The sequence below is a fragment of the Novosphingobium profundi genome (assembly GCF_020524485.1).
Lineage (GTDB): Bacteria > Pseudomonadota > Alphaproteobacteria > Sphingomonadales > Sphingomonadaceae > Novosphingobium > Novosphingobium profundi_A.
This window is the reverse complement of sequence record NZ_JAIVLF010000001.1, coordinates 1,196,249-1,253,779: the sequence shown is the minus strand read 5'-3', so window position 1 is coordinate 1,253,779 and position 57,531 is coordinate 1,196,249. Positions and strand designations below refer to the sequence as shown.

At 65.1% G+C, this 57,531-nt stretch carries 52 protein-coding genes and 1 riboswitch (2 of these 53 only partly in view); of the genes, 17 read left to right on the top strand and 35 right to left on the bottom strand.

The annotated features are described in order from the left end of the window. From nirB to rutB, 14 genes are all read right to left on the bottom strand, one after another. A protein-coding gene (gene nirB / locus LC060_RS05560) for a nitrite reductase large subunit NirB (RefSeq protein WP_226633375.1) crosses the window boundary here: on the bottom strand, positions 1-472 show its beginning. It extends 2,033 nt beyond the left edge of the window; only the first 472 of its 2,505 coding nucleotides appear in the window; the start codon lies at positions 470-472; the stop codon falls past the left edge of the window. 256 nt (positions 473-728) lie between these two features. Next, complete coding sequence (gene cynS, locus LC060_RS05555) at positions 729-1,172, bottom strand: cyanase (RefSeq protein ID WP_226633374.1); 444 nt, start codon at positions 1,170-1,172, stop codon at positions 729-731. Beyond that, positions 1,169-2,962 (bottom strand): bifunctional protein-serine/threonine kinase/phosphatase, encoded by a 1,794-nt coding sequence (locus LC060_RS05550; protein WP_226633373.1) that lies wholly within the window; start codon positions 2,960-2,962, stop codon positions 1,169-1,171. Before LC060_RS05550 ends, cynS begins: the two co-directional genes overlap by 4 nt. A gap of 88 nt (positions 2,963-3,050) precedes the next feature. Beyond that, positions 3,051-3,872 carry a formate/nitrite transporter family protein gene (locus LC060_RS05545; RefSeq protein ID WP_039388003.1) on the bottom strand — a complete coding sequence of 274 codons (822 nt, stop codon included), beginning with the start codon at positions 3,870-3,872 and terminating at the stop codon, positions 3,051-3,053. A 27-nt stretch (positions 3,873-3,899) separates the two neighbouring features. Then, complete coding sequence (locus LC060_RS05540) at positions 3,900-5,141, bottom strand: alginate export family protein (RefSeq protein WP_226633372.1); 1,242 nt, start codon at positions 5,139-5,141, stop codon at positions 3,900-3,902. Between the two features lie 278 nt (positions 5,142-5,419). After that, positions 5,420-7,114, bottom strand: coding sequence for an ABC transporter ATP-binding protein (locus LC060_RS05535; RefSeq protein WP_226633371.1), 1,695 nt, complete (start codon positions 7,112-7,114; stop codon positions 5,420-5,422). 51 nt (positions 7,115-7,165) lie between these two features. Then, positions 7,166-8,164 carry an ABC transporter permease gene (locus tag LC060_RS05530; RefSeq protein ID WP_226633370.1) on the bottom strand — a complete coding sequence of 333 codons (999 nt, stop codon included), beginning with the start codon at positions 8,162-8,164 and terminating at the stop codon, positions 7,166-7,168. A gap of 102 nt (positions 8,165-8,266) precedes the next feature. Then, entirely contained in the window at positions 8,267-9,700 is a 1,434-nt protein-coding gene (locus LC060_RS05525; RefSeq protein ID WP_226633369.1) for a CmpA/NrtA family ABC transporter substrate-binding protein, read from the bottom strand. A 223-nt stretch (positions 9,701-9,923) separates the two neighbouring features. Beyond that, the gene (locus tag LC060_RS05520) at positions 9,924-11,135 is read right to left on the bottom strand and encodes a CmpA/NrtA family ABC transporter substrate-binding protein (protein ID WP_226633368.1); all 1,212 of its coding nucleotides are present in this window, start codon (positions 11,133-11,135) and stop codon (positions 9,924-9,926) included. A gap of 30 nt (positions 11,136-11,165) precedes the next feature. Further along, positions 11,166-11,744, bottom strand: a complete 579-nt coding sequence (locus LC060_RS05515; RefSeq protein WP_226633367.1) for an ANTAR domain-containing response regulator — start codon at positions 11,742-11,744, stop codon at positions 11,166-11,168. Between the two features lie 80 nt (positions 11,745-11,824). Beyond that, positions 11,825-12,895, bottom strand: a complete 1,071-nt coding sequence (rutA, locus tag LC060_RS05510; protein ID WP_226633366.1) for a pyrimidine utilization protein A — start codon at positions 12,893-12,895, stop codon at positions 11,825-11,827. Positions 12,896-12,901: 6 nt separating this feature from the next. Continuing rightward, positions 12,902-13,684, bottom strand: coding sequence for a pyrimidine utilization protein D (gene rutD / locus LC060_RS05505; protein ID WP_226633365.1), 783 nt, complete (start codon positions 13,682-13,684; stop codon positions 12,902-12,904). Beyond that, the gene (gene rutC / locus LC060_RS05500) at positions 13,677-14,060 is read right to left on the bottom strand and encodes a pyrimidine utilization protein C (protein WP_226633364.1); all 384 of its coding nucleotides are present in this window, start codon (positions 14,058-14,060) and stop codon (positions 13,677-13,679) included. Before rutC ends, rutD begins: the two co-directional genes overlap by 8 nt. 46 nt (positions 14,061-14,106) lie before the next feature. Further along, a complete protein-coding gene (rutB, locus tag LC060_RS05495; protein ID WP_226633363.1) occupies positions 14,107-14,880 on the bottom strand; it encodes a pyrimidine utilization protein B in 774 nt (257 codons plus the stop codon). Between the two features lie 215 nt (positions 14,881-15,095). On the opposite strand from rutB, the gene LC060_RS05490 reads away from it, so the two are divergent. After that, positions 15,096-15,440, top strand: coding sequence for a glycine zipper 2TM domain-containing protein (locus LC060_RS05490; RefSeq protein ID WP_371710903.1), 345 nt, complete (start codon positions 15,096-15,098; stop codon positions 15,438-15,440). Between the two features lie 154 nt (positions 15,441-15,594). After that, positions 15,595-16,221 (top strand): glutathione S-transferase family protein, encoded by a 627-nt coding sequence (locus LC060_RS05485; protein WP_226633362.1) that lies wholly within the window; start codon positions 15,595-15,597, stop codon positions 16,219-16,221. Between the two features lie 9 nt (positions 16,222-16,230). Here the strand turns inward: LC060_RS05485 and LC060_RS05480 are convergent, their stop codons facing one another. Both LC060_RS05480 and LC060_RS05475 read right to left on the bottom strand, forming a co-directional pair. Beyond that, positions 16,231-18,144 carry a CocE/NonD family hydrolase gene (locus tag LC060_RS05480; RefSeq protein WP_226633361.1) on the bottom strand — a complete coding sequence of 638 codons (1,914 nt, stop codon included), beginning with the start codon at positions 18,142-18,144 and terminating at the stop codon, positions 16,231-16,233. Between the two features lie 85 nt (positions 18,145-18,229). Further along, positions 18,230-19,978, bottom strand: a complete 1,749-nt coding sequence (locus tag LC060_RS05475) for a mechanosensitive ion channel family protein (protein ID WP_226633360.1) — start codon at positions 19,976-19,978, stop codon at positions 18,230-18,232. A 186-nt stretch (positions 19,979-20,164) separates the two neighbouring features. Here LC060_RS05475 and LC060_RS05470 point away from each other — a divergent pair, with 186 nt between their 5' ends. Both LC060_RS05470 and LC060_RS05465 read left to right on the top strand, forming a co-directional pair. Then, entirely contained in the window at positions 20,165-21,853 is a 1,689-nt protein-coding gene (locus LC060_RS05470; protein ID WP_226633359.1) for a M28 family metallopeptidase, read from the top strand. A gap of 8 nt (positions 21,854-21,861) precedes the next feature. Further along, positions 21,862-22,428, top strand: a complete 567-nt coding sequence (locus tag LC060_RS05465) for a septal ring lytic transglycosylase RlpA family protein (RefSeq protein WP_226633358.1) — start codon at positions 21,862-21,864, stop codon at positions 22,426-22,428. 100 nt (positions 22,429-22,528) lie between these two features. Here the strand turns inward: LC060_RS05465 and LC060_RS05460 are convergent, their stop codons facing one another. Then, positions 22,529-22,735 (bottom strand): FmdB family zinc ribbon protein, encoded by a 207-nt coding sequence (locus LC060_RS05460; protein ID WP_226633357.1) that lies wholly within the window; start codon positions 22,733-22,735, stop codon positions 22,529-22,531. Positions 22,736-22,852: 117 nt separating this feature from the next. On the opposite strand from LC060_RS05460, the gene LC060_RS05455 reads away from it, so the two are divergent. Continuing rightward, positions 22,853-23,008: a hypothetical protein gene (locus LC060_RS05455; protein ID WP_226633356.1), complete on the top strand. Its 156-nt coding sequence runs from the start codon at positions 22,853-22,855 to the stop codon at positions 23,006-23,008. A 349-nt stretch (positions 23,009-23,357) separates the two neighbouring features. Then, entirely contained in the window at positions 23,358-25,508 is a 2,151-nt protein-coding gene (locus LC060_RS05450) for a M3 family metallopeptidase (protein WP_226633355.1), read from the top strand. Positions 25,509-25,607: 99 nt separating this feature from the next. Here the strand turns inward: LC060_RS05450 and LC060_RS05445 are convergent, their stop codons facing one another. The 4 genes from LC060_RS05445 to LC060_RS05430 are packed head-to-tail and all read right to left on the bottom strand — an operon-like array spanning position 25,608 to position 30,167. Then, complete coding sequence (locus LC060_RS05445) at positions 25,608-26,390, bottom strand: ABC transporter ATP-binding protein (protein WP_226633354.1); 783 nt, start codon at positions 26,388-26,390, stop codon at positions 25,608-25,610. Beyond that, on the bottom strand, positions 26,387-27,358 hold the full coding sequence (locus LC060_RS05440; protein ID WP_226633353.1) for a FecCD family ABC transporter permease: 972 nt from the start codon (positions 27,356-27,358) through the stop codon (positions 26,387-26,389). Before LC060_RS05440 ends, LC060_RS05445 begins: the two co-directional genes overlap by 4 nt. After that, positions 27,355-28,326: an ABC transporter substrate-binding protein gene (locus LC060_RS05435; protein WP_226633352.1), complete on the bottom strand. Its 972-nt coding sequence runs from the start codon at positions 28,324-28,326 to the stop codon at positions 27,355-27,357. Before LC060_RS05435 ends, LC060_RS05440 begins: the two co-directional genes overlap by 4 nt. Continuing rightward, on the bottom strand, positions 28,323-30,167 hold the full coding sequence (locus tag LC060_RS05430; protein WP_226633350.1) for a TonB-dependent receptor domain-containing protein: 1,845 nt from the start codon (positions 30,165-30,167) through the stop codon (positions 28,323-28,325). Before LC060_RS05430 ends, LC060_RS05435 begins: the two co-directional genes overlap by 4 nt. 109 nt (positions 30,168-30,276) lie before the next feature. Continuing rightward, a riboswitch (cobalamin riboswitch) is annotated at positions 30,277-30,479 on the bottom strand. A gap of 260 nt (positions 30,480-30,739) precedes the next feature. Between LC060_RS05430 and LC060_RS05425 the strand changes: the two genes are divergently transcribed. The 10 genes from LC060_RS05425 (at position 30,740) to LC060_RS05380 (ending at position 43,342) form a co-directional block, all read left to right on the top strand. Next, complete coding sequence (locus LC060_RS05425; protein ID WP_226633348.1) at positions 30,740-31,891, top strand: cell wall hydrolase; 1,152 nt, start codon at positions 30,740-30,742, stop codon at positions 31,889-31,891. A gap of 126 nt (positions 31,892-32,017) precedes the next feature. Continuing rightward, complete coding sequence (locus tag LC060_RS05420) at positions 32,018-32,392, top strand: hypothetical protein (RefSeq protein WP_226633346.1); 375 nt, start codon at positions 32,018-32,020, stop codon at positions 32,390-32,392. 456 nt (positions 32,393-32,848) lie between these two features. Beyond that, a complete protein-coding gene (gene mdh, locus LC060_RS05415) occupies positions 32,849-33,811 on the top strand; it encodes a malate dehydrogenase (RefSeq protein ID WP_213501133.1) in 963 nt (320 codons plus the stop codon). 114 nt (positions 33,812-33,925) lie between these two features. Next, entirely contained in the window at positions 33,926-34,816 is an 891-nt protein-coding gene (gene sucD, locus LC060_RS05410) for a succinate--CoA ligase subunit alpha (protein WP_039388029.1), read from the top strand. A 191-nt stretch (positions 34,817-35,007) separates the two neighbouring features. Continuing rightward, a complete protein-coding gene (locus tag LC060_RS05405) occupies positions 35,008-37,860 on the top strand; it encodes a 2-oxoglutarate dehydrogenase E1 component (protein WP_226633344.1) in 2,853 nt (950 codons plus the stop codon). 9 nt (positions 37,861-37,869) lie between these two features. Then, the gene (odhB, locus tag LC060_RS05400) at positions 37,870-39,096 is read left to right on the top strand and encodes a 2-oxoglutarate dehydrogenase complex dihydrolipoyllysine-residue succinyltransferase (protein WP_226633343.1); all 1,227 of its coding nucleotides are present in this window, start codon (positions 37,870-37,872) and stop codon (positions 39,094-39,096) included. Between the two features lie 106 nt (positions 39,097-39,202). Further along, positions 39,203-40,600: a dihydrolipoyl dehydrogenase gene (gene lpdA / locus LC060_RS05395; RefSeq protein WP_226633341.1), complete on the top strand. Its 1,398-nt coding sequence runs from the start codon at positions 39,203-39,205 to the stop codon at positions 40,598-40,600. 576 nt (positions 40,601-41,176) lie between these two features. After that, complete coding sequence (locus LC060_RS05390) at positions 41,177-41,605, top strand: hypothetical protein (protein WP_226633340.1); 429 nt, start codon at positions 41,177-41,179, stop codon at positions 41,603-41,605. Between the two features lie 9 nt (positions 41,606-41,614). Further along, complete coding sequence (locus LC060_RS05385) at positions 41,615-42,388, top strand: TorF family putative porin (protein WP_319005402.1); 774 nt, start codon at positions 41,615-41,617, stop codon at positions 42,386-42,388. 24 nt (positions 42,389-42,412) lie between these two features. Continuing rightward, positions 42,413-43,342: an AEC family transporter gene (locus LC060_RS05380; RefSeq protein WP_226633337.1), complete on the top strand. Its 930-nt coding sequence runs from the start codon at positions 42,413-42,415 to the stop codon at positions 43,340-43,342. A gap of 46 nt (positions 43,343-43,388) precedes the next feature. Here the strand turns inward: LC060_RS05380 and LC060_RS05375 are convergent, their stop codons facing one another. Then, positions 43,389-45,065 (bottom strand): dipeptidyl-peptidase 3 family protein, encoded by a 1,677-nt coding sequence (locus tag LC060_RS05375; protein ID WP_226633335.1) that lies wholly within the window; start codon positions 45,063-45,065, stop codon positions 43,389-43,391. A gap of 164 nt (positions 45,066-45,229) precedes the next feature. Between LC060_RS05375 and LC060_RS05370 the strand changes: the two genes are divergently transcribed. Next, positions 45,230-45,877 (top strand): trimeric intracellular cation channel family protein, encoded by a 648-nt coding sequence (locus tag LC060_RS05370; RefSeq protein ID WP_226633333.1) that lies wholly within the window; start codon positions 45,230-45,232, stop codon positions 45,875-45,877. Between the two features lie 22 nt (positions 45,878-45,899). Here LC060_RS05370 and LC060_RS05365 read toward each other — a convergent pair whose 3' ends face one another. The 13 genes from LC060_RS05365 to LC060_RS05305 all read right to left on the bottom strand — a co-directional run. Continuing rightward, complete coding sequence (locus LC060_RS05365; protein WP_226633331.1) at positions 45,900-46,490, bottom strand: hypothetical protein; 591 nt, start codon at positions 46,488-46,490, stop codon at positions 45,900-45,902. 111 nt (positions 46,491-46,601) lie between these two features. Further along, entirely contained in the window at positions 46,602-47,129 is a 528-nt protein-coding gene (locus tag LC060_RS05360; protein ID WP_226633330.1) for a hypothetical protein, read from the bottom strand. Between the two features lie 132 nt (positions 47,130-47,261). Continuing rightward, positions 47,262-49,400, bottom strand: a complete 2,139-nt coding sequence (locus tag LC060_RS05355; protein WP_226633329.1) for a prolyl oligopeptidase family serine peptidase — start codon at positions 49,398-49,400, stop codon at positions 47,262-47,264. 144 nt (positions 49,401-49,544) lie between these two features. Further along, positions 49,545-49,967: a 50S ribosomal protein L17 gene (gene rplQ / locus LC060_RS05350; RefSeq protein WP_226633328.1), complete on the bottom strand. Its 423-nt coding sequence runs from the start codon at positions 49,965-49,967 to the stop codon at positions 49,545-49,547. A 163-nt stretch (positions 49,968-50,130) separates the two neighbouring features. After that, the gene (locus LC060_RS05345; RefSeq protein WP_226633327.1) at positions 50,131-50,478 is read right to left on the bottom strand and encodes a VOC family protein; all 348 of its coding nucleotides are present in this window, start codon (positions 50,476-50,478) and stop codon (positions 50,131-50,133) included. 267 nt (positions 50,479-50,745) lie between these two features. Then, positions 50,746-51,813 carry a DNA-directed RNA polymerase subunit alpha gene (locus LC060_RS05340; protein ID WP_039388049.1) on the bottom strand — a complete coding sequence of 356 codons (1,068 nt, stop codon included), beginning with the start codon at positions 51,811-51,813 and terminating at the stop codon, positions 50,746-50,748. Between the two features lie 113 nt (positions 51,814-51,926). Then, positions 51,927-52,316: a 30S ribosomal protein S11 gene (gene rpsK / locus LC060_RS05335; protein ID WP_007011846.1), complete on the bottom strand. Its 390-nt coding sequence runs from the start codon at positions 52,314-52,316 to the stop codon at positions 51,927-51,929. Between the two features lie 60 nt (positions 52,317-52,376). Then, positions 52,377-52,745, bottom strand: a complete 369-nt coding sequence (gene rpsM, locus LC060_RS05330) for a 30S ribosomal protein S13 (RefSeq protein ID WP_226633326.1) — start codon at positions 52,743-52,745, stop codon at positions 52,377-52,379. 307 nt (positions 52,746-53,052) lie between these two features. Beyond that, positions 53,053-53,775: an SRPBCC family protein gene (locus LC060_RS05325; protein WP_226633325.1), complete on the bottom strand. Its 723-nt coding sequence runs from the start codon at positions 53,773-53,775 to the stop codon at positions 53,053-53,055. An 81-nt stretch (positions 53,776-53,856) separates the two neighbouring features. After that, positions 53,857-54,504 (bottom strand): adenylate kinase, encoded by a 648-nt coding sequence (locus tag LC060_RS05320; RefSeq protein ID WP_226633324.1) that lies wholly within the window; start codon positions 54,502-54,504, stop codon positions 53,857-53,859. Between the two features lie 41 nt (positions 54,505-54,545). Continuing rightward, on the bottom strand, positions 54,546-55,913 hold the full coding sequence (secY, locus tag LC060_RS05315; protein WP_226633322.1) for a preprotein translocase subunit SecY: 1,368 nt from the start codon (positions 55,911-55,913) through the stop codon (positions 54,546-54,548). A 239-nt stretch (positions 55,914-56,152) separates the two neighbouring features. Continuing rightward, entirely contained in the window at positions 56,153-56,632 is a 480-nt protein-coding gene (rplO, locus tag LC060_RS05310; RefSeq protein WP_226633320.1) for a 50S ribosomal protein L15, read from the bottom strand. Positions 56,633-56,729: 97 nt separating this feature from the next. Further along, positions 56,730-57,531 carry the 3' portion of an ankyrin repeat domain-containing protein gene (locus tag LC060_RS05305; RefSeq protein WP_226633318.1) on the bottom strand. It continues 275 nt past the right edge of the window, so 802 of the gene's 1,077 nt are visible here — the last part of the coding sequence; its start codon lies beyond the right edge, outside the window — the gene reads right to left on this strand; its stop codon occupies positions 56,730-56,732.

Sequence of the window (57,531 nt, the reverse complement as noted above, 5' to 3'; positions counted from 1 at the left end):
TGTCCGCCGCCGCCAGCATCCGGTCGACGTCATCGAGATCGCGAAAGGTCACGACGCCGTCGAGGTCCTTGCCCGGAACGGGAATGATGAACGGGTCCGACCCCGTCGCGATCAGCAGCTTGTCGTAAGGCTCGGTGCGACCCGAAGCGGCGATGACGGTCTGCATGTCGCGGTCAATGCGTTCAACCTTGTCGCCCGACACCAGCGTGATGCCGTTTTCGGCGTACCACTCGGGCGTGTTGATGACGATTTCGTCGAAGGTCTTTTCACCTGCGAGAACGGGCGAGAGCATGATGCGGTTGTAGTTCACGCGCGGTTCGGCACCGAAGATCGTGATCTCGAAGCGTTCGGGCTCACGCGCCAGTATCTCCTCCACCGCGCGACACCCGGCCATGCCGTTGCCGATCACCACGAGCCGTTCGCGCGGCCCTTCGGGAAAGGCGTTCCCCTCGAAGTTCACAGGTGCATTCACGTCGGCGTCTCCGTTCGTGACGCGCACGCAAAAAAACCGCCTCGGACCACGCCCCTTGCAGGGATGGTACGGGCGGCTTCGTTGCCACGCGTTGTCAGAAAGTGCGGCGAGGCGCTTCCATCGTCCTTCTGCGGACGGCGCATTCTCGCTGATCTGGTTTTTAACTGATTCGCACAGTTCCCGGCAAGACTGTTTTTGCACCTGCAGCGAAAAAGGGAAAAGCCGCCTCCTCCCCGAAGGCGACTTTTTCAAGCGATTACCAGCTCTTGTAGGGAAGGAACTTGCCACTCATAACGACTTCTACCCGGTCGCCTTTTTCGTGTGCGACGCGGTTGATCTGCATGTCGAAGTCGATCGCGCTCATGATCCCGTCACCGAACTTCTCCTGGACCAGCTCCTTGAACGCCTCGCCGAACACGCCGGTAATCTCGTACCAGCGGTAGATGCACGGATCGGTCGGAACGGTCTGAGCGAACGTCTTGGTCGGGTACTCGCTCAGCACCACCGCGGCCTCGGCCGGCAGGCCCAGAAAGTCGACCAGCTTGCCCGCCGCGTCGGGCAGAAGGCTGTTCATGCCCAGGCACGCCGAGGTCACGAAGACCTCGCTGAGGCCAACCTCCTCGGCAATCGCGGCCCAGCCGATCGCCTTTTCGCGCTTGGCAGCGCGGATCATGGTGGTGACATCGGACTTGGTCATCATCGCTCTCTCTCCTTTAGGTCTCGGGATGGAATGGGGGACGGACGCCCGGCGATCTGCCCTCCGAGCAGCAGCGAGGCGGCCAGCGCCAGCGCGAGAAGTGCGCTGATTGCCTGCCACACCCGCTCGGGACGGCGTGCCAGCAGCGGCCGCGCGGTGACGGGGCGCAGCGCCGCGTTCGGGCGGGAAAGATCGTAGGTGAACTCCGATAGCTCGGCGTAACGCTGCGCGGGCTCAAGGGCGAGCGCGCAGGCCAGCGCCGCGTCCATCCAGTCGGGCACCTCGGGGTTGATCTCGCTCGCGGGAACATAGCGCAGCTTGCGCTGCGCGGCCCGCGTCTGCGCTGTGCTGAGGCGCGGTCCATAAGGCAGGCTGCGGGTGAGCAGAAAATAGGCGAGCGCGCCCAGCGACCACAGATCGCTGGCGCGCGTGGGCGCATGACCGAGCCAGATCTCGGGCGCGGTGAACTGCATCGTGCCTGCATAGAGCGCCTCGCCCGCGCGCGGGGCCAGTTCCTCGAGCCCTGCGACAAGCGCGGAGCCGAAGTCGACGATCCGCACTGTGCCATCCGCATCAACGATGACGTTGGCGGGCCGCAGGTCACCATGCAGGATTTCACGGCGATGGAGCGCCAGAAGCCCACGCGCTACCTGCTTGACGAGGCTGCGCACGGCCGCAAGGTCGGTCGCGATCTGCGCGTGGGCCCATTCCTCAAGCGTCTGGCCGGGCAGATATTCAAACAGGGCGTAGGCGTGACGGCGCTCACTGCGCGGCGGCGGAGCGCAGAGCAGGTGGCTGCTTTTCACGCGCCTCGCGACCCATTCCTCCAGCATCAGGCGCTGAAGTTCGTGCGCGTCACCCGCCTGCTGAGTCGCAGGGGCCTTGAGGACGAGACGGCGCCCACTCACCTCCTCGCGCACCAGATAGACATGGCTGCGGTGCCCAGCGTGGAGCGTGCGCAGCACCGTCAGCCCTTCAAAGCTCTGCCCGGCCATCAGCGGCGGTGCGGGTGGCAACTCGCGCCCATCCCCGATCACATCGGCCAGGTCGCCGTCGGGCAGCGCCTCCACGCGCAGGACCTGCGCGGTGAGGTTGTCCCCGCTCCCCGCCGTCCGGGCGGCCGCCACGAGCGCCTCGGCGCCGCGCTGGGGATCGGGCTCGGCGAGGATCTCCTGCATGTCCCCATCGCCAAGGTGCTCGTGCACGCCGTCACTCGTCAGGACGAAGACGTCGCCCGTAGCGATGGCGGCCTGCACGTGATCCACCTCGACCCGGCGGTCGATGCCGAGCGCGCGGGCCAGAAGGCTCTCCCCTCCACCCAGATCCACCCGATGCGGCTGCGTCAGGATCCGGCAGGCTCCGTCCGAGAGATGCGCGACACGGCCATCGCCCACGTGGAAGATATAGGCCGACCGGCCCTTGAGGACGAGCGCGCTGAAGGTCGTGACCAAGCCGCGCTCGCGCGCGCTGTCCTCCAGCGCCGGGCCCTGCCCGCCGGTGTTGCGGGCAAAGAGCCAGGAATTGATAGCCGCGATGACCCGCTCCGCGCTTGTCGGCACGGACCAGGCCTCAGGCGTTGCCATGTAGTCGGTGAGGAACGAAGACACCGCAAGCTCGGCCGCCTCGCGCCCCTGCGCGCTGGTGCTGATGCCATCGGCAAGCGCCAGCGCGATACCCTTGGTGGCAAGGCTCGCTGCGTCCTCGGGCACGAGGGCATCCCCGAAATCCTGGTTCGCCTCCTTGGCTCCGGCATCGGAGCAATAGCCAAGGCGGACGACAAGCCGCGCTCCCATCACGCTCCCTTTCGCAGATGGCAAGGAAGGAGCGGAAGTGGTGGCATGCCAGCACCCACTCCCACCCCTTCGCACTGCCAGGGGACGCTCAGGCAGCGATCTTGACGACCCGCGACGGCGCGGTCTTGCGGTGCGTGCTGAAGAGCATGAGGCCTGTGAAGGTCAGGCCCCCCACGACATTCCCCAGCACCACCGGGATCTCGTTCCACACCAGGTAGTCGGCAATGGTGAAGTTGCCGCCCAGCATCAGGCCGGTGGGGAACAGGAACATGTTCACGATCGAGTGCTCGAAGACCATGTAGAAGAAGAGCATGATCGGCATCCACATGGCGATGACCTTGCCCGAAACGGTGGTCGAGATCTGCGCGCCGACGACGCCGGTCGAAACCATCCAGTTGCACATGACCGCGCGCACGAAGATGGTGAGCCAGCCCGCCGCGCCGTAGGCCGCGTAGCCGACCGTACGGTTCTCACCGATGACGGCCATCTTGGCGCCCACTTCGGCCGGTTCGGTCGAGAAGCCATAAGTCCAGTAGATCGCCATCAGGACCGCGGTGGTGAGCGCGCCTGCAAAGTTGCCGGTGAAGACCAGGCCCCAGTTGCGCGCAACCCCGCCCCAGGTGCAGCCTGGGCGCTTGTCCCAGACCGCCATCGGGCACAGCACGAAGACCCCGGTCAGGAGGTCGTAGCCAAGCAGATAGAGCATGCAGAAGCCGACCGGGAACAGCACCGCGCCCGCCAGCGGCTGTCCGGTCTGGACATTGATGGTGACCGCAAAGGCCGCCGCGAGCGCCAGAATGGCGCCGGCCATGTAGGCGCGGACCAGCGTGTCCTTGGTCGACATCATGATCTTGGATTCGCCCGCATCGATAAGCTTGGTGACGAATTCGGTTGGTGCAAGATAGGCCATCGGTAACTACTCCCTTTCCCCGCGTGATCAGAACGAAAAGCCGAACTGGACCCAGAACTTCTCGGTGTCGGTGCCAAAGCTGTCGGCCGTGTAGTTGGCGTACTTGAAGAGGACCCCGTAGCCCGCGACCTTGAAGCCAAGGTTCGCGTCCCATTCGTGCCCGTAGTCGATACCGCCCACGTCGCTGTCGAACTGGTGGTAGACGACCATGCCCTTCAGCCCCTTGAGCGGGCCGACATCGCCAAAACCCGCGGAAACGGCGCCGAAATAATCGCGCAGGCCCGTCGACGGCGTGGTCAGAAACAGGTCGGCCCAGCCGTTGAAGGCGTGTGCGGTTGCCATCGGTGTCTGGAAGGCGGCCAGGCCATCGTCGCTCCCCAGTTCCTCGTAGCCCCCCTTGAGCCCAAAGCCCGCGACCGAAACGCCGAGTTCGGCGTCGTAGTAGTCGGCCGCGTAGTTGATGGGATTGGCGCCGTAGTCGCTCTGACGCGCGTAGCGCAGCTTGATGTCGATCTTCGCCGTACCGCCGAGCGGGATCGCGCCCGCGGCTATGGCGCCATAGGTCTGGCTCGACATGGCGAGGCGCTCATCATAGTCGAGCAGGTAGGCAAAGCCCTTGAGCGCGATGCCCTTCACCTTCACGCCGCCGTCCAGCAGCACGAAATCACCGTCCCAGTACTTGTTCGGGCTGTCCGCGCCGAAGATCGAGCGCTGCGAGAGCGAATAGGTGGCATCGAGGATGACCGGCCCCAACGTCCCTTGCGCGCGCACCGCATCGAAGGTCTGCTCGTTCTGGCGCCAGCCGACATTGCCGACAAAGCGCGCGTCGTCGTGAATGATGCGCTGGCGGCCCACGGTGATCGAGCCGATCTTGCCCGAATAGCCCACCTGCAGCCGGTTCACTTCCACGTTCTGGGGATCGGCCACGACCGAGTACGGCTCGGCGCCCAGATACCCGTTGTTGCCGGGGATCGTGTCGTTGTAATTGTCGAGGATCGCCAGCGTGCTCTCGGCCTCGGCCAGCGCCGAGAAGCCGTGGGCCTTCACCTCAACACCGCCGCGAAGGCGCAGCGTCAGGGCATCGGCATCGCGCCCCAAATCATCCTGGTCGACATGTTCGTAGCGCAGCATGCCATCGATGATCGGATCGATGGTCACTCCGTCCGCCACAGTGACAGGCGCGCCTGACTTGGCAAGGGCCGGAGCCGAGAGTGCGAGTGCGGCGGTGCCGGCTGCGAGCGTGACAAAAGTGGAATACGCGGTCTTCATCGTCGTGTACCTCCGATGGCGCCCCACCCCCACGCGGGCACGCCGTTTGCTTCCAGAAACTGGATCGAAGGCAGACGTCGTTGTCCGCCGCACCAGGCCGGGCGTTCTTCGCGCCTTCGCAGCCTGTTTCCTGCGCTTCGGATGGCAGGCGTCCTTGCCTGCCCCCCGCCCCTCATGAGCGCGCGCCGGGCCCCGCCCCTTTCGGGCAGGACTACAACTTCGTCCGTACCATTCCCCCGGACACAGGGTTCCCGGGCCGCGCGGTGCGGCCCGTTTGGTCAGGCCGCCTTGGAGGCCGGACCGTGGTCGTATTCGGCGAGGAAGTGCAAAACCTCCTGCCGATACTGATAGAACTTCGGGTCCTCGAGCAGCGCCTTGCGGTCGCGTGGACGCGGCAGGTCCACCTTCAAGACTTTGCCGATGGTCGCGCGAGGTCCATTGGTCATCATCACCACCCGGTCGGCGAGCAGGATCGCCTCGTCGACATCGTGGGTCACCATGATCGCGGTCACCTTGGTACGGTTCCAGGTTTCGACCAGCACGTCCTGCAGGTCCCAGCGGGTCAGGCTGTCGAGCATGCCGAAGGGTTCATCCAGCAGCAGCAGGCGCGGCGAGAGCGCAAAGGCGCGTGCGATGCCCACGCGCTGGCGCATCCCGTTCGACATTTCCGCGGCCATCTTGTCCATGGCATCGCCCAGCCCCACCCGTTCCAGATAGTAGTCGACGATGTCCGCCCGCTCGGCCTTGCTGGCGTGCGGATAGACCCGTTCGACCCCCAGCGAGACGTTCTGGCGCGCGGTGAGCCAGGGCATCAGGCTCGGCGCCTGGAAGACCACCGCCTTGTCCGGCCCCGCCCCCGAAATCTCGCGGTTGTCGAGAACGATGCCGCCACTGCTGATCGCGTTGAGGCCCGCTGCCATGGTCAGCACGGTCGACTTGCCGCAGCCCGAGTGGCCGATGAGCGAGATGAATTCGCCCTTTTCCATCAGGAGGTTGAAGTCTTCGACCACGGTCAGCGGCCCCTTGGGCGTGGGGTAGACCTTGTTGAGCTTGAAGAATTCCAGGTAGCGCTGCTCGACTGCCGACTGCCCCGCCTCGACATAGGCCTTGGGCAGTTGCGGCTCGCTCTTCACGAAAAGGTCGATGGGCGTCACCTCGGGCAGGGCCACGCTGGCCTCGCCCACGCTCGATCCCGCTTCGTTGAGGTGCCCCAGATAGCCCACGATCTCGCGCCGCAGCGACTGGAAGTGGGCATCGTCGTTCACCGCCTCACGCTCGCGCGGGCGCGGCACGTCGACCGTGAAAATCCTGCCAATGTGGGCCGAAGGTGCGGGCGTGAGCACCGCGACCCGGTCCGCCAGCAGCAGCGCCTCGTCCACGTCGTTGGTGACGAGGATGATGGTGCGCTTCTCCTCCTTGCGGATACGCTCGATCTCGTCCTGAAGCTTGGCGCGGGTGAGCGCGTCGAGCGCGGAGAGCGGCTCGTCCAGGAGCAGGATCTCGGGCTCCATCGCCAGCGCCCTAGCGACCGAAACGCGCTGGCGCATGCCGCCCGAAAGCTGGCCGGGCTTGCGGTCCATCGCGTGGCCCAGCCCGACGAGCTCGACCTTCTGGCGCACCAGTGCCGCCCGTTCGGCACGCGAGCGATCCTTGTGCACCGCATCGACCGCCAGCGCGACGTTCTTCTCCACCGTCAGCCAGGGGAAGAGCGAGTAGGACTGGAACACCAGCCCGCGGTCCTTGCCCGGCCCGTCCACCGGGCGACCGTGCAGGAGGATCTGCCCGGCATCGGGCTCGACCAGCCCGGCGATGGTGGAGATCAGCGTCGTCTTGCCCGCCCCCGAGAAGCCCAGGATGGCAATGAATTCGCCTTCCTCGACATCGAGGTCGATGCCGTCGAGCACCTGCGTCACATCGCCGGTCTGGCCGGTGTAGGCCTTGGTCACACCCTGGAGCGAGAGGATCGTACCCATGTCTTTGGTCCCTTACGGTAAGTGCAGGAAGTGTGGCGCGAAGGGCCGCGATCAGACCGCGTGGTTACGGCTGACGAGGTTCTGGAGGGTCATCATCAGGCGGTCGAGCAGGAAGCCGATGAGGCCGATGACGATCACCGCGAACATGATGCGGGCAAGCGACTGGCTGGACCCGTTCTGGAATTCGTCCCAGACGAATTTGCCCAGCCCCGGGTTCTGCGCGAGCATTTCCGCCGCGATCAGCACCATCCAGCCCACGCCCAGCGAGAGGCGCATGCCGGTGAAAATGTAGGGCAGCGAGGACGGCAGGACGAGCTTGGTCAGCTTCTGAAAGGTGCCGAGCTTGAGCACGCGCCCCACGTTCAGGAGGTCCTTGTCGATCGACGCGGTGCCGACGGCCGTGTTGATGAGCGTGGGCCACAGCGAGCACAGCGTCACCACCACCGCCGAGATCACGAAGCTCTTGGCCAGCATCGGGTCCGCGCTCGTGACCGTGGCCGAGACGACCATTGTCACGATGGGCAGCCAGGCGAGCGGGCTGACCGGCTTCATGATCTGGATCAGCGGGTTGATCGCGGCGTTGAAGAGCGGTGAGAGACCGGCGGCAAGGCCAATCGGCACGGCCACGACCGTTGCGAGGATGAAGCCGAGCGCCACCGTCTCCAGCGAGGTCACGACCTGGTCGAGGAAGGTCGGCGGGCCAGCGTAATCAAAGGCCATGGCCTGCGTTCCGGCGGCGATGCGCGCATCCTGCGCCGCGTAGAACTCCGCCGCCGCCTCGTTCGAGGCCTGCCACTCCCCGTAGAGCGCAGCGCCCTGCTCGGCCACTTCGAGCGGTCCCGGCAGCGCGCCGAGCGAGGTATCCACCATCGGCGCCAGCGCGGCCCACAGCCCCAGGAAGGCGAGGATACCGATGACCGGCGCCAGGATCACCTTGGTGTTCTTGGCAAGGAACGCCTGGACCTTGCCGGGCTGCGCCGCGCTCGGTTCGGGCGCCGCGGAAGGCGCGACTGCGGCCGGCTCGGCCGGGACGGACGGTTGCGTGGCCATGAAAGCCTCCTTGCTCGTGCTATCGGCGCTCGCCCCCGGGAGAGGCGCACGTGGTGCATAGACTGTTGCCATCGTTCTTCTCCTAGAGGCGGGCGCTGTCGATCAGCTTCCGGTCACACCCGAAGCGGACACCTTCTGGCCCTTCTTGAGGCCGATCTTGAACTTGGCGAGGTAGGCGTTGGGCTGCTTGCCATCGTAGGTGATACCATCGATGAAGCCGTCCTGCTCACCCCGGAACCCATCCGTTTCGGGTACATCGTCCGCGGAAATCGCGCCCTTCTCGACGAGCTGATTGGCCGCGGCGAGGTAGAGATCCGGACGATAGACCGCCTTGGCCTGGTCGAAGTACCACTGGTCGTCGTGGTCGGCGGGAATCTGGCCCCACCGGCGCATCTGGGTGAGGTACCAGATCGCGTCCGAGTAATAGGGGTAGCCCGCGTAGTTATCGAAGAAGATGTTGAAGCCGGGCGCATCGCGCGTGTCGTCCGCTTCATAGGTGAACTTGCCGGTCATCGAGGCCGCGATCACCGCCTCGTCAGCGCCCACGTAGTTGGGCTGCGAGAGGATCTTCACCGCCTCCTTGCGGTTTGCACCGCCATCGGCATCGAGCCACTCCTGGGCGCGGATGATCGCGCGCAGCATGGCCGAGGTGGTGCCGGGATACTTTTCGGCGAAGTCCTTGCGGATTGAGAAGACCTTCTCCGGGTTGTTGTGCCAGATCTGGTCGTCGGTCACGATCGGCACGCCGATCTTCTTCTGCACCGCAGCCTGGTTCCAGGGCTCGCCCACGCAGTAGCCCTCGATGGTGCCAGCCTCGAGCGTTGCGGGCATCTGCGGGGGCGGCGTCACCGAAAGCTGGACATCGGCCGAGGTGGTCCCCTTGATGTCGCCAGGGGTATAGAAACCGGGGTTGAGACCGCCCGCCGCGAGCCAGTAGCGCAATTCGTAGTTATGCGTCGAAACCGGGAAAACCATGCCCATGTTGAAGGGCTTGCCCTGCTGCTTGAAGCTGGTGACGACAGGCTTCAGCACCGAGGCCGAGATCGGGTGGACGGGCTTTCCATCCGCGCTGCGCTGCAGATCGCCCTTCACCATGTCCCAGACCTTGTTCGAGACGGTGATCGCGTTGCCGTTGAGATCAAGGCTGAGCGGCGCGATGAGATCGGCCTTGGTGCCGTAGCCAATGGTCGCGGCAAGCGGCTGCCCGGCGAGCATATGCGCGCCGTCAAGCTGGCCGCCGATCACGCCGTCGAGCAGGACCTTCCAGTTGGCCTGGGGCTCGAGCGTGACGTTGAGCCCTTCCTCGGCAAAGAAGCCCTTTTCCTTGGCAATCGCGAGCGGCGCCATGTCGGTCAGCTTGATGAAGCCGAGCTTGAGCACGGGCTTTTCCACCGCGCCGCCCGCAGATGCGGCCGTGACACCCGGCTGTGCGCCCGTCTCGTCCTTGCTGCCGCCGCATCCGGCCAGAGCCACGCTGGCGAGAAGTGCCCCCACCACCATACGGCGCGAAAAACCGGACTGCCCAAACTTCGTCATCGAACCAACCCCCAATTCCAAAACCCAAACGCAAAAAACCGCCACGACGAAAGTCCCAAGAGGACCACGACGAGGCGGCTACGGTGCCACGAATTTAAGAAAGTTCAGACCAGCTATACTAAGCACCCATCCTTGGGAGCCCACCGGACTGTTCGCTTAATTTAGTAAGCGATTCGCACAGCAAGCGGCAAGCTCTTTTTGCACTGCACATCGAAATTGCCTGTCACGGGAGCTGTGCCAGGTATTCTTCGATACGCTGTGGATCAAACACCTTCCCGTCAAAAAAAGCGTTGGACTCCAGAACCATGTTGCCCTGCTGCGTCCCCACGACAGTGGGCGTGACGATGCTGCCTTCGACCTTTGAACTGGCCCCTGGAAGCGGCTCGTTTGTGCCCAGCAGTGCAGCGCGATAGATGTCGGGACGGAACACGCGCGCCGCCTTGTCGGCGCTCGCGCGATCAAACGTCTGCCCGTCCCAGCGCACCATCTGCGAATAGAGCCACTCGGCCTGGCTGACCCAGGGAAAGTTCGCCGCTTCCCGGTACTGAAACATGAAATCGGGGTAGTGGATCATCGCTCCGCCCCGCGCGATCAGGATCTGGTCGGCAATGGCACGGCGAATGAGTTCGGGCGAACCATCCAGATACTCCGGCCGAGCCAGGATTGCGGCGTTGTGCTCCCAGTTGATAGGGTCCACGAAATGCGCAGCCGCCCGACACAAGGCGCGGATGAGACGCAGCACCGCCTCCCGTTTCTCCTCCAGCACCGGTTCGCGCAAGGCCAGCACCTTTTCGACCCCGCGCCGCCAGATCTGAGAAGTGGACAGGACAATCTCGCCCACGCCCTTTTCGACCGCGACGCTGTTCCAGGGTTCGCCGACGCAAATGCCATCGACCTCGCCAAGTTCCAGCGCCTCGGCGCAGAACGGCGGCGCCACCGTGGAGATGTCGACGTCCTTGTCCGCATGGATGCCGCACGAGGCGAGCCAGTAGCGCAGCATGTAGTTGTGGCTGGAATAGCGATGGACGACGCCGAAAGTCAGCGGCTTGCCCGCCGCCGCGCGCTCCAGCGCGACCTCGCGCAGCGCCGCGCCCACCTTGACCGGATCGCCCAGCCCTTCCTCGTCCCCGCGCACACGCTGCGCCAGCTTGGGGGCAAGTGTGATCGCATTGCCGTTGAGACCCAGCACGAATGGCGCGGCCAGCGGCTGTGCGGGACGCCCGCGCCCCAATGTTGCGGCAATGGCCAGAGGGGCGATCATGTGCGCGGCATCGCTGTGCCCGTAGAGCAGACGGTCGAGTACGGTCGCCCAGCTCAGGTCCTTGACCAGGCTGAGCGAAATCCCCTCGTCCTCGGCAAAACCATGCTCGAGCGCCAGGATCGGCAGGCAGGCATCCACCAGCGGCAGGAAGCCGATTGTCAGTTGCGTATTCACCTCAAGACACCTCTTGTCGGTCCCCGCCGATCATGTCCCGCTCATCAGTTCGTGGGCGGTGACGACGGCTTCGGCAATGTTAACGATGCGCTTGCCCTGGTCCATCGCGGTCTTGCGCAGTTCGGCATAGGCCTTGGGTTCAGGCAGGCCCTTGCTCTGCATCAGGATGCGCTTGGCCTTGTCGACAAGTTCGCGCTCGGCCAGCTTGCCGCGCGCTTCGGCCAGATCGCTCTGCAGCCGGGCAAAGGCGTTGAAGCGCGTGATCGCAAGATCGAGAATCGGCCGGATGCGTCCCGCGGCAAGGCCATCGACCACGTAGGACGAGACCCCGGCCTCGACCGAGGCGACGATGGCCTCATCGTCCGCCTCGTCCACGAACATGGCGATGGGGCGGGCCAGCGCGCGGCTCACCGCGAAATACTCCTCGAGCATGTCGCGCGAGGGATTTCCCAGGTTCATCAGCACGATATCGGGATCGATTTCAGCCATGCGCGCGAGCATGCCGCGCCGCTCGGTGATCACGACAAGGTCGCAATCGGCGAGCTCGGACAGGCCTTCTTCAATGATGGAGGCGCGCGCGGCGCTCTCATCGACAATCGCGATACGCATGCCACTTTACTGCACTGCACCATGGGCCCGATGCAATGGCTAATTGGGCCGGTTCCGAACCTTTAATCGGCTCCTGGCCCTTATCCCGCGATTCCGGCACGGCTTTTCATAAGCGGTTGAATCCGCGCCCCAAAGTCATCGATGCCCGCAAGGAAGTCATCGAAGGTGAGAAGCACGCCCCCCGTTCCGGGCACCTCGCTCATCTCGTCGAGCATGCGCGCCACGCTTTCGTAGCTGCCCACCAGGGTGCCCATGTTGATGTTCACTGCGCCCTCGGGCGCGGCAAGCTGGCGCACGTTGGTGTCGGTGTTGACCGTATCCTTTGCGCCCTGGTCGGCGAGCCAGGAGATAGCCTCGACATCGACCCCGTCATTGTAGAGCTTCCATTTCGCCATGGCCTCTTCATCCGTCTCGGCCGCGATCACCATGACGAGGACGAACATCGAGACATCGCGGCCGGTCTCGGCGGTAAACTTCGCAAGGCGCTCGTTGTTGAAGGCAAAGGCCGTGGGCGTGTTCACCCCTTTCCCAAGGCAAAAGGCGTAGTCCGCCCATTTCGCCGAAAAGGCGAGGCCTGCATCGGAAGAACCGGCACAGATGATCTTCATGTCCGCCCCCGGTTGCGGGCGCACCAGGCAATCCTCCATGGTGTAATAGTCGCCCTTGAAGTCGCTGCGCCCGGTGTTCCACAAGTCGCGCAGCACGTGGGCGTATTCGTCGAGCACGTCGTAACGGTTCTTGAAGTGCGCATCACCCGGCCACAGGCCCATCTGCGTGTACTCGGGCGGTTGCCAGCCGGTGACGAGGTTCATCCCGAAACGGCCGTGGCTGATCGAATCGATGGTGACGCCCATGCGCGCGGCAAAGGCGGGCGGCAGGATCAAGGTAGGCGCGGTCGCGTAGAGCTTGATCTTCTCGGTCACCGAGGCAAGTCCGGCCATGAGCGTGAAGCTTTCCAGCCCGTATTCCCAGAACTCGGTCTTGCCGCCAAAACCGCGCAGCTTGATCATCGAAAGCAGGAAATCGAGCCCGTGCGCCTCGGCCTTGAGGGCAATCTCCTTGTTGAGATCGAAGCTCGGCTTGTACTGGGGCGCCGTCTCGGAAATCAGCCAGCCGTTGTTGTTGATGGGGATGAAGACACCGACCTGCATGGGGCGCTAACTCCTGAGATAATCGAGCACGTAGCGGTTGAAGAGCGCGGCGTCGGTCACGTTGCAGGCGTGGCCGCCCCAGGCGAAGCTGTCGACCTTGGCGTGCGGCACGAAGCCGGCAAGATCGAGCGCGGTGACGTAAGGCACCAGAAAATCGTCACGCGTGGCAATGACCAGCAGACTGGAAAGCGCGGCAAGACCCGCCGGATCGGGGCTGTAGGCCTGCACCGCTTCGATCCGCTGGACCATGGCGTCCACGCCTGGAAAGCTTGCCGCATGGTGGGCCACTTCGGCGGACAACTGGGCATCGTGGGAGGCGATCCAGTCCGGCGGATAGAGGAACAGCGGCTGCGCCTCCAGAAACGCCTCCACGCCCGCGCCGTGCAGCAGGGCCAGCCGTGCGGCGAAACAGCGCCGGGTATGGGCAGACAGGGTCCGCCAGCCGTTGACCACCACCAGCCGCCCGATCCGGTCGGTGCGGATCGCGGTTTCGATCCCGATCGCCCCGCCCAGCGCGTGGCCGATGAAATGCGCGCTAGGGATCTCCAGCGCGTCCATCAGGGCGATGACGTCGTCCGCCATGTCCTCGACACTGAGCGATGCAAGCGGCCTGCGGTCGCTGCGCCCCGTGCCGCGGTGGTCGTAGGTGATGACGCGGTGGTCCTGCGCCAGCGCGGCAATGTTGGGAGCCCAGTAGGCACCGCTGCCGCCAAGACCGCTCGAGAGGATCAGCGGCGGCGCCTCGGGACTGCCATGCTCTTCGAACCAGAGGCCACCCGTTTCAGGCAAGGTGCGCGACCGAGGCGATCTCGACAAGGAGATCGGGCTTCACCAGGTCGGCCCGGATGCAGTAGCGCGCGGGCTTGTCGCCCGGGAAATACTCGGCATAGACCGCGTTGAAGGCGGCATAGTCATCGAGGTCCTTGAGGAAGATGTGGTTCATGGCGATGTCCGCCATGGTGCCCCCGGCAGCCTCCACCGTCACCTTGATGACCTCCAGAATGTGCCGGGTCTGCGCCGCGGCATCGCCGATGTGGAGCACCGTGCCCCCTTCCCCCAGCGCCAGCACGCCCGAGACATAGACCGTGTTTCCCGCCTTCGCGCCTGCCGAATAGGGGGCGATGGGGGGTGGGAACTGCGGCGGATTGATCGGCTCGAACGGCATCTGTCTTTTTCCCTCTCTGGTCTCGCGGAGTGGCAGGTTCTTCGCGTCAGTCTGCAGGCGGCAACTGCCCCACGGCGGTGCGAAAATCGGCGAGCGAGCTCACCCAGCCGAAGAATTTCTCGATGTTGTAGAGACTGGCCTCGCGAATGAAGTCGGGGCCCAGGTGATGGACCGCATCCTCCAGCACCACGCCGAAGTATTCGAGGTGGAACCCGTCGCGCAGGGTCGATTCCACGCAGACATTAGTGGCGATGCCGGTGAAGATGAGCGTGCGGATTCCGCGCGCGCGCAGGATCGTGTCGAGCTGCGAATTGAAGAAGGCCGAATAGCGCGGCTTGTGGACGCGGATATCGCCCTCTTTGGGCGTCAGCGCCTCGACAAGCTCATAGTCCCAGCCGCCGCGTGCAAGAAACTTGCCTGCAAGTTCAGGCCGCGCGCGCATGGTCTTGAGGGCATTGGACTTGTGGTAGTTGGGCGATTGCGGCGTGCCCGCTTCCACATAGTCCGCGTCCCAGCCGTTCTGCAGGAAAATAACCGGCATGCCCGCGCTGCGCGCCACGTCGAGCACCTGCGCAATGTGGCCGATCACACCCGCGGCCGGAGCGACATCGAAACCCGCCTCATCGACATAGCCCCCCTTGGACGCGTAGGCGTTCTGCATGTCGATGACGATGACCGCGCTTGTCGAAGCATCGATGCGCAGGGCTTCGGGGCGGGCAGGCAGCACGACCGAGGGGCCGGAACGCTGCGGGGCGGGATCTACGATCGGTTCGCTCACCCAAGTCAGTATTGAGCAAAGCCGCCTTGCGATCAAGCACATAGATAGCTGTCCAAAGATGCGCGCAAGAACAGGGTAGAGTTGGCCTGCTCGCCGCGTCATCGGCTCCTTTGAACCGTTCCGGAATTTCAAAGTGGGAACAAACGCCGACGTCGCGCCTTGCTTTGGGCACACACCACCCCGTTCCCCCCGAAGGTCGCACGAGGGCCGCGCCGACAAGGCCAAGCGCCCCCTTCGCATAACAAAGGACTTGCCTCGTGAAATACGCCCCCATCCTCGCCCTCGCGACGCTCTCAATGGCGCTCGGCGCCTGCGCCTCGGACCGCTACGGCCGTGGCGGCTATGGCTATAACGACCGCTATGGCTCCTCGCGCGGCTACCGTCTGGGCGACAACGACCGCATCTACCGCGCGCGCGACGGGCACTACTACTGCAAGCGCAAGGACGGCACCGAAGGCGCCATCATCGGCGGCCTGGCGGGCGGCGTTCTGGGCAATCTCATCGCGCCCGACGGCTCCAAGACGCTCGGCACGCTGCTGGGCGCGGGCGGCGGCGCGCTGGCGGGCCGCGAGATCAGCCGCGACGATATCCAGTGCCGCTGATCCGCGCAGGCAGGCGATGACATCCGTTCGCGGGTGACACGATCAGGGCCGCTCCGGTACGATACCGGGGCGGCCTTGCTGCATGGGGCGCCCGCCCCCCAATTGCCAAGCGTGGGCGCCACGACAGGAATTGCACGAACCGGGAGAGGCCTCGATGATCACCGTCCACCACCTCAACAACTCGCGCTCGCAGCGGGTCATCTGGATGCTGGAGGAACTGGGCCTCCCGTATGAGATCCGGCGCTACGAGCGCAACGCCAGGACGATGCTCGCCCCGCCTGAACTGCGCCTCGTGCATCCGCTGGGCAAATCGCCGATGATCGAGCACGAGGGCCGCACGCTGATCGAGAGCGCGGCGATCTGCGAATACCTGGTCGATCTTGCCGGAGGGCGTATGGGCGCCCCCGCTGGCCTGGAGGACAAGCTGCGCTACCGCCAGTACCTGCACTATGCCGAGGCCTCGATGATGGTCCCGCTTCTCTTGAAGCTCATCATCGGGCGCATCCCGATCATGGGGAAGATGGCGGCAAAGAAGATCCAGCCGATGATCACGCTGCATCTGGACTTCGTGGAGAGCGAACTGGTTTCACGCCCCTGGTTCGCGGGCGACGAGCTGACCGCGGCGGACGTGATGATGAGCTTCCCCTTGGAAGCCGCCCGCGTGCTGGCGGGCCTTGATGCCAAGAGCCATCCGCACATCAGTCAGTGGCTCGACACGGTGCACGCTCGCCCGGCCTACCAGCGCGCGCTGGAGGCCGGAGGAGCCTACGATTACGCCTGAGCGGAAAGCTCAGTCGTCCTGGACGACCGGGAGCCAGACCGCGCTGGCCGCCTCGCCGCCGCGCTGCACGGTTTCGGTCGCCTTCTGGTAGTCCTGCGGCTGCGCCTTCATGATCGAGGGTGCCCAGCCTTGCGGATTGCGATCATAGAGCGGGAACAGGCTCGACTGGACCTGCACCATGATCCGGTGCCCGGGCAGGAAAACATGGTCGACATTGGGGAGCGACCACTGAAAGTTGTAGCTTTTGCCCGGCTCCAGCGGCGCAGGGGTCGCAAAGCCGTGGACGTAGCGCCCGCGGAAGATCTCGATCCCCATCGGCAGTTGGTAGCCCGCCATCTGCGGCTTTTCGGAGTATTCCTCGGGATAGACGTCGATCAGCTTGACCACGAAGTCGCTGTCCTCGCCGCTGGTAAACGCATGCAGGTCCACCTTGGGCGCGCCCTTGATGTGGACCGGCTGTGCGAGCGCTGAAGTCGAGTAGCTCAGCACGTCGGTGCGGCTTTCGGCAAAGCGCTGGTCCTGCACCAGCCAGGTGCGCCATTCCTCCCCGCTCATGTGGATCGGGCGCGGCAGCATGGGGACGGGCTTGGCCGGATCGGACACGTAGCTGTCCTCGCCTGCTTCCGGCTTGCTCCACGAGAGGCCGAAATCACCAGCCAGATAAAGCGGTGTATAGGCCCCGCCCGGCCATTCCTGCGAGACCTCCCAGCGGTTGGTCCCTGTTGCATAGGTCAGCACTGGCGGCGTGTCGCAGGCGGGGGCATCGGTCTTGAGATGGCAATCAAGAAAGGGCTTCATCCAGCGCGTACGGAACTGAAGGCCGGTATCGCCTTCCCAGTCCAGCGCGCCAAGCGAGCGCGCCTCGTAGTTCACCTGCGAGTGACGCCAGGGCCCGATCACCAGGCTCACCATGTCGTTGTTGGCGTCCTTGGGCTCCAGCGCCTTGTAGACGGCGGGCGCGCCGTAGCTGTCCTCCTGATCCCACTGCCCGACCACCAGCATCGTGGGGACACTGAGCGGGCGCGCGGCGAGCAGCTTGTCGACTGCCTGTCCCTGCCACCAGGCATCGTAGGAGGGATGCTCCAGGACCTTGCGGATCGCGGGGATATCCAGCAGCCCGTAGGTCTTGGCGTAATCGTAGGCCGAGCCTGCCCTCAGATAGGCGGCGTAGTCCTCACCCGAGCCGCGCGGCACCGAACCACCACCCTTGGCGACGGTCTGCGAGAGATCGTAGTCGTAGCCGAAGGTGCGGAAGGCACCGTTGTGAAACCAGTCGTCGCCCATCCAGCCATCGACCATCGGGCTCTGCGGCACCGAAGCCTTGAGCGCGGGGTGCGGATCGATCAGCGCCATGAGCGAGGTAAAGCCAAGGTACGAGGACCCGATGATCCCGACCTTGCCGTTGCTTACCGTCACGTTCTTCACCAGCCAGTCAATCGTGTCGTAGGCGTCGGTGGCGTGGTCGACCTTGGTGGAATTGAGGGGCCCGCGCAGGGGACGGTTCATCACGTAGTCGCCCTGCGAACCATCCAGCCCGCGCACGTCCTGATAGACCCGGATATAGCCGTCGTTGACGAACTCCTTGTCCATGACGGGCAGGATTTCCTCGATCTTCTGGCTGCGGTTGCGGCTCGTCGCGCGCCCTGCGTTGTAGGGTGTGCGGCTGAGCAGGATCGGCCCGTCACTCGTCCCCTTGCGGTAGACGATGACGGTGAAGAGCTTCGTGCCATCGCGCATCGGCACCATGACCTCGCGCCGGACATAGTCGGCCTGCGGACGCACCCAGTCGTATGCGTCCACCTGATCGTTGGCCATCGTGTCGAGCGTATCCCGGGCAGGTGCCGCCGAGGTTGCGAGCGCGGGGAGGACAAGGGCGAGGGAAGCCGCGCCAAGGGCGGCGGTGCGAAGCGTGCGGGCGATCATGAAGAGGCGATGGACCGTGGCGCGCCGACGGTCAAGCGCGCGCCGCGCCCTACGCCGGGGCGTCCCCGATCCGCCCTCGCCCCCTTCAGTCCTCGGCGTCGTCGTCCTCGCTGTCCTGCACCTGCGTGGGCATTGGCCCCTTGGGCACCGTCTGCGACACCTCGCGGTGCGTGTCGGCAAGGCTGGTGTCGGGCTTTGCCTGCACTCCGGCGGCCGCATCCTGCCCGCCTTCGCGCACGAGGTGCAGCGTGCGGGTCGGGAAGGCGATACCGATCCCTTCCTTCTCCAGCCGCGCAAAGATCATCAAGAGGAGGTCCTGCTGGATCACCAGGCTCTCATCGTAGTCCGCCGCTTCCATGTAGGCGAAGACCTCAATGTCGAGCGAACTGGCGCCGAAGGCCACGAAGCGGGCGCGATGCCCTGGCTTGGCAATGCGCTCGTGCTCTTCCAGCACGCCTTCCACGATCTCGACGGCTTCCAGCAACTTGGCCGAACCGATCCCGTATTCCACGCCCACGGTGGGGTTGAACAGGAAACGGTCGCGCTTGGCGTAGTTCTCGATGTTCTGCGAGGACAGATCGCCGTTGGGAATGGTGACGACCGTGCGCGCCAGAGTGCGGATGCGGGTGGAGCGGATGCCGATGTCCTCGACCGTGCCCAGGATATCGCCGATCTTGCAGAAGTCGCCGATCTGCACCGGCTTGTCGGCGATGAGCGAGACCGAACCGACGAAGTTCTCAACCGTCTTCTGCGCGCCCAGGGCCAGAGCGATACCGCCGATACCCAGCGCCGCGATGCCCGTCGTCACGTCGATCCCGAAGGTGTCGAGAATGGCGACGAGGACGCCGAACAGGAGCAGGATCTTGGCCGCGCGGCGCAGCAGCGAGGCCACCGAGACGACCTGGCGCTGGCCACGCGCCTCCATGCGGGTGATGACCGTGCGCGAGATCGCGTCGATCAGGCGCACCAGCAGCCAGGTCAGCGCGGCGGCGGCGAAGAGCCCGATGTACTTGAGCATGAACTGGCGCGCGATGATCGAGACCGGCAAGCTGTCGGCCCAGAGCTGGAAGACGACCGTGGCCAGGAACAGGCTGAACGGCGGCATCGCCGCGCGGGCGAAGGCAACACCCGCCTCGGCCGTGGGCCCGCGCACCAGCCGCTGGGCGATCGCGACAAGCGCCATCGAGATCAGCTGGAAACCGATGAACACCGCCGCGGCCAGCCCGATCAGCACGCCCCAATCGGTGACGCTGGCCCCGGCCACGGTCAGCTCGCCGCTTTCCTCCGGCGAGGTGGTTTCCGGGTTCAGCCGACCCACGATGTCACCCGTCTGGCGCGAGACCTGCCAGATCATGGCCCCTTCGGGCGATTGCGTGCGGGTGAGCATGATCGGCGTCTTGCCCTCATCGCCCAGATGGCCGACGTATTCCTGCTCGGCGGGCAGGTCATCGTCGAGCACGCCCTCGGGCTTGTCGGAGAGCGCCGCGAAGGTGTTGAGCGAGCCTCCCTTGTCGAGCAGCGCCTGCAACTGGCGAGCCCGTTCGGCGCCGTGCTCGGCATCCTCGAAGAAGCGGTCCACCCGTGCATCGTCTCCGGCCGCCAGCGCCTCGATCAGGCCCTGCACCATTGAACGCGGCGTGGTCCGTCCATAGGGATCGGCTACCGGCTCCTGCGGTGCAGGAGTCTGTCCGTCTGCGTTGGCGTTCTCGTCCGGCGCATCGGGTGTCACCGCATCGGCTGCTTGCGCCACGGGCGAGCTTTCCTGCGCAGCCAACGGCAAGGCGGGACCAGCGAGCAGGAGGACAGGCATCAACAAACGCAGGAAACGGGACATCACGACCGAACAGGCTCCAGTTGCGGGCCCTGGCAGAGACTGGCCCATCGGGCTCCTAAACGGATGAGCAGCAGGCCGGTTGCCGCAGCCCGCCGCGACACGTCCTCCAGTCGCCGTGCGCATCTGTGCACACCCCGTTACGCTGCGCGCTTGTGTCCTGTTTCGCGCGGCTTACTATGCCCTGCCATGCACACCCGGTCCCTTCTGACGCTGGCCCTGGCGCTGGCCGCGAGCCCCCTTCTCTCCACGCCCGCGCAGGCAAGTTCCCCCACGCCCCCTGCCATCTCGGTCGACGCGGCGCGGATCGCGCGCGATGTGACGACCCTGACGGATGATGTCTTCGAGGGCCGCGCACCGGGAACGCGCGGCGATGACCGCACCATCGGCTACCTCATCGCGCGCATGCAGGACCTTGGCCTTGAACCGGCCGGGCCGGACGGCAGCTGGGTCCAGCCGGTGCCCCTCCTCCACACTGCGCTCGGCAAGGCGCGCACGCTCGCCTTCGCCACGCCCAAAGGCGAACTGCCCGTAGACCAGACCAAGGACATCTACGTCTCGACTCTGCGCAACGAAGACCGTGCGGTCCTCACCAAGGCGCCGGTCGTCTTCGTGGGCTACGGCGTCGATGCGCCCGAGCGCGAATGGGATGATTTCAAGGGCATGGATCTTGCCGGCAAGGTCCTCGTCTTCCTTGTCAATGACCCCGACTTCAACGCCACCCCGGACATGGATCCCTACGGCAAGTTCGGCGGGCGCACGATGACCTACTACGGGCGCTGGCGCTACAAGTTCGAGGAAGCGGCAAGGCAAGGCGCGGTCGGCGCGCTGGTGATCCACGAGACCGAAGGCGCAGGCTACGGTTGGAACGTGATCGAGAGCCCGGGCGGCGAGAACTTCGACGTGGTCAAACCAGCTGACCAGGTCACCCCGCTCCAGCTCCAGGGCTGGATGTCGGGCGAGACGGCACAGGACCTCTTCACTCGCGCCGGACTCGATCTGGCGGCCCTCCAGGCGCAGGCCCGTTCGAAGGACTTTCGCCCCGTACCGCTGGAAGGCGTAACCTTCTCCGCCGACGTTCCCGTCACCCACGAGGAGATCACCAGCCACAACGTGCTTGGCAAGATCCCGGGCACCACCCGCCCTGACGAGGCCGTGATCTACGGCGCGCACTGGGACGCCTACGGCAAGGGCCAGCCCGACGAACTGGGCCGGATCTACCGGGCAGGAGCCAACGACGATGCACTGGGCGTCGCAGCCCTGCTCGACATCGCGCGCGTGATGAAGGCGCGGCCCGCGCCTGCGCGCTCGGTCGTCTTTGCCGCGTGGACCGCCGAAGAGCGGGGGCTGCTGGGCTCGGAATACTACGCAGCCAATCCCGTCCTTCCGCTCGAGAAGACCGTGGCCAACCTTGCCATCGACATTCTCCAGACCGCGGGGCCCGCGAAGGACGTGATCCTTGTCGGCGAAGGGCAGAACACGCTGGAAGACGACATGGCGCGCGTGGCCGCCACGCAGGGCCGCACCGTCACGCCCGAGGGCCTGCCCGAGCGCGGGCTGTTCTACCGCGCCGACCACTTCTCCTTCGCCAAGCGCGGCGTGCCGGTGATGCTGCTCATGGGCATTGCCGGAGCCGCCGACCTTGAAAAGGGCGGACGTAAGGCAGGCCAGGACTGGATCGATACCTATACCGGAGACTGCTACCACCAGGCCTGCGATGCCATCGGCCCGGACTGGGACCTCGCGGGCGCAGTGCAGGACATCGACCTGATCGGCCAGATCGGATGGGAGCTGGCGAGCACACCGCGCTGGCCGCAATGGAAGGCCGGTTCTGAATTCAAGGCCCGGCGCGAGGAAAGCGCGGCCGCGCGCAACTGAGCCTCCTCGTGCGCGCCCTTCCCCTCACCGCCGCCCTCTCCTGCCTCGCCCTGGGCGCCTGCGGGGGCGGCACGAAATACCGCCCGGTGAGCGACACACCCGTGCGGATCGGCCCCAGCTACCAGGTGCGCGGGGAACGCTACACCCCGCGTGCGCAGCCCGATTACGACATGCTGGGCTATGCCGCATGGTACGGCAGTGAAAGCGGCACGCAGACCGCCAACGGGGAACGCTTTCATCCGGCCTGGATCACCGCAGCGCACCGCGATCTGCCACTTCCCAGCTATGTCGAGGTCACCGCGCTCGACACCGGGCGGCGCATCCTCGTGCGGGTCAACGACCGGGGCCCCTTTGCCGCGCGCTCGCGCATCATCGACCTCTCGCGCGGCGCGGCCGAGGAACTGGGCATCCGCGCCAAGGGCGTCGCGGCCGTACGCGTACGCCGGGTCGAGCCCGAGGCGAAGGACCGTGAGCGCCTGCGCGAAGGCAAGCCCGCCCGCAAGCTGCCTGCGATGGACTCCCGGGCGCTCGGCAACCTGCAACGCCAGTTCGAACGCGGCGTCGGTGCGCTCTGATTTTTTCCGACACGGGAAAGACCATGTCGTAAAGCCGACACAGCCATGTCGTGCCCCCCCCCCCTTGACCGATCCGCGCGCGGCGGGAGAGTGGCTGCGCCTAGAAGTTGCTCAGGTGCCCTTCCCGCTTCGCCGCAGCCCGCCCTGCGGCGGCCAGGGCCTTGGCCTTGCCGGGCGGAGAAACGCGCGAAACCAATCGGTTGAGATCTCCGCCACCGCAGCGCGGGCACGCCACGGCATCGCCGGAGCGGACCAGCAGTTCGAACTCGGCAGAGCAGGACGGGCAGGAAAAATCGTAGATCGGCATGGGCCCTCGCAGGATTGGCGTTTCACGTCTGCGCGCCGTGAAGCGAAAAATATGCCAGCCGCCGGGAACCAATCCGCATCCCGCCACGTTCTCCTCTCTGGATAGAGGAGAAAAACAATGAACATCGGAGCCGAAATGCCGTTCCGCCGCTCGAGCTTCAGCCGGAAGACCGGATCGCTCATCCTTGATCGTGAACGCGAAGACCGCGCGCGCAAGGACACCGAGAAGTCCGACTTCCGCATCTGGAGCCAGGGGCGCTTCCGCAAGCTCTGACAGCCGGGCCTCAGGGCCTTATACTCCCCCCTTGCATCAATCATGTCCCGACATCGCCGGGGTGGTCGCCCGCTCCGGCGGTAGTCGTGCGTCCATCCCGTGGCGCACTGCGCCCCGCAAGATCATGTCTCCATTCGCCTTGCGCGGACACACAAATGAGGCCGGAACACCGTTCTGTGCAACCGCGTCATCCTGCCTCAGATCGGACTTGCAAAGGCCCCGCCGCCACGCTTGATTGCCGCCCATGACATAGTCTTCAGGCCGGGCAACCCGGCGCAGAAAAGAACGCCGGCACGCCTTCCCCCAACACCCCCGTCGCATGCCTGAAGACCCTTCGGAGAATGACCTGATGAAAAAACGGCTCCTTGCAGCCGCAGCGCCCGCTGTCCTCGCCACTCTTGCCCTTTCGGGAACAGCTGCCATGACCATCTCCCCCGCACATGCCGCGAGCGATACCGCCTACGACGGCATTTTCGCCCAGCCGAGCACGCTGCCCTTCCAGGCCCCCGACTTCCCGAAGATCCGCGATGCCGACTGGCAGCCCGCGATCGAGGCCGGCATCGCCCAGAAGCGCGCCGAGATGAAGGCCATTGCCGACAATCCCGACGCGCCGACCTTCGAGAACACGCTCGTCGCCATGCAGCGCGCCGGTGTCCTCTACGACCGCGTCTACAACGTCTTCGGCCAGCTCACCTCGGCGGCGACGAACGACACGCTGGATGCCATCGACACCGCGATTTCGCCGCAGGTCTCGTCCATGCAGGACGACATCTACCTCGACCCCAAGCTCTTCGCCCGGGTCAAGGCCGTCCATGACAGCGCCGCGGGCCAGGCCCTGACTGGCGAAGACGCGATGCTGCTCAAGACCGAGTACGCCAAGTTCGTCCATCGCGGCGCGCTCCTCTCGGCCGCGAAGAAGGCCGAGCTCAAGGCGATGAACACGCAGATCTCCAAGCTGGAGACCGAGTTCGCGCAGCAGCTGACCCAGGCCAATAACGCCCACGCCGTCGTCTTCGACAGCGCCGAAGAGCTCGCCGGGCTTACCGAGGGCCAGATTGCCTCGGCCGCGAAGCGCGCCAAGGACGAAGGCAAGCCGGGCAAGTACGTCCTGCCGCTGATCAACTTCACCCAGCAGCCCGTGCTCGCGAGCCTCACCAACCGCGACAGCCGCCGCCGCGTCTTCGAGGAAAGCATCAACCGCGCCTCCTCGGGCGATGAATTCGACACCACCGGCATCGTGACGAAGCTGGCCACCCTGCGCGCCAAGAAGGCCGAGCTGCTGGGCCAGCCGAACTTCGGCACGTTCCAGATGTACGATCGCATGATCAACACGCCCGAAAAGGCGATGGCGTTCATGGCCGGCTTCACGCCCGCACTGCGCAAGACGCAGGACCGCGAGGCCGCACTGCTGCTCGAGGCCGCCAAGGCCGATGGCGTCACCACGCTCCAGCCCTGGGACTGGACCTACTACGCCGAAAAGGTGCGCAAGGCGAAGTACGACCTCGATGAAAGCGCGATCAAGCCTTACTTCGAGGTTTACAACGTGCTGGAAAACGGCGTGTTCTACGCCGCGAGCCAGACCTATGGCATCAGCTTCGAGCGTCGCACCGACATCCCCGTCTACCACGAGACGATGCGCGTCTACGAAGTGACCGACAAGGACGGCAGCGCGCTCGGCCTGTTCTACTTCGACCCGTTCTCGCGCCCCTCCAAGCGCGGCGGTGCGTGGATGAACAACTTCGTCGAGCAGTCCGATCTCCTGGGCAACACGCCTGTCATCACCAACACGCTCAACATCGATCCGCCTGCCGAGGGTGAGCCCGCGCTGGCGAGCTGGGACAACGTGACCACGATGTTCCACGAGTTCGGCCACGCGCTCCACGGCTTCTTCGCAAGCCAGACCTACCCGGCGCTCTCGGGCACCAACACCGCGCGCGACTTCGTGGAATTCCCCAGCCAGTTCAACGAGAACTTCGCCACCGTTCCCGAAGTGCTGGCCCACTACGCCAAGCACTATGAGACCGGCGCACCGTTGCCCGAGGGCACGATCGACAAGATCAACGCGGCCGCCAAGTTCAACCAGTCGGTCGGCTTTGGCGAGACGCTGCAAGCGGCCATGCTCGACATCAAGTGGCACACGCTGAGCCCCGAGGAGGCGGCGCAGGACCCGATGGCGTTCGAGAAGCAGGCACTCTACTCGATGGGCCTTCGCACCGATCTCATCCCGCCGCGCTACCGCACGCCGTACTTCCGCCATATCTGGGACAACGGCTATGCCTCGGGGTACTACTCGTACATCTGGACCGAACTGCTCGCCCACGATGGCTGGGACTGGGTCGCCAAGCATGGCGGCATGACCCGCGCCAACGGCGACCACATCCGCGAGACCTTCCTGGGTCAGGGCCACTCGAAGGACCTCGACGTGCTCTACCGCGACTTCACCGGCCACGAACCGGAGATCGAGCCGATGCTCGAAGCCCGGGGCCTGTCGGAGAAGTAAGACCTCCTAACAGGTGCAAAACGAAAAAGGGGCAGGAGGCGCCAAGCCTCCTGCCTCTTTTTTCGTGTGTCCACGCCCGTGTTCCCGCAGCCCAAACGCCTAGTCGAGGATGCGCATCCCCCGCTCGCTCGCCGGGGATGGCGAGGCGATGGAAAGCGCGCGCTCGCCCGGATCCCCCAGCCACTGCGCGCGGCACTTCCAGACGCGGCTGACAATGTCGCGGGTCAGCGCGGTCTCGGGCGGCCCGTCGGCAACGACCTCACCCTTGTCGAGCACAACCACGCAATCGGCGTGGTTCATTGCGGTGGCAAGATCGTGGAGAACCAGTACCACGCCCCGCCCCTGCTGCGCCTGCTGGCGGAAACGGCGCATCAACGCGGCCGCGTGACCAAGGTCCAGGCTGGCGAGCGGCTCATCGGCCAGAAGCCAGCCGGGCTGCGTCGCCAGCACGCGCGCCATGAGCGCCCGTGCCCGCTCACCACCGGACAAGCGCGAAACCGGGCGATGCCGCAACTCTTCCAGGTCCATCGCCGAAATGGCATCCTCGATGGCCTTTGCGTTTTCCCCGGCCGGCGCATCGCTCCAGGGCAAACGGCCAAGCGAGACGAGCACTTCCACCGCGACGTCCCAGGCGACGTCGGGGGCCTGGGGCAGATAACCCAGCCACTGCGCGCGCTCGCGCGGGGACTTGAAGCGCATGGGCCGCTCCCCCAGCATGACCCGGCCCGAAGTGGTCTCCTGCAGGTCCGCAAGACAGGACAGCAGCGTCGACTTGCCCGCCCCGTTGGGCCCGCAGATCGCGGTGATCATGCCGCGGCGGCACTGGATCGAGACATCGCGCAAGCGCTCGCCCACGTTGAGGTTTTCCGTCGCCAGGCTCACCAGCTCAGTCCTTTACGCATGCGCAGCAGCAGGACGAGGAAGAAGGGCGTTCCCAGAAGGCTGAGCGCGATGCCCAGACGCAGCTCTCCGCTGGCAAGCGGGAGAATACGGCACAGGCAATCCGCGACCAGCAGCAGCAGAGCCCCCGCAATCGCACTCGGCACCAGCAGCGAACTCGGTCGCCGGTCGGTCAAGGGGCGCACGAGGTGGGGCACCATGAGCCCCACGAAGCCGATGATGCCGGCCACCGCCACGCCCGATCCGATGATAAGGCCAACCCCAGCGATGATCTGCAACTGCAAGGTCAGCGGGTCGACACCGAGCGAGCGGGCCGCCGCCTCGCCCAGCGTAAGGGCATCGAGGCTTCGACGCGCCGCGTAGATCGCCGCCGCACCGGCGAGGGTACAGGGCACCGCGATCCAGACCTCGCGCCAGGACCGGTCCGCCAGCGCCCCCATCATCCAGGTGACGATCTCGGTCATGGCGAAGGGTGAAGGCGAAAGACTGATGGCCAAGCTCATCAAGGCCCCAGCCAGGCTGGAGACCATGAGGCCCGCCAGCGTAAAGAGGGCCACCCCGCCCCCGCGCCCGGCAATGAGGGCGAGCAGCAGCATCGCCCCCGAAGCTCCCAGCAGCGCGAATACCGGGAGCAGCCAGGGCGAGGCCGCGTAGCCGGTCCAGAAACTGAGCACTGCGCCCAGCGCCGCGCCCGGCGCAATGCCGAAGAGCCCCGGGTCGGCGAGCGGGTTGCGCAGGTAGGCCTGCATCGCCGCCCCGGTGAGCCCAAGCCCGGCCCCCAGCGTGACGGCCAGGACCGCGCGCGGCAGGCGCAGGTGCATGAGGATGAGCGAGGCGTTGTGCGTCTCGGGCGCAAGCGGGTTGATCCATACGCGCCCCGCCAGAAGCGAGAGCGGCACGACAAGGGCAAGCCCGAGGAGCAACAACAGGTTGAGGCGAAGCTGGGTCATGTGTCCTTCTGCACAAAGCCCGTTGCGTGCTCCGCGTCCTGCCTGCCTTCACGCGTGTCCACGTGACGGCCAAGCCAGGCCCGGCGCGCGCGGCCCAGCCGGTCGAGCAGACGTGGCACGGTCGGCCCGCCACACCAGATCAGCGAGCGCGAGAGCGGGACCCGCAGTGTGTCCTTCATATCGGCCAGAACCGGGTGATGGAGCATGCGGTCCTCCTCGGCAAGCGGATTGCCGACCGCGAAGATAACGCGGGGCGGATCGGCAAGCACCTGTTCCAGAGGCAGAAACTCAGCCTGCCCAAGCCCGCGCGCGCCCGCGCTGTTGACGAAGCCCGAATGTTCAAGAAGGTCCACCACCAGGGTGTCGTTGCCCGCGACCAGTCCCGCCGATTCCCAGACCAGCGAAGGCACCGGGGGCCAGCCCTCCGGCGCGGCGTTGCGCCTGAGCGCGTCGTCAATACGCGCGACAAGCCGTTCGCCTGCCGCTGTGTCCCCGCTCAACTCGGCCAGCATGCGCACCTGCTCACGTGCGCCCTCCACGTCCGAGACGATGGGTTCAAGGACAACGCGGATGCCCAGATCGCGCAGCGCGTTGGCGGTCGGCGGGGCGAGGAAGCTACCTGCCACCACGACATCAGGTGCGAGCGCAGCCACCTCCTCGACCGAGCCCGAGACCCCGCGGTAGCGCGCGGCAGCCTCCAGCCCCATCGACGTGCTCGAGGGATCATGGCTGTAGCCGGAAATCGCGAGCAGCTGGCCGGGCGCGGTGACCTCGGCCAGAATGGCATCGGTGCAGGGGTTAAGCGAGACGATGCTCGGCCGCTCTTTTGCCGAGGACGCCCCTTCCCCCTGCTCCAGCGGACGTGCGGGCGCGCCGCTGCACGCGCCCAGCAGCAAGGTGCCAAGGAGCGTACAGCCCGCGCGCGCCGCAGCGGCGCGCCAGGAAGCAGGAGGAAAGGTACAGGTCACATCTTCACGCGCACACCCGCATAGGCCGAGCGGCCCGGCGTGCCGTAGGTGCGCACCACTTCGTAGTGCTCGTCAAAGAGGTTCTCCATACGCGCGAAGACCTCGACGTTCTGCATGACCGCAAACGAACCGCGCAGGTTCACCAAGGTGTTGCCCTCGACGTAGTAGGTCTGCGCCGCATCGTCCCAGCGCGCGCCGCCCACGCGCAGCTCCGCGCCAAGGCGCAGGCCACCATGGCCATTGACGTCCCAGCGCTTGTCGAGGCTCGCGGTCATGTTGCTCTTGGTGCGGCGCGGCAGACGCGCGCCAGTCAGCGTGTTGGTGGCATCGAGGTAGGTATAGGCCAGGTTCATGTCGAAACCCTGCCAGTCGATCACCTGCATGCCCAGTTCCACACCCTTCGCCCGCGCCCGGCCGATGTTATAGTAGTTCCACTGAGCCATGTCATAGTCGATCATGTTCCTGGTCTTGCGATCGAAATACGTGACCGAGAAGAGCCCGGCGCCGCCGGCAAAGGGCTGCTCCACACCGACATCCCAGCTCTTGGACGTCTCGGCCTCCAGCGCGCGGTAGCCCGCGTTGGTGTAGAGCTGGTAGAGCGAGGGCGCCTTGAAGCCTTCGCCGTAGCTGGCGCGCACGACCGGGCCGTCCTCGCCCGCGAAGGCATAGGCGCCGTTGACGGCAAAGGTGGTGCGATCACCGAACTGCGAGTTATCGTCGTAACGAAGCCCACCGTTCAGCGTCAGCCCCGCGACCGGACGCAGCGTCAGGTTGGCAAAGAGGCTGTCGATGGTCATCGAATCGTTGGAATCGTAGGTGTCCGAGAAGTCCTGCGTCTCGGTCTCCGCGCCCAGCAGCAGCGTCACCGCCTCGATGGGCGTGAAGTCGACCTGGCCTTCGAAGCGCTCGTTCTTGCCGTTGGTCTCATAGGGGCCCCAAGCCGCGTCGTCGGAGATGCGGCGGGTATCGACCACGCCATAGCCCACACGGGCATGAAGGCGATCATCGAGCCCGTCATACCGGATATTGGCATAGCCGGTGAGATCGCGCTTGAACCCGACATTGAGCGCGTCCGCGCCGGTGTTGTCGTAGTCGTAGTTGGCGCGGGTCCAGAAGGTGCCGCCGTCGATGGACAGGCCCTCGGTCAGCTCCAGCTGCGCGCGTGCGTTGAGGCTCTTGCTTTCAAAGCCGTCCTTCTCGGTGCCGCCACGATCCTCGTTGAAGGCGGAATAGCCGTCGCCCTTGAGCCAGTTGCCGCCCACCGTCAGGCCGACCGGACCGACCAGGCCCGCTGCCGAGGCCGAGACCTGGCGGCGATCACGCCAGCCGTATTCGGCGCTCGCGCGGCCGTGCCACTGCTCGTCGGGACGCTGGGTGACAAGGTTGATGACACCGCCAATGGCCCGGCTGCCATAGAGCACGCCCGAGGACCCGCGCACCACCTCGACCCGGTCGAACTGACCGATGGTGAGCGCGCCGAAGTCAAAGCCGCCGCCCACGTCGCCCGGATCGTTGACGCGTACGCCGTCGATCAGGACCAGGCTCTGCGCGTTGTCGGCACCGCGGATGAACACGCTGGAAGGCTGGCCGAAGCCGCCCGAGTTGGTGACCTGCAGGCCCGGCAGGCGCGACAGCACTTCGCTGGCGGTGGTCGCCTGGGTGCGCTCGATGTCCTCGCGCGTCACCACGCTGACCGACTGGCCGACCTGGCTCAGCGGAACTTCGGTGCGCGTCGCGGCGACCACGATCGTCTCGTCGAGCGGCCCGGCCTCGGCGGCCTGCGCACAGACAGGTGCAAGGACCACGCCCAATGCGGCGCCCACGAAATAACGGCTCTTCATGTCATACCCCTTCCGGAACCCCCTGAACGTGTGGCCGTTCATGGCGGAAGGATCGCGCCGGTCCCGAAGTGGCGCCCCATACCGCTGCCCACCGGTCCCCTCGCCCGGTTTGCAAACGACGACCCCGGGCAGGTCTCCTGGCTTTCCGGATCGATGCATCCCCGTCCGGCCTTCCCGATTGCTCAGTGGCGCGAATGGAGGGGATGCTCCCCGGTCACAGTTGCGGGGGCAGCGCCGGAGTTGCAACCGGCTTCCCTCTTAGGCCTACCCCCGCGTCAACGCGGGCAGGCAACCCGTGGCGTGCGCGCGGCCTTTAGGTGCGCCATGGGAAAATTGCAACTCAAAGACCTCTCGCCCTGCAATCATTGCGCGCTGCCATCTTGGCAGGTTGCAGAGGCTTTCTTAAAGCCTTTGCCCCTACCTTGGCGAACCTTGATGTATGTACCGAGGTGGGACGCGGCGCACAGTCGTGACCGCGACCCACGATGCTTGACGTATAGAGAGTGCCGCCAACGCCCGCGCCCCTTTCCGAAATGGGGGGTGGGCGAACCAAGGATCCGGAACGAAACCCCATGTCGCGCGTGCCTGCCCTGCCTGATCTACGCGATGGCCGCCCTGCCGACTTCCAGGGGCGGTTTGCCCGCAAGCGCCAGTCCCGCGCGATTATCGGCCGCACCGCCACGCCGGGCCGCGCCTACACCCGGCGGATCGGCACCGTTCTCACGATGGCCGCTCTGACCGCCTTCGCCATGCCCGGCACCTGGGAGCGCTTCCGGATCGCCAACGCGGCCACCCAGCACCACACGCCCGACCCCATGCCGTTCGAGCAGGCGGGAGCCAGCTTCCCGGGCTCGGCGTTCTACTATCTCGAAGCGGAGAAGGCCGTCCAGGGAGAAGGCCTGACGGGCACGATTGTCGGGCACGCCATCGGCCAGAGTCCCGCAGCACAGGCCCTCCACGTCCTTGATCTGCCCTTCGCCAGTTCGCCGACCGACCGCACGCGCGCGCTGCAATGCCTGACCAGTGCGATCTACTACGAAGCCGCGAGCGAACCCGACGCCGGACAGCGCGCCGTTGCCCAGGTCGTTCTCAACCGCCTCGCCCACCCCAGCTACCCCGACACCGTGTGCGGCGTTGTCTATCAAGGGTCCGAGCTTGGCACGGGCTGCCAGTTCTCCTTTACCTGCGACGGCTCGCTTTCCCGCCGCCCCGCAACCTACTTCTGGAACCGGGCCGAAGCCGTGGCGAGGGGCGCGCTGTCGGGCGAAGTCTATGCCCCTGCCGGGCTCGCGACCCATTACCATACCCTCCAGGTGGCGCCGTACTGGACCTCCAGCCTTCAGCCCCTGACGACCATCGGCGCCCATCGTTTCTACAGCTTCAAGGGCGCGGCGGGCCGTGCGGCCACGTTCCGTTACCTCTATGCGGGCATGGAACCGGCAAGCGAACCGCACAGGCCCGCAGCCAACGCCCTGGTGCCCGCCGCCGACGCCCAAAGCGATCCTGCCTCGATCCAGCAAGCCTACGAGGACATCGCAAGGACCCTCGCCGCACCACCTGCGGTCGGCACGCCAGGGGACGCAACCGTTTCTGCGACGGCCTCCCCATCTGAACCGGCAACCGACGGACTTCCCGCAGGCGCCCGCGTGCGCCCTGAATATCGCAACTCGGGCCGCTGGATCGCACGCGACCGCAGCACTCCGAGGTCCCCCGAGGCGCCGTAAACCATTTGGAAACCATAGCCTCACACAAAGACTTAGCGCCTTGAGTGATAGGGATTCTCTCACGGGCCCGCTCTTACGGAGCAGAGGAACCGGACTCTGGAGAAACGGAAAGGCCTCGACCAAACAATGGCAATACGCTTCGCAGCTGCGAAAGGACGAGCCATCCCCTTCCTCGAGCGCATGCAGTGCGTCTCGGCCCCGCTCGACAGCACCAACGACAACGCCGACCGCAAGTGCCGCTCCAGTTCGATCGACGTCTCGATCGTCTCGCGCGAGATCGATCCGACCCGCGCACCTGCCAACGATGAGACCCTTCTGACCGAAGCGCTTCAGCACTTCGCCCGGCACGGCCTGTCCGCAGCCGAGCATGCCCGCCACAACGCGCAGGCCGCGCGGCTCGTGGGCGACACGCGCTCGTGCACCTGGTGGATCTCGATCTGCCGCCAGCTCGACCGCCGCATGGCCGAACAGTTCGAAAGCCATCTCGCCACCGGCTTCTGAAGCCTTCCGGCAAACCGCCCCACCCAAGCCCCTTTGCCCGATGGCCGAGGGGCTTTTTCGTGTGCCTGCACGATGGGCGCAAAGCAGCAGATCGACGCCACGGGGCGACTCGGACCATCCGTCTTGCGAGCATCGCACAAGCCCTGCACACTTGCGCAACGAACCTGGCCTAAACCGGACCAGCGGAGCCATCCGGCAGGGCCAGCGCCACCCATCCGGCCGCGGGAAACCCGCCGAAATACGTTCACAAAAGCGCAGCAACACGCCTTAATGCAATTGCGAACTATTATCACAAAAACCTCCGAATTCGGCGGTTCTCGCGCCCTTTCACGGTTGCAATGTCCCCCCGAGAGGACTAGGGCCGCGATTGCAAGTACCCGGTGCCTGCCTTTCGCGGGATGAAGCAGGCTCCCTTTTCGTCCGTCAATCCCGCCTTGGGAAGGACAAGCACGCATCATGGCACGTAAGAAGATTGCCCTCATCGGCGCCGGCAACATCGGCGGCACCCTCGCGCACCTCGCGGCGCAGAAGGAACTGGGCGACGTCGTCCTGTTCGACATCGCCGAAGGCATTCCGCAGGGCAAGGCACTCGACCTGTCGCAGTGCGGTCCGGTTGAGGGCTTCGACGCCCAGATCACCGGCACCAACGACTACGCCGACATCGCAGGCGCCGACGTCATCATCGTCACCGCCGGTGTGCCCCGCAAGCCGGGCATGAGCCGCGACGACCTGCTGGGCATCAACCTCAAGGTCATGAAGGCCGTGGGTGAAGGCATCAAGGAGCACGCTCCGGAAGCTTTCGTGATCTGCATCACCAACCCGCTCGACGCGATGGTCTGGGCGCTGCGCGAATTCTCGGGTCTGCCCCACAACAAGGTCGTCGGCATGGCCGGCGTTCTCGACTCGGCCCGCTTCTCGACCTTCCTCGCCTGGGAGTTCGGTGTCTCGGTGCGCGACGTCACCTCGTTCGTGCTCGGCGGCCACGGCGACACGATGGTCCCGGTTGTCGACTACTCGACCGTCAAGGGCATCCCCGTTCCCGACCTCATCAAGATGGGCAAGACCACCCAGGAGCGCATCGACGCCATCGTCAAGCGCACCGCGGGCGGCGGCGGCGAGGTTGTCTCGCTGCTGAAGACCGGCTCGGCCTTCTACGCTCCGGCGGCTTCGGCCATCTCGATGGCCGAGAGCTACCTGCTCGACCAGAAGCGCGTCCTGCCCTGCGCCGCCTTCCTCGAAGGCCAGTACGGCGTTGACGGCATGTACGTCGGCGTTCCCGTCAAGATCGGCGCCGAGGGCGTTGAGGAAGTCATCGAGATCGCTCTCGACGACACCGCCAAGGCAGGCCTGCAGGTCTCGATCGACGCGGTCAAGGAACTGGTCGCGGCCTGCAAGGGCATCGACGAAACGCTCGCCTGAGCAAATACACTTGTGTGTTGCGGACCGGGTCCTCTGGTCCGCAGCCCACATTACTCCTAGTACACCGGACCCCGACCTTTGAGGTCGATCCAGCCCAGGAACAGGAATAACCCTATGTCCATTCTCGTCGACAAGAATACCAAGGTCATCACGCAGGGTATGACCGGCAAGACCGGCAGCTTCCATACCCAGGCCGCGCTTGACTATGGCACCCAGATGGTTGCCGGCGTGACCCCCGGCAAGGGCGGTACCGATCACCTGGGCCTGCCCCAGTTCGATACCGTTGCCGAGGCCAAGGCCGTCACCGGCGCCAACGCCTCGTGCGTCTATGTTCCGCCCTCGGGCTGCGCGGACGCCATCCTCGAAGCCATCGATGCCGAGATCGAACTGATCGTCGCCATCACCGAGGGTGTTCCCGTGCTTGACATGGTTCGCGTGAAGCGCGCCCTTTCGGGTTCGAAGTCGCGCCTCATCGGCCCCAACTGCCCTGGCCTGCTCACCCCCGGTGAGTGCAAGATCGGCATCATGCCCGCCAACATCTTCTCGAAGGGTTCGGTCGGCGTGGTCTCGCGCTCGGGCACGCTGACCTACGAAGCCGTGTTCCAGACCACCAACGCCGGCCTTGGCCAGACCACGGCTGTCGGCATCGGTGGTGACCCGGTCAACGGCACCAACTTCATCGACGTCCTCGAGCTTTTCCTCGCCGACGACGAGACCAAGTCGATCATCATGATCGGCGAAATCGGCGGCTCGGCCGAAGAGGAAGCTGCACAGTTCCTCAAGGACGAAGCCAAGCGTGGCCGCAAGAAGCCGATGGCCGGCTTCATCGCGGGCCGTACGGCGCCTCCGGGCCGCCGCATGGGCCACGCCGGCGCGATTGTCTCGGGCGGCCAGGGCGGCGCCGAAGACAAGATCGCGGCGATGGAAGAAGCCGGCATCCGCGTGGCCGCCAGCCCCTCGCTCCTGGGCGAGACGCTGGTCGAAGCCATCAAGGAAGTGGCCTGATCCTATTCCCGGTGGAGGCGGCCTCTCGGTATTTCCGGGTGTCCGCCTCCACACGGCAACAAACACAAGGCGTCCAAACGCCGACAGAACTGTAATCCCACTGCCGCGCCTTCCTCTCCGGCCCCCGACAGTGTCCCAAAACTATTCCTCCATGCGCCGCAGAGACGATACTGGCGTGAAAAGGTGATTCCATGGGCGACGAAAGTTTCGAGTTCACCCCCGATACGGGCCTTGACGGCCCCCAGCAGGGACCCAGCTGGCAGCGCAAGAACTGGCCCCTCGTCGGCGCCGAGTTCGAAGACGACCTGACCCAGGGCCTCGATCCTTCTGCTCTGCGCATGGCTGTCGAGAAGGCCGCCGGCAAGGGCGGCGCGAAGGTCGACCAGAAGAGCATCGACCAGGCCGCTGCGGACTCGATCCGCGCCATGATGCTCATCCGCACCTACCGCGTGCGTGGCCACATGGCCGCCAACCTCGACCCCCTCGGCCTTGCCAAGCGCGAGCTGCCCAAGGACCTCACGCCCGAGTACCACGGCTTTGAAGGCGCCGCGCTGGACCGTCCGGTCTTCGTGGGCGGCAACCTCGGCCTCGAATGGACGACCGTGCGCGAACTGGTCCAGATCCTGCGCGCCAACTACTGCGGCAACGTCGGCCTCGAGTACATGCACATCGCCGACGTCGAGGAGCGCCGCTTCCTCCAGGACCGCTTCGAAGGTCCCGACAAGGAAATCGAGTTCACCCCCGAGGGCAAGAAGGCCATCCTTCAGGCCGTCGTGCGCGGTGAGCAGTACGAGAAGTTCCTCGGCAAGAAGTACGTCGGCACCAAGCGCTTCGGCCTCGACGGCGGCGAGTCGATGATCCCCGCACTCGAAGCCGTGATCAAGTACGGCGGCCAGCTCGGCGTTAAGGAAATCGTCTACGGCATGGCCCACCGCGGCCGCCTGAACGTCCTCGCCAACGTCATGGCCAAGCCCTACAAGGTCATCTTCCACGAATTCTCGGGCGGCACCGCCAACCCCGAGGACGTGGGCGGCTCGGGCGACGTGAAGTACCACCTGGGCACTTCGGCCGACCGTGACTTCGACGGCATCAAGGTTCACATGAGCCTCATGCCCAACCCCTCGCACCTCGAGACCGTGAACCCGGTCGTGCTGGGCAAGGTGCGCAGCTACCAGGTCAGCCACGACGACATCGGCGACGATGTGGGCCCCGGCGCCAAGCACAAGACCGTCCTTCCCGTGCTCATCCACGGCGACGCCGCCTTCGCTGGCCAGGGCGTCGTGTGGGAGTGCTTCGGCCTCTCGGGCGTCAAGGGCTACAACACCGGTGGCTGCATCCACTTCGTCATCAACAACCAGATCGGCTTCACGACGAGCCCCGCCTTCGCGCGCAACTCGCCGTATCCCTCGGACGTCGCCAAGGGCGTCCAGGCCCCGATCCTGCACGTCAACGGCGATGACCCGGCGGCCGTGACCTTCGCCTGCAAGCTGGCGATCGACTACCGCCAGACCTTTGGCCGCGACATCGTGATCGACATGTGGTGCTACCGCCGCTTCGGCCACAACGAAGGCGACGAGCCCGGCTTCACGCAGCCGCTGATGTACGCGCAGATCAAGAAGCACCCCGGTGTGGCCAAGATCTACTCGGACCGCCTGAAGTCCGAAGGCGTCATCGACGACGCTTTCCTCGCCGAGACCGAGGCCGCGTTCAACGCGCATCTCGAGGACGAGTTCGAGGCCGCCAAGACCTACAAGTCGAACCACGCTGACTGGTTCTCGGGCCGCTGGTCGGGCTTCCACAAGCCTGCCGACGCCGAGACCGCACGCCGCAACGTGCAAACCGGCATCGACACCAAGCTGTTCGACAGCCTGGGCCGTACGCTCACCACCGTTCCTGAGGACCTTACCGTCCACAAGACGCTGAGCCGCGTGCTCAAGGCCAAGGAAGAGATGTTCGCGGCGGGCGAAGGGTTCGACTGGGCCACCGCCGAGGCGCTCGCCTTTGGCAGCCTCGTGACCGAGGGCTACGGTGTGCGCCTGTCCGGCCAGGACTGCGAGCGCGGCACCTTCTCGCAGCGCCACGCCGTCTGGGTCGACCAGAAGGACGAGCGCAAGTACACCCCGATCAAGACCCTGCCCCATGGCACCTTCGAGGTCCTGAACTCGACGCTTTCGGAATACGGCGTGCTCGGCTTCGAGTACGGCTACGCCAGCGCCGACCCCAAGACCCTGGTCCTGTGGGAAGCCCAGTTCGGTGACTTCGCCAACGGCGCGCAGATCATCATCGACCAGTACGTCGCCTCCTCGGAATCGAAGTGGCTGCGCGCGAACGGTCTCGTGATGCTGCTGCCCCACGGCTACGAAGGCCAGGGCCCCGAACACTCCTCGGCCCGTCTTGAGCGTTACCTCCAGCTGTGCGCGAACGACAACATCCAGGTGTGCAACATCACCACCCCGGCCAACTACTTCCACGTGCTGCGCCGGCAGATGCACCGTCCGTTCCGCAAGCCGCTGATCATCATGACGCCCAAGTCGCTGCTGCGTCACGCCGCAGCCAAGTCGAAGGCCGAGGACTTCACCGGCGACGGCCACTTCTACCGTATCCTTTCCGACCCCAAGGCGCCGGAAGACAAGGCTACCAAGAAGGTCATCCTGTGCTCGGGCAAGGTCTACTACGACCTCGTCGAAGCGCGCGATGAAAACGAGATCGACGACACCCAGATCATCCGCCTCGAGCAGCTCTACCCGTTCCCGGGCGAGCCGCTGGCCCTGCGCCTCTCGCGCATGACCAACCTCGAGGAAATCTGCTGGTGCCAGGAAGAGCCCAAGAACAACGGCGCCTGGTTCTTCGTCGAAAGCGAGATCGAGGCGGCTGCCAAGGAAGCCGGCGTCTCGAACCCGCGTCCGCGTTACGCTGGTCGCCACGCTTCGGCATCGCCCGCAACCGGCCTTGCCAAGCGCCACGTGGCCGAGCAGTCGGCCCTGGTCGCCGACGCGCTCCACCTCTCCGTCCGTTCCGAACTCCGTCGCAAGCAGAAGGCTTGAGAGTAAATCATGTCCACCGAAATCAAGGTCCCCACTCTCGGCGAATCCGTCACCGAGGCCACCATTGGCGAATGGCTCAAGCAGCCCGGTGAAGCGGTTGCCGCCGACGAGCCCATCTGCAGCCTGGAAACCGACAAGGTCGCCATCGACGTCATGGCGCCGCACGACGGCGTCATGGGCGAGCAGCTTGCCGCCGAGGGTGACACCGTCACCGTCGACGCGCTGATCGCCACGATCGAGTCCGGCTCGGGCGGCGCGGCCGCTCCGGCCCCTGCCGCCAAGAAGGAAGAGGCTTCGGCTCCCGCCGCCGCCCCTGCCCCGGCTCCCGCGCCTGCCGCCAGCGAAGGTTCGACGACCGATGCCGCCGTGCTCTCGCCGGCCGTGCGCCGCGCGGTGCTCGAATACGGCATCGATCCGGCCACCATCAAGGGCACCGGCAAGGACGGCCGCATCACCAAGGACGATGTGATCGCCGCCGCCAAGAACAAGCCCGCCGACGCGCCCGCTTCGGCCGGTACGGTCGCCGCAGCTCCGGCTCGCCAGGAAGAGCGCGTGAAGATGACGCGCCTCCGCCAGACGATCGCCAAGCGCCTCAAGAGCGCGCAGGAGGACGCAGCCCTCCTCACCACCTTCAATGACGTCGACATGTCGGCCGTCATGGAATCGCGCAACAAGTACAAGGACGTCTTTGCCAAGAAGCACGGCATCAAGCTCGGCTTCATGTCCTACTTCGCGAAGGCTTCGGTGCTCGCGCTCAAGGACATCCCGGCGGTCAACGCGCAGATCGACGGCAACGAGATCGTCTACCACGACTACGTCGACATCTCGATCGCGGTCTCGGCCCCGAACGGCCTCGTCGTGCCCGTCGTGAAGGACTGCGACAAGCTCTCGTTCGCCGGCATCGAGAAGGCGATCGCGGACTACGGCAAGAAGGCCAAGGAAGGCTCGCTGACCATGGAAGACATGAAGGGTGGTACCTTCACGATTTCCAACGGCGGCGTGTTCGGTGGCCTCATGTCCACCCCGATCATCAACCCGCCGCAGTCGGCGGTGCTGGGTCTCCACCGCATCGAGGACCGTCCGGTCGTGCGCAACGGTCAGATCGTGATCCGCCCGATGATGTACATCGCGCTGTCCTACGACCACCGCATCATTGACGGTCGCGAGGCGGTTACCGCGCTCAAGACCATCAAGGAAGCGATCGAGGACCCCACGCGCCTCCTCATCGACCTCTGATCGCGTCGCCCCCGCGCCATGTCGCGGGGGCCCCGCTCTTTTCTCTCCCGACAAACGGGATCCCCGCTATATACGGGGATGACGAACGAAGGATTGGAGCCAGGTTATGGCTGAATACGATTACGACCTGCTTGTCATCGGTGCGGGCCCGGGCGGCTACGTCGCGGCAATCCGCGGCGCGCAGCTGGGTCTCAAGACCGCATGCGCCGAAGGCCGCGAGACGCTGGGCGGCACCTGCCTCAACGTGGGCTGCATCCCCTCCAAGGCGCTTCTGCACGCCTCGGAATACTTCGACGCGGCCGCCAATGGCGCGATGGCCAGCATGGGCATCAAGGTCACGCCCGAGCTCGACCTCGATACGATGCAGGGCCAGCGCAAGGACGCGGTCAAGGGCCTGACCGGCGGCATCGAGTTCCTCTTCAAGAAGAACAAGGTCGACTGGCTCAAGGGCTACGCGCAGTTCAAGGACGCGCACACCGTCGAAGTGAACGGCGAAACCAAGACCGCCAAGAACATCGTCATTGCCACCGGTTCGTCGGTCACGCCGCTTCCCGGCGTTGAGGTCGACAACGCAGGCGGCGTGGTCGTCGACAGCACCGGCGCGCTTGAACTGGGCAAGGTCCCGGGCAAGATGGTCGTCATCGGCGGCGGCGTGATCGGTCTGGAACTCGGTTCGGTCTGGCGCCGTCTCGGCGCCGAGGTCACCGTGGTCGAATACCTCGACCAGCTCCTGCCCGGCATGGACACCGACGTGCGCAAGGAAGCCGGCAAGATCTTCAAGAAGCAGGGCATGACCCTCAAGCTGAAGACCAAGGTCACCGGCGTCGAGGTCAAGGACGGCGCGGCCAAGGTCACCGTTGAGCCGGCCGCCGGCGGCGATGCCGAAGTGCTGGACGCCGACGTCGTGCTCGTCGCGATCGGCCGCAAGCCCAACACCGATGGCCTTGGCCTCGACAAGATCGGCCTGGAGCTGAACCAGCGCGGCCAGATCGAGACCGACCACGACTTCGGCACCAAGGTCGAGGGCGTGTGGGCGATCGGCGACGTGATCCCCGGCCCGATGCTCGCGCACAAGGCCGAGGACGAGGGCATTGCCGTTGCGGAAAACATTGCCGGCCTCACCGGCATCGTGAACCACGACGTCATCCCGAGCGTCGTCTACACCCAGCCTGAAATCGCAGGCGTGGGCCTCACCGAGGAAGCCGCCAAGGAAAAGGGCAAGGTCAAGACCTCCAAGTTCCCGATGATGGCCAACTCGCGCGCCAAGACCAACCACGAGCCCGACGGCTTCGTGAAGGTCATCGCGGACGCGGAAACCGACCGCGTGCTTGGCGTGTGGTGCATTGCCTCGGTCGCTGGCACCATGATCGCGCAGGTTGCGCAGGCCATGGAATTCGGCGCCACGTCGGAAGACATCGCCTACACCTGCCACGCGCACCCGACCCACTCGGAAGCGATCAAGGAAGCCGCAATGGGCATCCAGGGCAAGCCGATCCACACCTGATCGGACGTTCCTACGAAACAGCCGAAAAGGGCGGTGCCGCTGGCGCCGCCCTTTTTTCATGCCCGCAATCCATGCAGAGCTTCCCTGAGTTCGTAACGGGCCGACAGACACAGGCGCGAACGCGCTATGAAACAAGGCCAATCATTCTTTCGATCCAGAAACATTGCGGCATTGCCCAGACGATACGCAAGGAATGCTCAAACAAAAGGCACATATGCCCATGTATTGAGCGCGCTATTGCTTTTGGGAGAGAGTACGATGTCGATGGCTTCCCTGCAGCCGATCCCCAGGCCCCTCGCCGCGTCCCCGAACAGGACCTGCCCGGCCGCGCCATCCATCATCCGGTAGCGCCTCACCCCCCGCGGCCCCTGGCGTGTACGCAGCGCCCGGGGCCGCAGCCCCGGTGTCCGGTCGTCCGCATTCCCGGACGCCGGGGCCTTTCCTTTCTCTCGCTGTGCGAAGGAAGCCGCGCGCCCGCGTTGACCGAGGCGCTTCCTTGCGGCCTAGGCCGGGTCCTCTCCCGGGCACCCGCCCACCTCTCGCCAGCCACGTGCACCACACCAAGCAAGGATCCTTATGAGCATTCTCGCCATCGCCCTCACCGCCGCCGCTACCATGGCTCCCGTCCACACGGTCGAGCATGAGCAGAACGGCAAGGCCTACACCGTCTCCTATGTCGCCCACGTCGAATCCTCGGCCCGCCAGATCGGCATTGCGCCCGCAGGCCGCCGCGGCATGAAGCGCTGCGAAGTCTCGGGCCTCGTCACCATCGAGCGCCGCATCACCGACGCCGCCTCGGGCAAGGCGATCAGCGCCATGCTGCCGGGCTCCAGCGAAGTCTCGCACACCCGTGCAGGGCGCTGCGTGGCGCGCGACACCATGCACACCGATCTCGTCGCCAAGTCCTCTGCCGACCTCGACGAACACCTGGCGCTGACCGCACAGGAAGACCGTCCCCACGTGGCGGCCACGATCACCGCGGCGAGGTCCTTGGCCGCGCGCTGATAGGACGTTATGCGAAGCCGCATGGTGCGCACATTTTCTGCCGCAGTTCTCGCGGCTTCGCTTTTTTCCCTGACCACTTTCGCCGCTCCCGGCCAGGCCCATGCGCAAGCGATGCGTACGGCCAGCGCCGCACTTGAAGCGCGCACCGACATGCGCAGCCGCGGTATCAGCGACAGTGAGGGCGAACTTGCCCTCCAGGTCGACGGATCGCTTCCCATCACCTCGCACATCGTCGTCGACGCCAGTGCCACCACGCTGCGCGGCGCGCGCCGTCACGGCGGCAGTGAACTGGGAATCGAGATCGCACCCAGGTACGTGACCTCCAGCAATGGGTGGGACTTTTCGGCCGGTGCGCGCGGCCATGTCTTCATCGATGCGGGCGATCTCGACTACGTCGAGATCGAAGGCTCAGTCTCACGCACACTTGGGCCCGCCTGGCTCACGCTGGGCGCCAGCTACGCGCCGTCACAGGACGCCATTGGCGGCGACAACCTCTATCTCTCCGCCGACATCGGTGCCGGCATCCCGGGCAGTCCCCTCGCCCTCTACGCCGGGATCGGCCAGACCATCGGATCAACGAATGATGCCGAGCGCGCGGTGCGCCTGCGCCCGGGTGGCGACTACACCAACTGGTACCTCGCGGTGGAGCGTTCGCGCCTCAACTTCGCGATCGGCATGGAGTTGAGCGGGACCAGCATCGATCAGGATACCGCGCGCGACACGCGTTACTGGGACCGCCACACCGGCACACGCCTCGCGGGCTACATGCGCGTCTCCTTCTGATCCGCTGCACACAAGACCGCTCCCATGCTCACGCCCCTGCTGACCGTCCTCCCGGTCTTCGGCCTGATCTTCGCCGGATGGCTGGCGCGCCGCCTGAAGGCACTGGGCCCTCAGGCGACAAGCGAGCTCAACCGCTTCGTCGTCTGGCTGGCCCTGCCTGCACTGCTATTCGAGATCGTCGCCAAGGCCCAGCCCGCGCAGCTCTGGCACCCCGGCTTCCTTGCCGCGCTGGCTCTGGGCACCCTGGGCACCTTCGTCTTCACGATCCTGGCGCGCCTGCGCCACGGCCTCGCCGATGCGGCCATCGACGGGCTCAATTCCAGCTACGCGAACAACGGCTACATGGGCTTTCCCATCATTGCCGTAGTGCTGGGGAGCGAGGCGCGGTCGCTGACGCTTCTCTCGGTCCTAATGACCGTATGCGTAGTTTTCGCCATCGGCATCGTCCTGATCGAAGCCGCGACCCAGAAGGCCGCAACTCCGGGCAAGCTCGCCATCAAGGTCGCGCGCCGGGTGCTTGCCAATCCGCTCGTCGCCGCGCCGCTTGCCGCCAGCGTTTTTCCAATCACCGGGCTGGCCGTGCCAGATCCGCTCGACGGTTTCCTCACGATGCTGGGCGCGGCCGCCTCACCTTGCGCGCTGGTCGCACTCGGGCTCTTCCTTGCGGCTGAACGCAGCCCCGCACCTGCGCCCAAGGGGCGGATCGCAGGGCTGATCGCGGTCAAGCTGATCGCACAGCCTGTCCTCGTCTGGTTCCTGGCCGCCCGGGTCTTCCGGATCGATCCCATGGGCATCCACGCCGCCGTCATTCTTTCGGCGCTGCCAACCGGCACCGGCCCCTTCATGCTGGCCGAATTCTATGGCCGCGAGGCCGATGTGACCGCGCGCACCGTACTTCTCTCCACGATCCTCTCACTCGGCACGATCACCGGCTATTTGTGGTGGGCACTCTGAGCCCAAGGACGACGCCCGGCGAGCTGGGTTCGCCGGGCGCGCGCTGTCAGACTTCGCTGGGATAGATCGGGAGAATGTCGACGGGCACATCGCCCATCGCGGCTATCGCATTCTCGGCATGCGCATCGAGCTTGGCCCAGGTCGCCATGAACGCCTTGGTGCCCTCGTAATCGCCCTTCGCCTGAAGCATCAGGATGTCGTGCAAAAGATCGCGAAGGCCCGCTTCCATGCGCGCATCGTCGATCACGTAGCGCCCTGCTCCGTCATCGAAACGAAACGCCCCCTTGGCCTGGAGATAGCCGTACTGAAGCGCAGCGCCCTTCCCGTGCGCTTCCACCGCGCCGAAGCGTACCGAACGGAAGATGCCGGTGAAGTAGGTGGCAAAGAGCTGGTCGCGCTCGCGCGCCGGGATCTCGTCCTTGTCCATCATGAACAGGATGTTCCAGACACCCGCAACATCGGCCTTGGCCTCTTCCAGCGCCGAGGCCTGCTCCTTGAGGCGGGCGTTAACGGTCGTCTCCTCGCCATCGACAGTGATCGTCCCCGGCCCGAGGCTGTGCGAGAGTTCGTGGAACAGCGTCTCGTACTGCATGTACTTGCGCGCAACGAGCGCGGCCTGGTCGGGTTCGAGCACGATCGGGGCCATCGGCTTCAGGATGCGGTCGAACTTGGCGCCAAGGACGTTGGAGAGGATCACCTTCTTGGCCCCCTTCGCCTCGCGCACGCGCTCGTCGTTGGGGAGGTTGAAGGCGATGGTGGGCGCGCCGGGCACGTTGTCTCCCCCGCCATGGACCTGTTCGGAGACCACGATGGGGCTGGCAAAGCCGCGCTGGAAGTTCTTCACCTCGTCCGGGATCGGCAGGTTCGCCTCCATGTCGCGCAGGTACTTCTTGTACTTGGCAAGCGCGGCCGACTCTTCCGGGTTCTTCAGCGTCACGAAGCTCTCGAAGGCGGTCTTCGTGCCCATCAGGCGGTCGGTGTAGACCTCGTAAGGGCCGATGGCGACTTCGATGGGCGTGTCTTCCAGGTCCATCCAGGCCAGTTCGCTCTCATAGTAATCGTCCGAGAGGAAGGCCTTGGCGCGCAGCGACAGAAAGCGCTTGAGGCTGGGATTGCTGGTAGTGGCCGCAGCCTCCTCCAGAAACTGCGCGGCGGGCTCCAGCCATTGCGCATAGGCCTTTGAATAGGGAATGGCGACAAGGGCCTCTCCGTCCCGGCGCACCACCGTATAGGGGCTGAGCAGCGCGTCCTTCTCGTCCGGATGGGCCGCGACATAGGCCTCCAGCTCCTCACGGGTCAGGTCGGTGGGATAGAAGCCCGCGCCCTCGGGCATGGCCTCGCCGCCCCAGAAGGGATGGAGCTCGGACATTTCATCCCAGGGTCCGAAATTGCGGTCGAACATCTCCAGCAGGAGGTCGCGGTCCGCGCGTCGGTTGCGCGCGATGGCCATGCGCACCTTGGGATTGGCCTCGTAGCGTTGGCGCAGATAGACCTCGCTCAGAAGGTCCGAGGCCTCGATCAGGAGGTTCACGACCTTGCGCTCTTCCACGTTCAGAAAGGCGGTGTCGACATCCATCTCGACCGGCGCCAGCGCCGCCTTGGCCGCGGCCAGATTATAAGGTGCCTCCGCGGCGGACGTCTGAGCGGTGGCCACGCTGCTCGGCGCAAGAGCCGTGCCCGCCAGAAGCAGGACAAGGGAGGAAAGTACGGTACGGGTGGACATGGGAGGAAATCCATATGTAGCTCGGTCAGACCGGTGCTGGGGGCCGCCGGTCGCTGGTCTTCAACCTAGTGTTTTCACGCGGGCAAACAAGTTTCCGCGGACCATGGCCCGCCGTTGTACCCGGCAGGGTAGGTCCCGTGCCAAACGGGTGATAAGAGACAGCCATGATCACACCTCCCGAGACGCCGGTGCTGCCTGCCGCCGTAGACCTTTTCGCCATCGGCCTGTTCGCCCTCTCCGGTGCGCTCTCGGGCACGCGGACCCAGCAAAGCTACGTCACGGTGGCCTTCTTTGCGCTGATCGCGGGCGTGGGCGGTGGCACGGTGCGCGACCTTCTGATCGATGCGCCGGTGTTCTGGGTCCACGACCGACTCGTGGCCCCGGTGTGCCTTGCCGTGGCAACGCTCGCCTGGTTTACGCCCGCCAGCTGGTACAACGCCCGGATCCTCGTCTGGGCCGACGCGCTGGGCATGGCCGTCTATTCCGTCCTGGGGACGATCAAGGCGATGGGGTGGGGGGTGCCGCCTGTCCCCTCGTTCCTGATGGGCGTGATGACGGGATGTGCGGGCGGCATCATCCGCGATGTTATCGCGGGCCAACCGTCCATCCTCATGCGCCCGGAGCTCTACGTGACGGCCTCGGCCCTGGCTTCGGCCTGTGCCGCGCTGCTGATCGCGCTCGACATCCCGCCGATCACCGCCTGGATCTGCGGCGCGCTCGCCGGGTTCATCCTGCGCGGGATTGCGATCCACTGGTCCATTGGCCTGCCCACTCACGGCGGCGAGGACGAAAGCCCGCCCCGGCAGACCTGAGCCCGCCCGAACGCGGCACGCATCAGATCATCGCACGCCCATCGACCGCGACCGAGCGCACACGCCCTTCCCCGTCGATGCTGCAGGCAAAGCCCCGGCCGTCCGCGAGCCGCCCTTCGACCGCGACGCGGCCGTTCATGCGGTCCACCTTATCGACGCTGCGCACGCTGTAGCGCGAACCACCTTCAACCTCGTCGGTGCAGGTATCGACCGCCATGCCAAAGCCCGAGGCCCCGACATCGTCGCCAAAGCGGTCGTCCTCATAGGGCGCCGCATAGCCGGGATCCCCCGCCACCGGGCCACCGGGATAGGCCGGGCGGACATCGCCCCGGTCATAGTCACGGCCGTAGTCGTCATCTTCATATACGTCTCGAGGCGGAGCGACACGTTCTTGTCGGTTGGACTTGCTCGCGGCGCTGGCGATGGCGACGAGGCCGCCACCGATGAGAAGTCCGGCGAGCAGGCCACCTCCACTGCCGCCACGATGGTGGTGGTGATGGCGCGGCGGGCCCGGATAGCGGCCCCAGCCATGGGCCATGGCGGGCGAAACGGTCATCACCGTGGCCGCCAAGGCCGCCAGAGAAGCACTGGTACGCGAACGCAGGATCTTCATAACTCAAGTTCCCAATCGGCGCGCACGATCCACGCCGTCCCAATCAGCAGGTTTCCAGATGCGCCAAGGTGCCTTTCCCCGCGCTGAACCGCACGGACGGGCAGCGCGTCGTCAGCGCAGGCCGCGAATGCCCGAAAAGTCGAGGTCGCGCAGACCTCCACGGTAGTTCACCTTGCAGGTGAACTTGCCGGTATCGACCCGGCTGCGGCGATCCCAGCGTCCGCCGCGGCGGTCCTCTACCGCAATCCGACCCTTGATCTTGTAGCCATAGTCCTTGCGGTCGACGTCGCGAATATCGGTCACGCGGGCGCGGCCGCTGTTACGATGTGCCGTGCGGGTCGCCGCCGCAACGCAGCGATCCACCGCATCGCGCGAACTCACGCCGCGAAAACCACGACCGTAGCGACGATCGCGCCCGCGCGGGTGGCCATAGGCATAGCGGTCCCGGTCGTTGCTGGCCGACGCGGCGAGCGCGGCGATACCGCCCACGACCAGCGCACCGGCAATTACCGTGCCCGCATCGACACCGCCACCGCCATCGCGGGCCATGGCCGGGGTTGCCGTGGAGGCCGCCATTGCGCCGACCGCCACGGTCCCGACCAGTCCCTTGCCAAGCTTGGAGTTCATCAGGGTGTGCATGAGGCGTTCCTCCTTGATCTGCACGCCGGGCCCAATGCCCGGCTACAGATACGTTCTAGCAAGGAGGCGCTGATGCCCGCCTGAACCCGGGCATCAGCCACCGTTCATGTTATTCGCAACTTATGTGAACATTCAGGACTGCGGTACTTCCAGCCCCGTCCACTCCGCCATGAACGAGAGGATATCGGCTGATTCCTCGATGACCTTGTCAGTCGGCTTGCCCGAACCATGTCCGGCCCGCGTCTCGATGCGAATGAGGTGCGGCTTGTCGCCCAGATTCGCATGCTGGATAGCCGCCGCATACTTGAACGAGTGGCCCGGAACCACGCGGTCATCGGTGTCCGCCGTCGTCACCAGCACGGCCGGGTAGTCCTGCCCGTCTGCAATGTTGTGGTAGGGCGAATAGCGGCGAATGATCCGGAAGTCGTCCTCCTTGTCAGGATAGCCAAAGTCATCGACCCAGTAGCGCCCCGCAGTAAAACGATCGAAGCGCAGCATGTCCATGACCCCGACCTGCGGCACGGCCGCCGCGAAGAGGTCCGGGCGCTGGTTCGTCACCGCGCCGACCAGGAGGCCACCGTTCGAGCCGCCGTTGATCGCCAGCCCGTCCTCGCTCGTGATCCCCTGCGCCTTCAGGTACTCGCCCGCCGCAATGAAATCATCGAAGACATTCTGCTTGTTCTCGCGCCGTCCGGCATCGTGCCAGGCACGGCCATACTCGCCGCCCCCGCGCAGGTTCGCCAGGACATAGGCCCCGCCCGCCTGGATCCAAGCCATCCGCGAGGCCGAGAAGCCCGGCGTGAGTGCGATGTCGAAACCGCCATAGCCGTAGAGCAGCGTCGGGACCGGATTGCCGGCGGCGACCACGTCCTTGCGGCGCACGATGAACATCGGAACCTTCGTGCCGTCCTTAGAGGCGTAGAAGCGCTGCTCGATGGCGAAGTCTTCGGGATCGAAGTCCATCTCCGGCTCGGCAAACGGCGTGGTTTCGCCCGTCTCGATGTTCATGCGGAAGATCGAAGGCGGGCGGTTGAAGCTGGTGAAGGAATAGAACGTCTCAGGATCGCCCGGCTTGCCGTGGAAGCCCGAGGCCGTCCCGATCCCGCTGAGCGAGAACTCCTGCGCGCTCTTGCCATCAAGGCCCACGATGACCGCATGGCTTGCCGCATCGCGCATGTAGTTGAGGACAAGGCGGTTGCCCACGATACCCGCGCGCTCGAGGATGTCCTCGGCCTGGGGCACGACCTCTTGCATCTTGGGCGTCTTGCCGCCCAGATTGATCTGGACGAGGCGCTTGCGCGGCGCATCCTTGTTGGTCACGAACCAAAGCTTGTCGCCCATGCCTTCGACAAGTTCCCAGGCGTCGTCGAAGCCACCGACGACCACGCGCGGCGTCCAGTCCTTGCTGGTCAGATCAATCGCGTGGATCTCGAAACGCGCATCCGTGCCAATGCTGCTGGTGACGATCGCCCAGTGCCCATCCTGCGTCGCGGTGACCGAGTGGTTGTATTCGGGATGCTCGGGCGTGCGGTAGACCACCACGTCCTGCGACTGCGGGGTCCCCAGTTCATGGTAATAGACCGTGTGGTCGTAATTGGCGCTCTGGAAGGCCTCGCCCTCACCCGGCGCGGGATAGCGCGAATAGAGGAAACCCTTCTCGCCCACCCAGGCCAGGTCCGAGAACTTGACCCAGCGGATCTCGTCCTCAAGGACCTTGCCGGTCGCCACGTCGAGGACATGAAGAATACGCCAGTCGCTGCCGCCATCCTGCACGCTATAAAGAAGGTAGGAACCTTCTTTCGACGGCGTCCATCCCGACAGCGCCGTCGCCCCATCGCTCGCCCAGGCGTTGGGATCTATCAGCAGGCGCGGCTCGCCCTCCAACCCATCGCGCACGAACAGCTGCGACTGGTTCAGGAGCCCTGAGTTGCGCGTGTAGAAATAGCGCTTCCCCGCCTTCTCCGGGAGCCCGAAGCGCTCGAAATCAAGAAGGCCGCGCACCTTCTCCTCGAACCAGCCCCGCTGCGGCAATTGCTTCAGATAACTATCCGTGAAGGCGCTCTGAAGGGCCACCCAGTCAGCGACTTCCTTGTCCTCGCGCACATCGTTTTCAAGCCAGCGGTAGGGGTCGGCAATCTCTTCCCCGAACAGCGTCTCGACAACGTCGCCGCGCCGGGTCTCGGGATAGTTCGTGTCGGTCAGCTCGTTTGCGAAAACAGGTGAGGCCGCGAGGACCGACAGGGCTGTCGTCCAACGAAGGATATTGCGCATGAAAAAGAAGAACTCCCGGGAAGATACGTCGCGCCCAAAAGAAAAGGCGGCCGCGAGAGTGCATCTCGCGGCCGCCTCCGTCAATTTCGAAAAATCGGACGTATCTTTGCTTTTCAACAGGACCGGGAGGCCCTGCCCCAAGCCTTACGCTTCGGCGTAGTCTTCGGCCTCGTTCATGACCGGGCCCGAATCCTGGCCCTTGGCCTCGGCGTCACGGTCGACGAGTTCGATGATCGCGATCGGCGCGGCGTCCGAAGCGCGGTAGCCTGCCTTGATGATGCGGGTGTAGCCGCCGGGACGGCCAGCGTAACGCTCTGCCAGAACCTCGAACAGCTTCTTTTCCTGGGCATCGTCCATGATCTTGGCGTGCGCGAGGCGACGGTTGGACAGGCCACCGTGCTTGGCAAGCGTGATCAGCTTTTCGATGTAGGGACGCAGTTCCTTCGCCTTGGGCGTGGTGGTCTGGATCTGCTCGTGCTTGATCAGGGCTGCGGCCATGTTGCGCAGAAGGGCGGCGCGGTGGCCGGACTTGCGCTGCAGCTTACGGCCGGAATACTTGTGACGCATGGGTCATCTTCCTGTTCGTCAGGCAGCCGGTTAGGTACTGCCCGCCGGGCGATGTGGACAAGGCCACCGCCCAAAACCTTCTCACGGGTACCCGCGAAGAACGGCCCTAATGCGGATTTTCGGGCGAGAGTCAAGGATTCGTGCGAATCCGGGAGGCCATTTCCTACACGCCTTCCCCATAAGCCACCATCGCCGCCAGTTCGTGGCCATGCGGATCGCGGAAGTGGAAGCGGCGGCCGCCCGGGAAGGCGAAAATCGGCAACGTAACGACGCCGCCTGCCGCCTGCACCCGCGCAAGGGTCTCCTCCAGGTCGTCGACCTGGATCACGGGGAGCATCTGCGCCGTCCACTGCGCCGCATCGCCGTTGAGGCCCATGTCGACATCACCTGTCATCGTCGACGCATAGTCCGGACCGAAGTCGGAGAAGGACCACCCGAAAGTCGCCTCGTAGAATTCCTTCTGGCCAGGCACATTGCGCACCGGCAGTTCGACGTAGTTCAGGCGGGCCATGGCTCTCTCCACTTGTTCTTTTTATGTTCTAGATGAAAAATGAAATGAGGCAAAGAGCGAAAGAAGCATCCAAGGGATTTACCATCCCTTGACCCTGTCGACTGTCGAGCGCACCTCACCCCGCCAATGCATGTGCCCACCGACAAGTAGGGCGTGCCGTGGGATTGGGAGGCCAACCCGCCCGGTGCCGACTGTCTTCAAACTTCCAAAGAAAAAGGCCCCGCAGTCTCCTGCAGGGCCTCTTCAATACGGTATCGGGAAAGCCGATCAGCCGAGCAGTTCCTGCTCCAGCTTCTTGGCCATCTCTTCGATGTTCTCGGGCGGCCAGCCCGGGATGTCCATGCCGAGGCGCAGACCCATCGAGGAGAGAACTTCCTTGATCTCGTTGAGCGACTTGCGGCCGAAGTTCGGCGTGCGCAGCATCTCGGCTTCGGTCTTCTGGACCAGGTCGCCGATGTAGATGATGTTGTCGTTCTTGAGGCAGTTGGCCGAGCGGACCGACAGTTCCAGTTCGTCGACCTTCTTGAGAAGGTAACGGTTGAGCTGGTTGGTGTCGCTCTCTTCCTGGCTCTGCGTACCACCCGCGGCCATGCCGACCATCGCGGGCTGACCCACGGGAGCAATGTCCTCGAAGTGGACGAACAGCGCCAGCTGGTCCTGCAGGATGCGGGCCGAGTAGGCCACAGCATCTTCGGGAGCCACTGTGCCGTCGGTTTCAACGGTCAGGCTGAGCTTGTCGTAGTCGAGCTCCTGGCCAACGCGGGCGTTCTCGACCTTGTAGCTCACCTGGCGAACCGGCGAGTAAAGCGAGTCGACCGGGATGAGACCGATCGGCGCGTCAACCGGACGGTTACCGACGGCGGGTACATAGCCCTTGCCGGTGTCCGCGGTGAGTTCCATGTTCAGGACCGCACCCTCGTCGAGCGTGCAGATCACGAGGTCCTTGTTCATGACCTCGATGTCGCCCGAAACGGCGATGTCGCCCGCCTTCACCTGCGCCGGGCCAGTGGCCGAGAGCTGGAGACGCTTGGGGCCTTCACCCTGCATCTTGAGGGCGATCTGCTTCACGTTCAGGACGATGTCGGTGACGTCTTCACGCACACCGGCCAGCGACGAGAATTCGTGCAGCACGTTCTCGATCTTGATCGAGGTGATCGCAGCGCCCTGCAGCGAAGACAGAAGAACGCGCCGCAGCGCGTTACCGAGCGTAAGACCAAAACCGCGCTCGAGAGGTTCGGCAACGAACGTTGCCTTCAGCTTGGGGTCGGGTCCCGGCTTGATCTCAAGGCTGTTCGGCTTCTTGAGTTCCTGCCAGTTCTTGATGTTGACAGTCATGGACTTCCCCTGGGATTACGATGGCGGTTGCGCCCAGGAGCCCATTGAAAATGAGCCCATGAAACGCTCCTGAAAACGGGCGACGACCGGTTCGCCGCCCGCAAAAAGGTCGATCAGACGCGGCGGCGCTTCGAAGGACGAACGCCGTTGTGCGGGATCGGGGTCACGTCGCGGATCGACGTGATGGTGAAGCCGACAGCCTGGAGGGCGCGAAGCGCGCTCTCACGACCCGAACCCGGGCCCTTGACTTCGACCTCGAGGGTGCGGACGCCGTGCTCGGCGGCCTTCTTGCCGGCGTCGTCCGCGGCCACCTGAGCGGCGTACGGGGTCGACTTACGGCTGCCCTTGAAGCCCATCATACCGGCCGAGGACCAGCTGATCGCATTGCCCTGGGCGTCGGTGATGGTCACCATGGTGTTGTTGAAGCTGGCGTTGACGTGGGCAATGCCGCTCGTGATGTTCTTGCGCTCGCGCCGCTTAATGCGCTGGGGTTCGCGTGCCATGTTCGTGTATCCTGTCGAATAGTCGCTGCGGGAAACCGAAAACCTTTAAGGTTCCCGTGCTTACTTCTTCTTGCCGGCGATCGGCTTGGCCTTACCCTTGCGGGTGCGCGCATTGGTGTGCGTGCGCTGGCCACGGACCGGAAGACCCTTGCGGTGACGCAGGCCACGGTAGCAGGCGAGGTCCATCAGACGCTTGATGTTCATCGCGGTTTCGCGACGAAGATCACCTTCCACGAGGTGATCGGCATCGATGGTTTCGCGGATCTGGAGCACTTCGGCGTCCGAAAGATCCTGGATGCGACGGGTGTGATCAATGCCGAGCTTGTCGGCAATCGCGACGGCCTTGGTGCGACCAATACCGTGGATGTAGGTGAGCGCGATGATCACGCGCTTGTTGGTGGGGATGTTTACCCCGGCAATACGAGCCACTTAAATCTCCTGCTCCACAGGGGTGCGTCGCCGCTCCCCTATCTCAACGCTGAAACGAACCACCCGATCCACAAACGCGAAACGACCGGCAGGCGACTTACTCAAAGCCAGACCAACCGGACGCAGCGATTCTGTCGAGTGAAGGGGGCGCTTAAAACGATTCGGACGACCTGTCAATGCAGCCGACACGAATTGCGGGCCTTGCGCCAAGATATGCGCAGCCCGATCAAGCAATGGATGGATTATACCTCGGAAGGACCCTCGCGTCAAAGCGCACCTCGCGCAAAGGATTGTTCTTCTTGCACGCTCAACGCTCGATTACCTCACCTTCGGGGGGCTCGGGCGCCAGCGGCTCAACGCCATCCGGCGCCTCTTCGGCATCGGCGTTCTCCTTGGCATCCGTGTCGGGCACGGGATCAAGGCCGAGGTCGCCGCCCGGAAAGGCCCTCGCAAAAGCGCCACCGAGTTCCGAGGTCAGCCGCTCAAGCTGCGCACCGAGCATCGCGTCGACTGATCCGGCCATCGCCTCGACAGGCTGGCGCATATAGCCGCCCACAACGTATTCGAGGAGCAGAACCGTATCTTGCCCTTCCCCACCCCGGGGCTTGAGCTGGATCGTCAGCGTCCCGTTCACCGCTTCGGACTGCAGCGGCCCTAGCGCGCCTGTCATGCGCAGCAGTCGCGGACGCTCGATATAGACCACCCGCATATGCTCGACACTGCCCTTGGGCGCGGCGCGCGGCGATGCGTCATGGGGCAGCAATTCGCAAAAGCAGCCACCCGCTCTGGGATCGATAGAGAGATTGGCGGCATCCCCGGACCAGGTGTGCGCCGAATCCCACCACTCGGCAGGGTCCAGCACCGTCTCCCAGGTCTTGTCCACACCAGAGGGAATCTCGACCATGTGGCGCACGACGAAGCCACGCGTATTGGCCTCGGCAACCTTGGCTTGAGCCAGATGAGGTGCGCACAGGCCTATCAGGGCCGTGGCGAGGACAACAGTGTAGCGATGGAAACGCGAGATATTCATGCAGCCCTTAGTCTTGACGACAAAGACGAACGAAGGCCAGAAAAAAAGCCGAGACATTCGCCCCGGCTTCTTTTTCTAAGCTTACTTGGCGAAGACGCCTTCGATGGAAGCCGTCACATCGTCCATGTCCGCCATCCCGTCGACCTTGGCGACAATCCCCCGCTCTTCATAGATCGGCAGGATCGGAGCAGTCTTGGCACGGTATTCGGCGAGGCGCGTACGCACGGTGTCGGCGTTGTCATCCGGACGGCGCTTGAATTCGGTGCCACCGCACTTGTCGCAGGTACCCGGGACCTTCGGCTGCTCAAAGCTGTCGTGATACCCCTTGCCACAGGCCGCGCAGGTGAAGCGCCCCGTGATGCGCTCAACCAGAGCTTCCTCGTCGACACCCAGTTCGATCACGTGATCGAGCTTGCGCCCGCGCTCGGCAAGAATGCCGTCGAGCGCTTCAGCCTGGGCCGCCGTACGCGGATAGCCATCGAAGATGGCGCCCGTGTCCGAGCCCATCGCATCAAGCTCGTCACCGATCAGCGCCGAGACGATGGCGTCCGACACGAGTTCGCCCCGCTCCATGATCGCCTTGGCCTCAAGCCCGGTCGGCGTTCCCGCCTTGACCGCGGCGCGCAGCATGTCGCCGGTCGAAAGCTGGCGCATGCCATGGCGCTCAACCAGGCGCTGTGCCTGCGTTCCCTTGCCCGCCCCCGGCGGCCCAAGAAGAATGATATTCACGCGTAACCCCCTCAGTTCTACGTTTTGGCGAACGCCTGCGCTCAGCGCATGCGACCTTTCAGCTTCGCCTTCTTTATGAGATCGCCGTACTGGTGCGCCAGCAGGTGCGATTGGATCTGCGTGATGGTGTCCACAGTCACGTTGACAACGATCAGCAGGCTGGTGCCGCCCATGAACAGCAGCGGAAGGCCGGTCTGGGCCAGGAACCACTCAGGGATGCAGCATACCGCCGTGAGGTAGGCCGCACCGATCACCGTCACGCGGGTGAGCACGTAGTCCAGATAGTTCGCCGTGTTCTTGCCCGGACGAATGCCCGGAATGAAGCCACCGTTCTTCTTGAGGTTCTCCGCCGTCTCTTCCGGATTGAAGACAACCGCGGTGTAGAAGAAGCTGAAGAAGATGATGCCGGCTGCATAGAACAGCATGTAGAGCGGCTTGCCGTGCCCCAGGTACTGGTTCAGCGACACTACGACCTTGCCCATCGTCGAGTCCGGCTGCAGCGAATTGCCAGCAAACTGGGTGATGGTGAGCGGCAGCAGCAGCAGCGAGCTCGCGAAGATCGGAGGGATCACGCCCGCGGTGTTGATCTTCAGCGGCAGGTGGCTGCGATCTGCCTGCATCATGCCGCGCTGGGTCGCGCGCTTGGGATACTGGATCAGCAAGCGGCGCTGGGCGCGCTCGAAGAAGCAGATCAGCAGGATCATCGCGACGATGAGCGCGATCAGGAACATGATGAGCAGCGAACCGGTGTCTCCGGCCGAGTAGGCCTGCCCCAGGTTCGAGGCAAACGTCGGCATCTGCGCGACGATACCAGCCATGATGATCAGCGACACACCGTTGCCGATGCCGCGCGAGGTGATCTGCTCACCCAGCCACAGCAGGAACATCGTGCCACCAACCAGGCTGATGACCGCGCCAATGCGGAACAGGATGCCCGGATCGACAACGGCGGGAAGACCGCTCGAGGCGCCATAGGCTTCCAGGCTCACGGCCAGGAAGTAGCCCTGGATGGCGCAGAGGCCAACCGTGCCATAGCGGGTGTACTGGTTCAGCTTCTTGCGACCAGCCTCACCTTCCTTCTTCAGCGCCATGAGCGCGGGATGAAGCGAAGCGGCCAGCTGCACCACGATCGAGGCCGTGATGTAGGGCATGACGCCAAGCGCAATCAGGCTCATGCGCGAGAGCGAGCCACCCGAGAAGGTGTTGAACAGGTCGAGGATACCGCCCTGCGTCTGGCTGTAGAGCTCGCTGAGAATGCGGGCGTCGACGCCCGGCAGCGGCACAAAGCTCAGGAAACGGAAAACGATAAGCGCACCGATCGTGAACCAGATGCGCTTCTTCAGCTCGGTAGCCTTGGAGAAATTGCTCAGGCTCAGCGAGCTGGCGATATTGTCGGCACGGGAAGCCATGAGTTGTAGAAGCCTCGAATAGCGTGTTCGGATTCGGCCTTAGCTGCTGAGAGCATCCTTGTCGAACCCGCGTTCCAGTCCGTCCATATAGACATTCGTAGGAGGGCGGAAACCCTCCGTGCCACCAACGGGACGCGAAACCCACATGATTCGCGCCAGTACCGCCGTGGCGAAACGCACAAGAGGGCGAAACGCGCCGCGCTCCGCCCTCCTCTATTGCGTTACCGCACTGTGGCGAATCAGGCCGAAGCGGCTTCCTTGGCAGGCAGGATCACCTTGCCGCCAGCCTTTTCAACGGCTTCCACGGCGCCCTTCGAAGCGCCAGCAACGTTGAATTCGACCTTGGCGGTGAGTTCACCCTTGCCCAGGAGACGCACGCCGTCCTTGCCGCCACGGGCCAGGCCAGCGCCCTTGAGCGCGGCGTGATCGACGGTGCCCGAGATGTCGAGCTTGCCGGCGTCGATCGCCTTCTGGACCATGCCCAGGTTCACTTCCGCGTAGTCCTTGGTGAACTTCGCGTTGGTGAAGCCGCGCTTCGGAAGGCGCATGTGAAGCGGCATCTGGCCGCCTTCGAAACCCTTGACGGCAACACCCGAACGGCTCTTCTGGCCCTTCTGACCACGTGCCGAGGTCTTGCCCTTGCCCGAACCGATACCACGGCCGACACGCATGCGGCGGTGGCGGGCACCGGCGTTGTCACGGAGATCGTTAAGATTCATAGTCTGCACTCGCTTTCGCTTTTCATCGCGCTGGATGGGAAGCGGGCCCCATAGGCGAAAGGGGGGCGCCTGTCACCCCCTATTCGCGCATGCCCGACTACTTGCCGAGGCCAAAGACCAGCTTGGCATCGCCCGGAACCGTGGTCGCGAACGCGTCACGCGCTGGGGTCCAGCGCACGACCTTCATCGCAACTTCGCACAGTTCGGCATCGAATTCGGCCGAATTCGATGCAGGCACCAGTTCACAGCTCGTCGAATTGCCAGCCTCATCAATGGCGAACTGCAGCTCGTAACGCGAGAAACGACGCTGCCGCAGAATCGGGTCATAGCGGTGCTTGATCTGGAAAAACGCGCGGTTGAAGTCCGCCAGGCTCGCATCGTCATAGCGCGGGTTCTGACGCAGGCTGGCGAATTCCTCCTCGCTGACATACGAACGCAGACGTCCGATCATGTCCGTCCAGCGCATGAGACGCGCGACCTGGAGGGGCGACTGGCGATCAATCGCGGTCTGACAACTCGCCCCTGTCGGACTTGCGCCGGCCTCAATCAGGACGTCGGCTGTCCGCCAGCGCTGATAGGCAATAGCCCAGGCAAGCGGCGTCAGCCCGAACATGTCGGGCTTGTCGATATCCTGCGGGCGCTCAGCGACAAGCCGGCGCAATTGACTCACGGCATTGTGGCGCGCGGCATAGCCCATCGTGTCCACCGCCTCGCCCGACTGAAGATCGGCAAAACCGTAAGGCTGCGAAATCGGTTCTTCCGGCCGGATCTCGGGTTCAGGTCCGACATCTGCAACGGGGCGGCAGATATCGCGATAGGGATAATGCGGATCGGCCATAAGGGCCGCATTGTACTGTCGCCCGAAGGCCGTGGCGGGGACATCTGCCCCCCTGCCCTCG

Excerpts from the sequence above, each read along its gene's own strand:
- LC060_RS05430 (WP_226633350.1), bottom strand. The coding sequence starts at position 30,167 with ATGAAGAGCCGTTATTTCGTGGGCGCCGCATTGGGCGTGGTCCTTGCA.
- LC060_RS05480 (WP_226633361.1), bottom strand. The coding sequence starts at position 18,144 with ATGATCGCCCGCACGCTTCGCACCGCCGCCCTTGGCGCGGCTTCCCTC.
- LC060_RS05530 (WP_226633370.1), bottom strand. The coding sequence starts at position 8,164 with ATGGCCACGCAACCGTCCGTCCCGGCCGAGCCGGCCGCAGTCGCGCCT.
- rpsK (WP_007011846.1), bottom strand. The coding sequence starts at position 52,316 with ATGGCACGCGAACCCCAGCGCATTAAGCGGCGCGAGCGCAAGAACATC.
- LC060_RS05385 (WP_319005402.1), top strand. The coding sequence starts at position 41,615 with ATGCGAAGCCGCATGGTGCGCACATTTTCTGCCGCAGTTCTCGCGGCT.
- LC060_RS05360 (WP_226633330.1), bottom strand. The coding sequence starts at position 47,129 with ATGCACACCCTGATGAACTCCAAGCTTGGCAAGGGACTGGTCGGGACC.
- LC060_RS05525 (WP_226633369.1), bottom strand. The coding sequence starts at position 9,700 with ATGACGAAGTTTGGGCAGTCCGGTTTTTCGCGCCGTATGGTGGTGGGG.
- LC060_RS05440 (WP_226633353.1), bottom strand. The coding sequence starts at position 27,358 with ATGACCCAGCTTCGCCTCAACCTGTTGTTGCTCCTCGGGCTTGCCCTT.
- LC060_RS05455 (WP_226633356.1), top strand. The coding sequence starts at position 22,853 with ATGAACATCGGAGCCGAAATGCCGTTCCGCCGCTCGAGCTTCAGCCGG.
- LC060_RS05535 (WP_226633371.1), bottom strand. The coding sequence starts at position 7,114 with ATGGGTACGATCCTCTCGCTCCAGGGTGTGACCAAGGCCTACACCGGC.
- LC060_RS05425 (WP_226633348.1), top strand. The coding sequence starts at position 30,740 with ATGTCGCGCGTGCCTGCCCTGCCTGATCTACGCGATGGCCGCCCTGCC.
- LC060_RS05470 (WP_226633359.1), top strand. The coding sequence starts at position 20,165 with ATGCACACCCGGTCCCTTCTGACGCTGGCCCTGGCGCTGGCCGCGAGC.
- LC060_RS05370 (WP_226633333.1), top strand. The coding sequence starts at position 45,230 with ATGATCACACCTCCCGAGACGCCGGTGCTGCCTGCCGCCGTAGACCTT.
- secY (WP_226633322.1), bottom strand. The coding sequence starts at position 55,913 with ATGGCTTCCCGTGCCGACAATATCGCCAGCTCGCTGAGCCTGAGCAAT.
- rplQ (WP_226633328.1), bottom strand. The coding sequence starts at position 49,967 with ATGCGTCACAAGTATTCCGGCCGTAAGCTGCAGCGCAAGTCCGGCCAC.
- LC060_RS05460 (WP_226633357.1), bottom strand. The coding sequence starts at position 22,735 with ATGCCGATCTACGATTTTTCCTGCCCGTCCTGCTCTGCCGAGTTCGAA.
- LC060_RS05405 (WP_226633344.1), top strand. The coding sequence starts at position 35,008 with ATGGGCGACGAAAGTTTCGAGTTCACCCCCGATACGGGCCTTGACGGC.
- lpdA (WP_226633341.1), top strand. The coding sequence starts at position 39,203 with ATGGCTGAATACGATTACGACCTGCTTGTCATCGGTGCGGGCCCGGGC.
- LC060_RS05540 (WP_226633372.1), bottom strand. The coding sequence starts at position 5,141 with ATGAAGACCGCGTATTCCACTTTTGTCACGCTCGCAGCCGGCACCGCC.
- LC060_RS05515 (WP_226633367.1), bottom strand. The coding sequence starts at position 11,744 with ATGCGTATCGCGATTGTCGATGAGAGCGCCGCGCGCGCCTCCATCATT.
- LC060_RS05450 (WP_226633355.1), top strand. The coding sequence starts at position 23,358 with ATGAAAAAACGGCTCCTTGCAGCCGCAGCGCCCGCTGTCCTCGCCACT.
- LC060_RS05485 (WP_226633362.1), top strand. The coding sequence starts at position 15,595 with ATGATCACCGTCCACCACCTCAACAACTCGCGCTCGCAGCGGGTCATC.
- mdh (WP_213501133.1), top strand. The coding sequence starts at position 32,849 with ATGGCACGTAAGAAGATTGCCCTCATCGGCGCCGGCAACATCGGCGGC.
- odhB (WP_226633343.1), top strand. The coding sequence starts at position 37,870 with ATGTCCACCGAAATCAAGGTCCCCACTCTCGGCGAATCCGTCACCGAG.
- LC060_RS05420 (WP_226633346.1), top strand. The coding sequence starts at position 32,018 with ATGGCAATACGCTTCGCAGCTGCGAAAGGACGAGCCATCCCCTTCCTC.
- LC060_RS05545 (WP_039388003.1), bottom strand. The coding sequence starts at position 3,872 with ATGGCCTATCTTGCACCAACCGAATTCGTCACCAAGCTTATCGATGCG.
- LC060_RS05365 (WP_226633331.1), bottom strand. The coding sequence starts at position 46,490 with ATGAAGATCCTGCGTTCGCGTACCAGTGCTTCTCTGGCGGCCTTGGCG.
- LC060_RS05550 (WP_226633373.1), bottom strand. The coding sequence starts at position 2,962 with ATGGGAGCGCGGCTTGTCGTCCGCCTTGGCTATTGCTCCGATGCCGGA.
- rutB (WP_226633363.1), bottom strand. The coding sequence starts at position 14,880 with ATGTGCTTGATCGCAAGGCGGCTTTGCTCAATACTGACTTGGGTGAGC.
- cynS (WP_226633374.1), bottom strand. The coding sequence starts at position 1,172 with ATGATGACCAAGTCCGATGTCACCACCATGATCCGCGCTGCCAAGCGC.
- LC060_RS05325 (WP_226633325.1), bottom strand. The coding sequence starts at position 53,775 with ATGAATATCTCGCGTTTCCATCGCTACACTGTTGTCCTCGCCACGGCC.
- LC060_RS05345 (WP_226633327.1), bottom strand. The coding sequence starts at position 50,478 with ATGGCCCGCCTGAACTACGTCGAACTGCCGGTGCGCAATGTGCCTGGC.
- LC060_RS05380 (WP_226633337.1), top strand. The coding sequence starts at position 42,413 with ATGCTCACGCCCCTGCTGACCGTCCTCCCGGTCTTCGGCCTGATCTTC.
- LC060_RS05355 (WP_226633329.1), bottom strand. The coding sequence starts at position 49,400 with ATGCGCAATATCCTTCGTTGGACGACAGCCCTGTCGGTCCTCGCGGCC.
- rutA (WP_226633366.1), bottom strand. The coding sequence starts at position 12,895 with ATGCAGGTCGGTGTCTTCATCCCCATCAACAACAACGGCTGGCTGATT.
- rutC (WP_226633364.1), bottom strand. The coding sequence starts at position 14,060 with ATGCCGTTCGAGCCGATCAATCCGCCGCAGTTCCCACCCCCCATCGCC.
- LC060_RS05375 (WP_226633335.1), bottom strand. The coding sequence starts at position 45,065 with ATGTCCACCCGTACCGTACTTTCCTCCCTTGTCCTGCTTCTGGCGGGC.
- LC060_RS05475 (WP_226633360.1), bottom strand. The coding sequence starts at position 19,978 with ATGTCCCGTTTCCTGCGTTTGTTGATGCCTGTCCTCCTGCTCGCTGGT.
- sucD (WP_039388029.1), top strand. The coding sequence starts at position 33,926 with ATGTCCATTCTCGTCGACAAGAATACCAAGGTCATCACGCAGGGTATG.
- LC060_RS05390 (WP_226633340.1), top strand. The coding sequence starts at position 41,177 with ATGAGCATTCTCGCCATCGCCCTCACCGCCGCCGCTACCATGGCTCCC.
- LC060_RS05340 (WP_039388049.1), bottom strand. The coding sequence starts at position 51,813 with ATGACTGTCAACATCAAGAACTGGCAGGAACTCAAGAAGCCGAACAGC.
- rplO (WP_226633320.1), bottom strand. The coding sequence starts at position 56,632 with ATGAATCTTAACGATCTCCGTGACAACGCCGGTGCCCGCCACCGCCGC.